Annotated in this window: 44 protein-coding genes, 1 tRNA gene and 11 pseudogenes; 15 read left to right on the plus strand and 41 right to left on the minus strand. The window is 43.9% G+C overall.

Translation table 11 applies throughout. From position 1 onward, the window contains the following. Nucleotides 1–26: 26 nt before the first annotated feature. The 4 genes and pseudogenes from folP to rlmE all read right to left on the minus strand — a co-directional run bounded on the left by folP (nt 27) and on the right by rlmE (nt 3,493). Entirely contained in the window at nt 27–869 is an 843-nt protein-coding gene (gene folP, locus A5N84_RS03110; protein ID WP_072281233.1) for a dihydropteroate synthase, read from the minus strand. A 17-nt stretch (nt 870–886) separates the two neighbouring features. Further along, nucleotides 887–1,968, minus strand: a pseudogene (locus A5N84_RS13280) (ATP-dependent metallopeptidase FtsH/Yme1/Tma family protein). A 5-nt stretch (nt 1,969–1,973) separates the two neighbouring features. Then, nucleotides 1,974–2,828 (minus strand): ATP-dependent metallopeptidase FtsH/Yme1/Tma family protein, encoded by an 855-nt coding sequence (locus tag A5N84_RS13285; RefSeq protein ID WP_269844270.1) that lies wholly within the window; start codon nt 2,826–2,828, stop codon nt 1,974–1,976. Nucleotides 2,829–2,860: 32 nt separating this feature from the next. After that, nucleotides 2,861–3,493: a 23S rRNA (uridine(2552)-2'-O)-methyltransferase RlmE gene (gene rlmE, locus A5N84_RS03120; RefSeq protein ID WP_072281234.1), complete on the minus strand. Its 633-nt coding sequence runs from the start codon at nt 3,491–3,493 to the stop codon at nt 2,861–2,863. 93 nt (nt 3,494–3,586) lie between these two features. Between rlmE and A5N84_RS03125 the strand changes: the two genes are divergently transcribed. Next, a complete protein-coding gene (locus tag A5N84_RS03125; RefSeq protein WP_078055536.1) occupies nt 3,587–3,883 on the plus strand; it encodes a YhbY family RNA-binding protein in 297 nt (98 codons plus the stop codon). 4 nt (nt 3,884–3,887) lie between these two features. Here A5N84_RS03125 and A5N84_RS03130 read toward each other — a convergent pair whose 3' ends face one another. The 12 genes and pseudogenes from A5N84_RS03130 to hemH form a co-directional block, all read right to left on the minus strand. Then, nucleotides 3,888–5,147, minus strand: coding sequence for an aminotransferase class I/II-fold pyridoxal phosphate-dependent enzyme (locus A5N84_RS03130; protein ID WP_072281236.1), 1,260 nt, complete (start codon nt 5,145–5,147; stop codon nt 3,888–3,890). Nucleotides 5,148–5,245: 98 nt separating this feature from the next. After that, the gene (locus tag A5N84_RS03135) at nt 5,246–6,253 is read right to left on the minus strand and encodes a transferrin-binding protein-like solute binding protein (RefSeq protein ID WP_072281237.1); all 1,008 of its coding nucleotides are present in this window, start codon (nt 6,251–6,253) and stop codon (nt 5,246–5,248) included. Between the two features lie 65 nt (nt 6,254–6,318). After that, nucleotides 6,319–6,489, minus strand: coding sequence for a hypothetical protein (locus A5N84_RS10215; protein WP_158008630.1), 171 nt, complete (start codon nt 6,487–6,489; stop codon nt 6,319–6,321). A 148-nt stretch (nt 6,490–6,637) separates the two neighbouring features. Beyond that, nucleotides 6,638–7,168 (minus strand): GNAT family N-acetyltransferase, encoded by a 531-nt coding sequence (locus A5N84_RS03140; protein WP_072281238.1) that lies wholly within the window; start codon nt 7,166–7,168, stop codon nt 6,638–6,640. Further along, the gene (locus A5N84_RS03145) at nt 7,168–8,088 is read right to left on the minus strand and encodes a DUF808 domain-containing protein (RefSeq protein WP_072281239.1); all 921 of its coding nucleotides are present in this window, start codon (nt 8,086–8,088) and stop codon (nt 7,168–7,170) included. The genes A5N84_RS03140 and A5N84_RS03145 overlap by 1 nt, the downstream gene beginning before the upstream one ends. 27 nt (nt 8,089–8,115) lie before the next feature. Beyond that, nucleotides 8,116–8,589 carry an rRNA maturation RNase YbeY gene (ybeY, locus tag A5N84_RS03150; protein ID WP_072281240.1) on the minus strand — a complete coding sequence of 158 codons (474 nt, stop codon included), beginning with the start codon at nt 8,587–8,589 and terminating at the stop codon, nt 8,116–8,118. 12 nt (nt 8,590–8,601) lie between these two features. Further along, the gene (locus A5N84_RS03155; protein WP_072281241.1) at nt 8,602–9,567 is read right to left on the minus strand and encodes a PhoH family protein; all 966 of its coding nucleotides are present in this window, start codon (nt 9,565–9,567) and stop codon (nt 8,602–8,604) included. Nucleotides 9,568–9,654: 87 nt separating this feature from the next. Next, nucleotides 9,655–11,040 carry a tRNA (N6-isopentenyl adenosine(37)-C2)-methylthiotransferase MiaB gene (miaB, locus tag A5N84_RS03160; protein WP_072281242.1) on the minus strand — a complete coding sequence of 462 codons (1,386 nt, stop codon included), beginning with the start codon at nt 11,038–11,040 and terminating at the stop codon, nt 9,655–9,657. Between the two features lie 78 nt (nt 11,041–11,118). Then, a complete protein-coding gene (gene trmB / locus A5N84_RS03165) occupies nt 11,119–11,799 on the minus strand; it encodes a tRNA (guanosine(46)-N7)-methyltransferase TrmB (RefSeq protein WP_072281243.1) in 681 nt (226 codons plus the stop codon). Beyond that, nucleotides 11,796–12,586 (minus strand): annotated as a pseudogene (gene folE2 / locus A5N84_RS13290) (GTP cyclohydrolase FolE2). Before folE2 ends, trmB begins: the two are co-directional and overlap by 4 nt. 238 nt (nt 12,587–12,824) lie before the next feature. Beyond that, nucleotides 12,825–13,636: pseudogene (locus tag A5N84_RS13295) on the minus strand (SDR family NAD(P)-dependent oxidoreductase); the annotation flags it as partial. Between the two features lie 30 nt (nt 13,637–13,666). Then, nucleotides 13,667–14,686, minus strand: a pseudogene (gene hemH, locus A5N84_RS13300) (ferrochelatase); the annotation flags it as partial. Between the two features lie 142 nt (nt 14,687–14,828). Here hemH and A5N84_RS09820 point away from each other — a divergent pair. The 3 genes from A5N84_RS09820 to A5N84_RS03195 all read left to right on the plus strand — a co-directional run bounded on the left by A5N84_RS09820 (nt 14,829) and on the right by A5N84_RS03195 (nt 15,996). Continuing rightward, entirely contained in the window at nt 14,829–15,170 is a 342-nt protein-coding gene (locus A5N84_RS09820) for a cytochrome b (RefSeq protein WP_198923751.1), read from the plus strand. Further along, a complete protein-coding gene (locus tag A5N84_RS10535; RefSeq protein WP_332882111.1) occupies nt 15,079–15,354 on the plus strand; it encodes a cytochrome b in 276 nt (91 codons plus the stop codon). The genes A5N84_RS09820 and A5N84_RS10535 overlap by 92 nt, the downstream gene beginning before the upstream one ends. 87 nt (nt 15,355–15,441) lie before the next feature. Beyond that, on the plus strand, nt 15,442–15,996 hold the full coding sequence (locus A5N84_RS03195; RefSeq protein WP_072281246.1) for a YceI family protein: 555 nt from the start codon (nt 15,442–15,444) through the stop codon (nt 15,994–15,996). A 116-nt stretch (nt 15,997–16,112) separates the two neighbouring features. Here the strand turns inward: A5N84_RS03195 and A5N84_RS11505 are convergent, their stop codons facing one another. From A5N84_RS11505 to rpsF, 12 genes and pseudogenes are all read right to left on the minus strand, one after another. Next, nucleotides 16,113–16,331, minus strand: coding sequence for a hypothetical protein (locus tag A5N84_RS11505; RefSeq protein ID WP_143324805.1), 219 nt, complete (start codon nt 16,329–16,331; stop codon nt 16,113–16,115). Between the two features lie 32 nt (nt 16,332–16,363). After that, nucleotides 16,364–16,744, minus strand: a pseudogene (locus tag A5N84_RS11510) (glycerophosphodiester phosphodiesterase family protein); the annotation flags it as partial. Nucleotides 16,745–16,914: 170 nt separating this feature from the next. Then, nucleotides 16,915–17,793: a UTP--glucose-1-phosphate uridylyltransferase GalU gene (gene galU / locus A5N84_RS03205; protein WP_072281247.1), complete on the minus strand. Its 879-nt coding sequence runs from the start codon at nt 17,791–17,793 to the stop codon at nt 16,915–16,917. A gap of 2 nt (nt 17,794–17,795) precedes the next feature. Then, on the minus strand, nt 17,796–19,178 hold the full coding sequence (radA, locus tag A5N84_RS03210; RefSeq protein ID WP_072281248.1) for a DNA repair protein RadA: 1,383 nt from the start codon (nt 19,176–19,178) through the stop codon (nt 17,796–17,798). Beyond that, nucleotides 19,171–19,302 (minus strand): hypothetical protein, encoded by a 132-nt coding sequence (locus A5N84_RS12475; protein WP_269844265.1) that lies wholly within the window; start codon nt 19,300–19,302, stop codon nt 19,171–19,173. The genes radA and A5N84_RS12475 overlap by 8 nt, the downstream gene beginning before the upstream one ends. Nucleotide 19,303: 1 nt before the next feature. Further along, nucleotides 19,304–19,603: an alanine racemase C-terminal domain-containing protein gene (locus A5N84_RS09455; RefSeq protein ID WP_158008631.1), complete on the minus strand. Its 300-nt coding sequence runs from the start codon at nt 19,601–19,603 to the stop codon at nt 19,304–19,306. Next, entirely contained in the window at nt 19,552–20,259 is a 708-nt protein-coding gene (locus A5N84_RS03215) for an alanine racemase (protein ID WP_078055539.1), read from the minus strand. Before A5N84_RS03215 ends, A5N84_RS09455 begins: the two co-directional genes overlap by 52 nt. A 3-nt stretch (nt 20,260–20,262) precedes the next feature. After that, nucleotides 20,263–21,644: pseudogene (gene dnaB, locus A5N84_RS13305) on the minus strand (replicative DNA helicase). A 147-nt stretch (nt 21,645–21,791) separates the two neighbouring features. After that, nucleotides 21,792–21,941 carry a hypothetical protein gene (locus tag A5N84_RS10220; RefSeq protein WP_158008632.1) on the minus strand — a complete coding sequence of 50 codons (150 nt, stop codon included), beginning with the start codon at nt 21,939–21,941 and terminating at the stop codon, nt 21,792–21,794. 89 nt (nt 21,942–22,030) lie between these two features. Then, nucleotides 22,031–22,477, minus strand: coding sequence for a 50S ribosomal protein L9 (gene rplI, locus A5N84_RS03225; RefSeq protein WP_072281249.1), 447 nt, complete (start codon nt 22,475–22,477; stop codon nt 22,031–22,033). Nucleotides 22,478–22,489: 12 nt separating this feature from the next. Then, nucleotides 22,490–22,702, minus strand: coding sequence for a 30S ribosomal protein S18 (rpsR, locus tag A5N84_RS03230; RefSeq protein ID WP_072281250.1), 213 nt, complete (start codon nt 22,700–22,702; stop codon nt 22,490–22,492). A 10-nt stretch (nt 22,703–22,712) separates the two neighbouring features. After that, nucleotides 22,713–23,042, minus strand: coding sequence for a 30S ribosomal protein S6 (gene rpsF, locus A5N84_RS03235; RefSeq protein WP_072281251.1), 330 nt, complete (start codon nt 23,040–23,042; stop codon nt 22,713–22,715). A 225-nt stretch (nt 23,043–23,267) separates the two neighbouring features. On the opposite strand from rpsF, the pseudogene ppa reads away from it, so the two are divergent. From ppa to rbsK, 4 genes and pseudogenes are all read left to right on the plus strand, one after another. Then, nucleotides 23,268–23,794: pseudogene (gene ppa / locus A5N84_RS03240) on the plus strand (inorganic diphosphatase). Then, complete coding sequence (locus A5N84_RS03245; RefSeq protein ID WP_078055540.1) at nt 23,791–24,858, plus strand: ribonuclease D; 1,068 nt, start codon at nt 23,791–23,793, stop codon at nt 24,856–24,858. The pseudogene ppa and the gene A5N84_RS03245 overlap by 4 nt, the downstream one beginning before the upstream one ends. A 166-nt stretch (nt 24,859–25,024) precedes the next feature. Then, a complete protein-coding gene (locus tag A5N84_RS03250; protein ID WP_072281252.1) occupies nt 25,025–25,318 on the plus strand; it encodes a ComEA family DNA-binding protein in 294 nt (97 codons plus the stop codon). A 242-nt stretch (nt 25,319–25,560) separates the two neighbouring features. Further along, nucleotides 25,561–26,492, plus strand: a pseudogene (rbsK, locus tag A5N84_RS03255) (ribokinase). 32 nt (nt 26,493–26,524) lie between these two features. Here the strand turns inward: rbsK and cas6f are convergent. From cas6f to rplM, 11 genes and pseudogenes are all read right to left on the minus strand, one after another. Continuing rightward, nucleotides 26,525–27,139, minus strand: a complete 615-nt coding sequence (cas6f, locus tag A5N84_RS03260) for a type I-F CRISPR-associated endoribonuclease Cas6/Csy4 (RefSeq protein WP_072281253.1) — start codon at nt 27,137–27,139, stop codon at nt 26,525–26,527. A 3-nt stretch (nt 27,140–27,142) separates the two neighbouring features. Continuing rightward, nucleotides 27,143–28,161: pseudogene (csy3, locus tag A5N84_RS03265) on the minus strand (type I-F CRISPR-associated protein Csy3). Between the two features lie 105 nt (nt 28,162–28,266). Next, nucleotides 28,267–29,202 (minus strand): type I-F CRISPR-associated protein Csy2, encoded by a 936-nt coding sequence (csy2, locus tag A5N84_RS03270; protein ID WP_072281254.1) that lies wholly within the window; start codon nt 29,200–29,202, stop codon nt 28,267–28,269. After that, nucleotides 29,199–30,569: a type I-F CRISPR-associated protein Csy1 gene (gene csy1 / locus A5N84_RS03275; RefSeq protein WP_072281255.1), complete on the minus strand. Its 1,371-nt coding sequence runs from the start codon at nt 30,567–30,569 to the stop codon at nt 29,199–29,201. The genes csy2 and csy1 overlap by 4 nt, the downstream gene beginning before the upstream one ends. Nucleotides 30,570–30,641: 72 nt before the next feature. Further along, nucleotides 30,642–34,178, minus strand: coding sequence for a type I-F CRISPR-associated helicase Cas3f (gene cas3f / locus A5N84_RS03280; protein WP_072281256.1), 3,537 nt, complete (start codon nt 34,176–34,178; stop codon nt 30,642–30,644). 176 nt (nt 34,179–34,354) lie between these two features. Then, entirely contained in the window at nt 34,355–35,326 is a 972-nt protein-coding gene (cas1f, locus tag A5N84_RS03285; protein WP_072281257.1) for a type I-F CRISPR-associated endonuclease Cas1f, read from the minus strand. 96 nt (nt 35,327–35,422) lie between these two features. Continuing rightward, on the minus strand, nt 35,423–35,929 hold the full coding sequence (locus A5N84_RS03290) for a DUF2726 domain-containing protein (protein WP_078055542.1): 507 nt from the start codon (nt 35,927–35,929) through the stop codon (nt 35,423–35,425). Nucleotides 35,930–36,094: 165 nt separating this feature from the next. Beyond that, nucleotides 36,095–36,394 carry an Arm DNA-binding domain-containing protein gene (locus A5N84_RS03295; RefSeq protein WP_078055543.1) on the minus strand — a complete coding sequence of 100 codons (300 nt, stop codon included), beginning with the start codon at nt 36,392–36,394 and terminating at the stop codon, nt 36,095–36,097. Nucleotides 36,395–36,617: 223 nt separating this feature from the next. After that, a tRNA-Ser gene (locus A5N84_RS03300) sits at nt 36,618–36,706 on the minus strand. Between the two features lie 178 nt (nt 36,707–36,884). Then, entirely contained in the window at nt 36,885–37,277 is a 393-nt protein-coding gene (gene rpsI / locus A5N84_RS03305) for a 30S ribosomal protein S9 (protein WP_143324807.1), read from the minus strand. Between the two features lie 10 nt (nt 37,278–37,287). Next, nucleotides 37,288–37,719 (minus strand): 50S ribosomal protein L13, encoded by a 432-nt coding sequence (gene rplM / locus A5N84_RS03310; RefSeq protein WP_072281260.1) that lies wholly within the window; start codon nt 37,717–37,719, stop codon nt 37,288–37,290. A 224-nt stretch (nt 37,720–37,943) separates the two neighbouring features. Between rplM and erpA the strand changes: the two genes are divergently transcribed. Continuing rightward, nucleotides 37,944–38,294 carry an iron-sulfur cluster insertion protein ErpA gene (gene erpA, locus A5N84_RS03315; RefSeq protein ID WP_072281261.1) on the plus strand — a complete coding sequence of 117 codons (351 nt, stop codon included), beginning with the start codon at nt 37,944–37,946 and terminating at the stop codon, nt 38,292–38,294. Between the two features lie 157 nt (nt 38,295–38,451). Here the strand turns inward: erpA and recO are convergent, their stop codons facing one another. Then, nucleotides 38,452–38,970, minus strand: coding sequence for a DNA repair protein RecO (gene recO / locus A5N84_RS03320; protein ID WP_072281262.1), 519 nt, complete (start codon nt 38,968–38,970; stop codon nt 38,452–38,454). Between the two features lie 199 nt (nt 38,971–39,169). On the opposite strand from recO, the pseudogene pilB reads away from it, so the two are divergent. The 6 genes and pseudogenes from pilB to A5N84_RS09840 all read left to right on the plus strand — a co-directional run bounded on the left by pilB (nt 39,170) and on the right by A5N84_RS09840 (nt 44,041). Continuing rightward, nucleotides 39,170–40,861, plus strand: a pseudogene (gene pilB / locus A5N84_RS13310) (type IV-A pilus assembly ATPase PilB). A gap of 32 nt (nt 40,862–40,893) precedes the next feature. Next, nucleotides 40,894–42,030 carry a type II secretion system F family protein gene (locus A5N84_RS03330; protein WP_233119897.1) on the plus strand — a complete coding sequence of 379 codons (1,137 nt, stop codon included), beginning with the start codon at nt 40,894–40,896 and terminating at the stop codon, nt 42,028–42,030. Nucleotides 42,031–42,112: 82 nt separating this feature from the next. Continuing rightward, a pseudogene (locus A5N84_RS03335) lies at nt 42,113–42,956 on the plus strand (prepilin peptidase). A gap of 4 nt (nt 42,957–42,960) precedes the next feature. Continuing rightward, on the plus strand, nt 42,961–43,557 hold the full coding sequence (gene coaE, locus A5N84_RS03340; protein ID WP_072281263.1) for a dephospho-CoA kinase: 597 nt from the start codon (nt 42,961–42,963) through the stop codon (nt 43,555–43,557). Nucleotides 43,558–43,679: 122 nt separating this feature from the next. Next, the gene (locus A5N84_RS09835; RefSeq protein ID WP_158008634.1) at nt 43,680–43,901 is read left to right on the plus strand and encodes a hypothetical protein; all 222 of its coding nucleotides are present in this window, start codon (nt 43,680–43,682) and stop codon (nt 43,899–43,901) included. Beyond that, nucleotides 43,859–44,041: a hypothetical protein gene (locus tag A5N84_RS09840; protein WP_143324809.1), complete on the plus strand. Its 183-nt coding sequence runs from the start codon at nt 43,859–43,861 to the stop codon at nt 44,039–44,041. Before A5N84_RS09835 ends, A5N84_RS09840 begins: the two co-directional genes overlap by 43 nt. 93 nt (nt 44,042–44,134) lie before the next feature. Here the strand turns inward: A5N84_RS09840 and A5N84_RS03345 are convergent, their stop codons facing one another. Beyond that, the gene (locus A5N84_RS03345) at nt 44,135–45,250 is read right to left on the minus strand and encodes a hypothetical protein (protein ID WP_072281264.1); all 1,116 of its coding nucleotides are present in this window, start codon (nt 45,248–45,250) and stop codon (nt 44,135–44,137) included. Nucleotides 45,251–45,426 lie beyond the last annotated feature (176 nt).

Here is a 45,426-nt window from a genome sequence, read left to right on the forward strand (position 1 = left end):
GTATTTTTTATATAAAAATTTTGCATTTATGCATTTTTTAGAGCTTCAACCATCAATAAAGCTTCTTTGGTCGCTTTTATATCGTGCGCCCTGATGATATGAGCGCCTTGCCATGCGCCTAGCGCGGCCAAAACTACACTACCAATTAATCTTTCTTCTACTGGCGCTTGATTTAGGTAATATCCAATAGTTGACTTACGCGATACGCCAATAAGAGCCGGATAATGTTGCGTGATTTTTTTTAGCTCTCGAATTAAAAGCATATTTTGCTCAGGTGTTTTGCCAAAACCAAAGCCTGGGTCAAGGATTATGCGTTTTGAATTGATGCCTGATGCCACTAGAACTTGGGTACGATTTTGTAAATACATACCGACTTCTTTTAGCACATCCTGATAGTTGGTATCTTTTTGCATGCTTTCTGGCATTCCGCGCATGTGCATAATGCATACACCACAAGAGTACTGCGCGATTACATGAACAGCGTCTTTATCTTCAAAGCCATTCACGTCGTTAATAATGTCAGCTCCAAGCTCAAGCATGGCCTGCATAACAGCTGTTTTTTTGGTGTCAATAGAAATTGGCTTACGTCCATCTTGAACTAATGCCTGCACAATTGGTTTTAAGCGCTCGATTTCTTTTTGCGCGCTAATAGCTTTTGAACCCGGACGGGTTGACTCTGCGCCTATATCAATAATATCAACCTTCTCCGCAATCATTTGCTCAGCACGTTCCAAGGCTTTATCGATGGTATTAAATTTCCCGCCATCAGAAAATGAATCGGGCGTACAATTGAGTACGCCCATGATTTTAGGTTGATTGAGCTGGACTGAAAACCGTCCGCATTGCCAATTGTTTTCTAATCTAGTCATGCTCTCACCTACCGTTGCTACACTTTAGGGTCAGCATCGGGTTTTATGGGTTTATGGTCTCCACCAATTACGATGCCATCTGCTTTATGGTCGTCACCAGCGTTGCCAGAATCATTAGAATCATCATCGCTCCAATCTGAGGGTTCGCGCACTGGTTTACGCTCCATCAAATCATCAATCTGACCTAAGTCAATGGTTTCATATTTAACTAATGCTTCTGTCATGGCATGTAAAATATCCATATTATCTTCTAATATTTTCCGCGCACGCTCATAATTGCGATCGATAATCGCACGAATTTCATCATCAATCATGCTAGCGGTTTGATTAGAGATGTTTTTATGCTGTGTTACGGAGCGTCCTAAAAATACCTCGCCTTCTTCTTCACCATAGCTAAAGGCCCTAATTTTTCGGACAATCCCCACTGCGTTACCATATTCCGCGCAATGGCGGTGGCGCGCTCAATATCATTGGATGCACCTGTTGAAACTTGCTCTTTACCGTAAATTAGCTCTTCTGCCAAACGTCCGCCATAAAGCGTTGAGATTTGGCTCTCTAAGCGCTCTTTTGAATAGCTATAGCGGTCTTGGTCGGGCAAAAACATCGTGACCCCTAAGGCCCGTCCCCGCGGAATAATGGTTACTTTATATACAGGGTCATGCGCTGGTACAATCCGACCAACGATACAATGCCCTGCCTCGTGATACGCGGTCATGCGCTTTTCATCATCACTCATAACCATCGAACGACGCTCAGCCCCCATCATGATTTTATCCTTTGCATTTTCCAAATCTTTCATCGTGATGGTTTTATTGTTATTACGCGCTGCAAATAATGCCGCTTCATTGACTAAGTTTGCCAAATCCGCACCCGAAAACCCTGGTGTTCCGCGTGCAATATCACGTGCCTGCACATCATCGCTCATTGGTTTTTTACGCATATGCACCTTGAGAATTTGTTCGCGCCCCTTTAAATCAGGCAGACCAACAACCACCTGACGGTCAAAACGACCTGGTCGTAACAATGCAGGGTCTAACACATCAGGACGGTTTGTTGCGGCAATCACAATAACGCCTTCATTACCATCAAAACCATCCATTTCCACTAATAGCTGATTAAGCGTTTGCTCTCGCTCATCATGACCACCCCCAATCCTGCTCCACGCTGACGTCCTACCGCATCAATTTCATCAATAAAGATAATGCAAGGTGCATGTTTTTTTGCCTCCTCAAACATATCGCGCACCCGTGAGGCTCCCACACCTACAAACATCTCTACAAAATCCGAGCCAGAAATGGTAAAAAATGGCACTTTTGCCTCACCCGCTATTGCGCGCGCTAGCAATGTTTTACCCGTTCCCGGAGGGCCGACCATTAATAATCCGCGTGGAATTTGTCCGCCTAATTTACTAAATTTGGTTGGGTCGCGTAAAAATTCAACCATTTCCACCACATCTTCTTTTGCCTCTTCTGCGCCAGCAACATCTGCAAATGTCACTTTAATTTTATCTTCAGGAATCAGTTTGGCGCGACTTTTGCCAAAAGAAAAAGCGCCGCCTTTTCCGCCCCCACCTTGCATTTGACGCGTAACAAACAAAAATAAAATCACCAAAACCGCAATCGGCAACAAATTAATAAAAATACGGGTCAGCAAACTTTCTTTTTCAACAGGTTCAGAGGTGATAATTACGTCATTTTGTTGCAAATCGCCAATCAAAGCACTGGTATTTAACTCAGGATTGTTTGTAACATAACGATTACCAGAGTGGTCAACAAAAGTAATTTTCATCTCTTGCAAATTAATATCTGCACTTCTCACCTGTCCCTTATCCACTTGATTGAGAAATTGTGAATAAGGTACCTCATTTCCTCGCCCTCTCGGACTAAGATCCTCCATACCGCTGACTAATAACAAGAAGAGCAAAATTAATCCGCCCCATATCATTAAAGATTTACGCATATCGTTCAAAATTATTTCCTCTTCGTCTATATCTATGAATTATCTCGTTTAAATCCCTTTGCTAGCAGATACGTTTCTTGACTACGTGCTCGCGAAGCATCGGGTTTTCGGGTTAATACCCGCTCAAAATCTTTTCTTAGCGAACGCATTAGTGTATCAAATCCTGGTCCGTGAAAAATTTTGGTTAACAGATTGCCATTATCTTTAAGCCGCTGATAGGCAAACTCTACCGCTAATTCCACCAAATACATACTTTTGGCTTGGTCTACTGACTTCACTCCGCTAGTATTTGGGGCCATATCTGAAATTACCAAGTCCACCAAAGCATTATCACCAATTGTCGCATTTAATTCATCCAACACCGTTTGCTCTCGAAAGTCGCCCTGAATAAAAGTCACTTCAGGCAAAGCATCCATCGGCAAAATATCTAACGCAATAATCTTACCGCTCCCTTTTAGGCACTGCGCCACATATTGCGACCAGCCTCCAGGAGAAGCGCCTAACTCTACCACAATCATTCCTGGCTTAATCAAACGGTCTTTTTCTTGAATTTCTTTTAGCTTATACACCGCTCGCGAGCGATACCCCTCACTTTGCGCCTGTTGCACATAAGGATCTTTAAAATGTTCTTTAAGCCAACGCTTACTTGATTTGCTACGCGCCATAACGCCACATCTCTAATCTTAACCGCATTTTTTCACCTTTTAATCACTTTCCGCTATAATCTGCACCTAATTTTACTGGAAGAACCCTGCATCATGCTAACCAATACTCAAATCCGCTTTCTAAAATCAGCCGCACACCCCTTGCGACCTATCGTCCTTATTGGTGCAAAAGGACTCACCGCCGCTGTTGACCGTGAAATCAATCTAGCATTAGAAAGCCACGAACTCATCAAAATCAAGCTTGGCAATATTGATGATGCCAGTCAACAACACATGATTAACCACATTCAAACCCAACATAAGGCTCATTTTGTGCAAAAAATTGGACACACTGCCATATTTTTTCGCCAAAACCCCAAAGATAGTCAATTTAAACTCCCCAAAAACTAATCCTCTAGTTCAACGCCTTTAAATATTGTTGCCCACAAATTTTTTGCACCACCGCAATTAATATCACCATTGCTTTTTCTAATTGTGCCATTGTCAAAAATGATGGCGTCAAGCGGATATTACAATCACAAATATCATAACCGTAAGGAAAAGTTGCACCCGCTGGGGTTAACTTCAAACCCAAACGCGCACATTCAGCAACTACCGCCTGCGCACAGCCTGATAAAACCTGCAATTGGATAAAATAACCGCCTTTAGGGCGCGTCCAACTTGCTAAACCAGTATCGGCCAAATGCGCCTGCAATTGTGCCTGTACATATTCAAATTTAGGCTTAAGCAAACGGGCGTGCGCCTGCATATGCACCCATAAATCATGTTCGGCAAAAAATTTCACATGCCGATATTGATTAATCTTATCTGGACCAATTGTTTGCTTGGAAAAATGACCAAGCAAATAACGTACATTCTCCTCACTGCTTGCAATCGCCGCCACACCAGCACCAGCAAAAGTTATTTTGGAAGTAGACCCAAACATCACCACACGATTAGGGTATCCTGCTTGTGCGCTCAAACTAAACACATCCGCCAACGACCGCTCTACCCCATCTAAAGAATGAACCGCATAGGCATTATCGCAAAATAACCGAAAACCCTCCGCTGCCGTTGGCATACAAGCTAAACGCTTCATCACCGCATCACTATAAATCGCGCCAGTAGGATTAGAATATTTCGGCACGCACCACATCCCCTTAATACTATTATCCGAACGCACCAGCGCCTCAACCGCATCCATATCAGGGCCATCCTCATGCATTGCCACAGCAATCATCTCCACCCCCAAATGCTTACAAATTGCAAAATGGCGGTCATACCCTGGTACAGGACAAATAAACTTTGATTGCTGACCATGCCATGAAGGCCGCGCCTCGCTCACCCCGTAGCGCTGATATAAACTCAACACATTATGCATCAGCGCCAAACTAGAATTCCCACCCACAATTACCTTCACCGAGGACGGTAGCTCTAACATCTTACGGAAAAATTCCTGCATCTCGGGCAATCCTTCAAGCCCTCCATAATTGCGCAAATCCAGCCCATCTTCTTGCAAAATCTGCTGTAGCTCTTGCGCACTCACATTACTAAGCAACGCCTGTGATAAAGCCAACTGTTCTGCGCTCGGTTTACCTCGGCTCATATCTAACGATAAATCCTCCACCTCTAAACCTTGAATCACTTTTTCAGCTTGCATCACCAGCGCTTGCATCCCCACACCATCCTATTTAGCAAATCCACTTCTCTTAACTCTCTTATAACACAATAAAAAAGCTGCCCGCAGGCAGCTTTTTTGCATCGTTGCAATACTTATTTTTTAGCACCATACCCACCAAAATAATCATACCAAGTGCCATTTATTTTTCCAGCAACGCCGAAAACGCCTCCAATTTCTTCAGCTTTAGGGCCATAGAATTGCCCTTCAATCTTTCCTGTTAGACCATTGGCAGATTGCATAGACCCTGCAATTTTATTTTCACCAGCCCATACGGCCTTACCTGTTAAAGCAAGCTCAGGACGATATTCAGCTACATGATTATTTCTGCCATCTAATTTATGTAAAACAGGGACATCTGTGGTGTTGTAGCTTACAAATTTATCAAGATAATCTACATCTAAACGATTGTGCATCGTTACAGGATGACCATTGTAATAAGCGTGTGCAATCCCATTATAAGTTGCACCACCTCTTTTAGGCACATCCACCGTAATTACGCCAAAAGATTGATATGAAATATTTTTTCTATTAGGGTTGCCATTAGCAATTTCTTGAAATTCTTTACTAGAGCGATTGGTCGCAAAGGATTGATAATTCCAGCCTGTTACAGAAGGATGATGCGCATAAACGGCATTATTACTTCCTGCCTGACCATAGACAATAACTTCTGAAAAATCATTATGCACCACGCCACCAGCATTATCACCAATATTAATATCCGTTACTTCTAGCGCATATTCTCGCGCAACTTGCCCATCTCTACGATCAAAAATGCCTGTTGGAGCCAAAATTTGATTGCCATAAGTTCTAACTACGGTGTTTCCTGGTTTTGTCAATTGCTCCAATACTCGTTTCTCAGTTTTTAGGCGTGCAATTTCTGCTTGAGTGGCAGGGTCTTGCTTGTTGGTTTGGGAAGATTGATTATTACCTTGGGGAGACTGACCACTTTGACCACCAGTACCTGACGATGACGAATTGCCCTCTAATGTAGCAAGTCTATCATCCACATTCTGTTTAGCATTTTCCAATTCAGCACTAAAACAAGTGTTTGCGTCATAAGAGCAAACTTCATTAACAATTCTATTTTGATTAAAAACCAAGTGTCCGCCACTTAACAAAGTCGCACTTGGGCTACTCGCTTGACCGATTTTAGGCGTAGAATCTACTAAAAAACGCCACCTGTTGGATAAATATCCTGCGGATTGGTAGGTTTAGCATCTTTCCCTCTAGCATTACCTGTTTTAGAAATAAAATTATAGTCGCCACCACTTCCACCGCCACATGCGGTTAAAAGCGCCGCACACAAAGCAGCCAAAGTAAACTGTGTTTTATTCATCTCTTATTACTCCCAAAATTAAGCACATCCTAAATAAACCGCGTATCCTACCCTAAATTAATAAAGCGCGCAAAACAATTCGCCAAGCCATCCTGCGATCAATCAACACGCTTATAACACCTCTAAAAAATTGATAGGAAAAGAAAAATTATTCTCTATTTTTAGCATTAAAATAATATGCCCAATAGTGAATCGCCATCGTGCGCGCAAACTTTATCGCCACCTGTGGCAATACCGCTACTTGCGTAAATCCCATACGCTGATGAAAGTCCATACTGGTTTTATTTTCGCTGGTAATCACCCCTAACAACACGCAAACCGTGCCACCTTGCGCGACTTGCTCTATTAGATGCTGATACAGTTTGCGCCCCAACCCCCGATAAACAGACGCATCACGCGCATGCGACAAATAAATACTGCTTTCATAGGTTATGCGAAATCCCTCGCGCTCATGCCATGGCTTGGCGTAGGCAAAACCTACAACATCGCCCCCCAATGTCTCTGCCACATAATAAAACCCTTGCGCGATAATCCCAGCCATACGGACTGCCATAACCTCATCACTTACTTCGTCATATTCCAGAGAAACCGTTGTTTTGCGCACATAATAATTATAAATTCCTGCAACAGCGCCCGCGTCGTTTAGAGTTGCTGCACGGATGATATAGTTTTGCGCCATTAGGCTTTCCTAGCATGCCACAAGCGCTGCACAGGTAAGAGCAGTCCATAAATTGCCAACCCAATCACCGCACCAACCGCTATATTAAATCCTGTATTGCCAACCCACTGCACCAATCCTATCTTAGGGAGCAATTGGGCAATATGGGTATGCAAATGATGCAAAACCGCCAACCCTTCAACCCAAATATGCCCCCCAACGATAAACATCGCCAACGTCCCAACCACCGACAACAATTTAATCAAATTTGGCGCCAACCATAACAAGAACCGCCCTAATAAATCTAATATTCCTTGATAACGCGCTACCCAAAACCGCCCCACATCATCCATTTTTACAATCACCGCCACCACGCCATAGATAAACACCGTCATCATTACCGCCACAATCGACAAAATAATCGCCTGCTCTAAAAGAGGCAATCCATATTCATTGACCACACCCATTGCAATAACAATAATCTCCGCCGATAGCACAAAATCCGTACGAATCGCGCCCGTTATTTTTTCTTTTTCAAGCGCAAGCAAATCCTGTTCATTTAATACCGCCTCAGCCAACTGAGCCTGACGCTGTTGTTTTTCTTCATGGTGCAACACACTATGCAACACCTTCTCCACTCCTTCATAACACAAATACGCTCCCCCTATCATCAACAACACGGGCAGAGCAGGCGGAAAAAACGCACTCAACAGCAACGCCAACGGCACTAAAATCACCTTATTGAGCAAAGAGCCTTTCGCCACTGCCCAAACCACTGGCAACTCACGCTTTGCGCTCACCCCCGTCAACTGATTGGCATTAAGCGCCAAATCATCACCCAACACCCCTGCTGTTTTTTTTGTAGCAATTTTAGTAATAATCGCCACATCATCCATCATCGAAGCGATATCATCAAATAGGGCAAAAAAGCTAATAGCCATAATCGTTCCTTAAACCCAACCGTTGCATTAATCCTCGCGCACCACATAAGGGTCGCTAAATCCCAACTCCTGCAAAATTTTGCGCTCCATAGCCTCCATTCGTTCTGCGTCTTGCTCTTGCAAATGGTCAAATCCCAGCAAATGCAAAAAACCATGCACCACAATATGCGCCCAATGCTCCTCCATTTTTTTGCGCTGTGCTTTTGCCTCCTGATTTACCACCTCCACAGCAATCACCACATCACCCAACAAGCGCGGCTCTTCTGGCAAATCCCAATCACAAGGAAACGCCAAGACATTTGTTGGCATATCTTTACCGCGATATTCACGATTAAGCTCCGTAATTTCCTCATTATCAACCAGACGCACCGTCACTTCTAGCGCCTCCTCAATTGATAACACCTCTATTGCCACATCCAACCATCGTTGCACTCGTTTTTGCGCTGGATACAAGCAATCATCCGCCACATCCTCAATTTGATAATCAACCACTATCGCCATTGTTAAAAATCCTTACTCATGGTTATTTGCCTCTTCATAAGCCTCAATAATTCGCTGCACCAATGGATGGCGCACCACATCCTTTGTTGCAAACCGCGTTGTAGAAATCCCTTCCACCGCCTGCAACACCTCCAAAGCATGCGTTAATCCAGAACGCACGCCTCTCGGTAAATCCATCTGCGTTACATCCCCTGTAATCACCGCAGTTGAGCCAAAGCCCAAGCGGGTTAAAAACATCTTCATCTGCTCAACTGTCGTATTTTGCGCCTCATCCAAAATCACAAACGCATCATTAAGCGTTCGTCCGCGCATAAACGCCAACGGCGCAATCTCAATGACATTTCGCTCAATCAACCGCACCACCCTATCAGGGCCTAACATATCATTAAGCGCGTCATACAATGGACGCAAATAAGGATCCACCTTCTGACTCATATCCCCAGGTAAAAATCCCAAGCGCTCCCCCGCCTCCACAGCAGGACGCACCAACACCAACTTACGCACCTTATCTCCAGCCAAATACGACACCGCCGCCGCCACCGCCAAATACGTTTTCCCCGTTCCAGCAGGCCCCACACCAAAATTTACCGCATGGGCAAAAATACGTTGCAAATACCGCCGTTGATTAGACCCACGCCCAGTAATCACCCCCCGTTTTGTTTCAATTCGAATCGTTTTCCCCTCATCGATTGCACTAAACTCAGCCGCCAACGTCGCCCCAGCATCGCGTAGCGCCAAATGCACATCATCTGCATTTAATCCACCTGAACCCGTTTGCGCGTACAACTGTTCTAATACAAACCGTGCCTGCGCCGCCCGCCCCTCATCTCCTAAAACATCAAACAAATGCCCTCGATTTTGCACCACCACCCCCAACTGTTGCTCAATCAAACGCAAATGCTCATCCATCTGCCCACAAAGCTCGCTTAATTTTGCCTGACTTTGTGGCTCAAGCTGAAAGGTAACCGTTTTCTTCATATATCCTCAACATCCAAACCACGAAAAAACAGCGCGCAACCCAAAAGATTGCCCGCACTCTCCCAAGCCTTCAACATCTTTTAAAACTCAAGAATACAGCGCATCATTTTGATACACCGTTGGACGCAATTGCGCCTCAACCTCAACCAACCTCCCACGCAAAGAATTCTTATAAGCCGCTGTAATTTGCACTTTTACAAACCGTCCAATCACTGATTTTGGGGCTTGGAAATTCACCACTCGATTATTCTCCGTGCGCCCTGAAACCTCATGCTCATTTTTCTTAGACACACGGTCAACCAACACCCATTGCTCAGAGCCCACCATTGACTGCGAAATCTCCGCCGCCATCTCCAAAATTCGTGCCTGCAATCGCGCCAACCGCGCCTTTTTCACCTCCATTGGAATGCGATCAGGCATAGCAGAAGCGGGCGTTCCAGGGCGCGAACTATAAATAAAACTAAAAGACGTATCGTAAAACACTTCCTCAATTAGTTGCATTGTCGCCTCAAAGTCTTCTTCCTCTTCTCCAGGAAACCCAACGATAAAATCCGAAGACAAACTAATATCAGGACGGATTTCACGCAAACGCGCCAACTTCTCCTTATATTGTGCCGCCGTATGTCCTCGCTTCATCAGCGCCAACACCTTATCCGAACCACTCTGTACAGGCAAATGCAAATGGCTAACCAACTGTGGCACGCGGCGATACACCTCAATTAAACTATCTGAAAATTCCACAGGGTGCGACGTGGTAAAACGAACTCTATCAATCCCATCAATCGCCGCCACATACTCAATCAACAGCGCCAAATCCGCCACATCGCCATCATCCATCTGCCCCTGATAAGCATTAACATTTTGCCCCAATAAATTAATCTCGCGCACCCCTTGCGCTGCCAAAGACGCACATTCAGCAATCACATCATCAAATGGGCGGCTCACCTCTTCCCCGCGCGTATAAGGCACAACACAGAAAGTACAATATTTTGAACACCCCTCCATAATCGAGACAAACGCACTCGCTCCTTCTGCGCGAGGCTCAGGCAAATGGTCAAACTTCTCAATTTCAGGAAAACTCACATCAACCACCCCATCACGACTTTCCTGTGCAGCTGAAATTAAATTCGGCAAACGGTGCAAAGTTTGCGGACCAAAGACCACATCAACAATCGGCGCACGCCTACGCAACTCCTCCCCCTCTTGTGAAGCAACACACCCCCCCACACCAATAATCAAATGCGGTTTTTGCTCTTTAAGCGGTCGCCAACGTCCAATTTGTGAAAACACCTTCTCCTGCGCCTTTTCACGAATAGAACAAGTATTGAGCAACAACACATCCGCCTCCTCGGGCGAGTGCACCTGTGTCATGCCATGAGAATTTTTCAACACCGCCAGCATTTTATTTGAGTCATACTCATTCATCTGACAGCCATGTGTTTCGATATAAACGTGTTTAAGAGTTGCAACCATAATTATTCTTTCGTGTAGTGCGCTAAAAAAGCGCCATTATAGATATTGCCCTATGCCTCAACAACTATTTAGTTGCCTTCATAGCGCCACCTGTTTTGCATAACGTAAATCCCAAACGCCATGCCCCTTACGCTCCCCGCGTAACTCAAATTTAGTCTTAGGACGAAAACTTGGGCGTAGCGCAAAACCATCCGCCTCCCCCAAATTCTGCCACTTATCCCCAGCCTCCTGCATCACCTCACGCATCCATAGCGCATACGGCTCCCAATCTGTAGCCAAATGCAACTCCCCTGCCACCGCCAACCGCTGATATAACAACTGCACAAACGCAGGTTGAATCAAACGCCGCTTATGATGGCGTAATTTTGGCCACGGGTCAGGAAAATAAATTTGCACCCGCGACAATGCCCCATTAGGAACATAAGACTGCAACACCGCCACCGCATCATGACAAATAAAACGTACATTGCCACACTCTTTGGCGAGCGCCTGCAACAACGCATGCCCCACCCCAGGGCGATGCACCTCCAAACCAATAAAATTCTTTTCAGGCTCCGCACAGGCCATTTCAATGAAACTCTCACCATTGCCAAACCCAATTTCCAACACCAACGGACGCGCATTCCCAAATACAGCCTCACTGCTAACTTGCAACCCCTCAACCACCTCCAGCCCAAAAGTCTGCCAATATTGGTCAAATGCCCGCTCCTGCCCCTGCGTCATCCGCCCTTGTCGCAATACAAAACTACGAATACTCACACATCACCCGCCTGCCCCAATCCCTCAATCACCGCATACGCCGAATGATTATGAATAGACTCAAAATTCTCACACGACACCCGATAACGCACCACCCCATCAACCACCTTCATCGCCAAAGCCACATCCCGCACAATATCCTCAACAAATTTTGGATTTTCATACGCGCGCTCCGTTACATAGCGCTCATCAGGACGTTTTAACGCCGACCAAATCTCACACGACCCCTGCGCCTCAGCAAGCACAATCAAGCTCTCAATATCGACCTTCTCCGCCTGCTCATACTGCGCCCAAATCACCACATGCGAACGTTGATTATGCGCGCCATATTTAGAAATCTCCTTCGAACACGGACACAAACTCGTTACTGGAACAGTCAACGTCAGCGCCACTGTTGGCGATTCACCCCATCAACTGCCACCTGCAAACGATAATCCAACACCCCCTCAACCCCAGTAACAGGCGCTTGTTTACGGCGAAAAATCGGCAAATCCAACACAATTGACCCCTCACTTGCCCGCAGCAACGTCAACATCTGCGCATGAAGCGCCAACAACTGCGCCAGCGTCAACGCCTCCACCCCTGCAAACAACTCTACAAAACGCGACATATGCGTCCCTTTTTGCTCAGCAGATAACGCCACCGATAGCGCCACCTTCGCCACACTCATTTGCCGCACCCCCGCCTGCCACTCAAACGCCAAAGGAATCGACCAATCACAAATCCCCACCCGTTGAATAGGCATATTGCGCATATCAGGAGTTGCTTGAATATCGGGCAACGCCATATCCTCTTGCTGTTGTTTTGCCATCTGCGTCATCGCCTGCCTCATCGTTTAAAAAAAGGGCGCTATTATCTTTTTATTTTCAAACTTGCGCAATCACCGCCTATTTCTAACCCTGTTTCTTACCATCTACCGTGCCATCTTCCTCATTATTATCCTCTTCATCATCTATCAAAAACACCTCCTCTTCTCCCTCTTCTGATTCAAAATAACGCTTACGCTCCCGCTCTGCCAAATACACCACAAACGCATCCATCATCGTTGTAGGCAATAGCCGACGCATCAAACTCATAATCCACGTTGCCTTAGTCACATAATAGCGAGGCTTAGGCTTTTTCGCCTCAAGCGCCTCAATTAACTTCTCCACCACCGCATGCGCCTCAAGCGTAAACGGCTCACGCTTAGTCCCACTTAAACGCACCAACATTTTCAAATACTGCCACGCATGCAAACTCTCCTCCCCATCAATCCAACGGAAAAACTCCCTTTTAGCATTGGCGCGAAAATTTGTACGAATCGGGCCAGGCTCAAGCAAACTCACCGAAATCCCCGAATCTCTTAACTCCAAGCGCAACGCATCCGTCAACCCCTCAAGGCAAATTTCATCGCACAATAAGCCCCTCGGTAGCGCATCACCGCCAGCCCCAACACCGAACTATTTTGCACAATCCGCCCAAATCCCTGCTGTCGCATAATCGGCAACACACGCCGCGTCAAATCATGCCAACCAAAAAAACCATTCTCAAACTGATACACCAACGCCGCGCGCGACAAATCCTCCACCGCACCAGGAATAGCAAACGCACCATTATTAAACAACGCATCCAAACGCCCGCCCGATTGTTTAAGCACCCAATCCAGCGCAATTGAAATCGAATCTGGCGACGCCAAATCCAACTGCACCGCCTGCAACCCCTCCTGCTTTAAACGCTCCACATCCGCTGCATTGCGCGCACTAGCCAACACCAACCAACCGCGCGACTGCAACGCATGCGCTGCTGCATAGCCAATCCCACTTGAACAGCCTGTAATTAAAATTGTTTTTTGCTTCATCACCCTTCCCTATAAACATCAACTTTCTCAAACCCACGCCAGCCCTGCGCATGCTGTTTGACCAAATCCACCAACAAGCCTATATGCGCGCTCTGAGCATTTAAAGCAGGAATATACTCATACACCTGCCCACCATGCTCTAAAAATAACGCACGATTACCTATTGCCATCTCCTCCAACGTCTCCAAACAATCCGCGCTAAACCCGGGGCAAATCACCGCCATCGAGCGCACCCCATCGCGCGCCATCTGCTTAATCGTCTCATCTGCATAAGGACGCAACCACTCCTCCTTACCAAATAACGACTGAAAAACCATCTGATACGCCCCTTTAGCCAACCCCAACGCCTTTGCCACCAATTCCGTCGTCTCCTGACAATGCAAAAAATACGGATCTCCCTCATCAAAATAGCGCTTAGGCACGCCATGATAAGAAACAATAACCGCTCTGGCTGACCATGTCGCGCAAAATGCTGACGCACACTCTCTGCCAACGCCTCAATATATAAAGGATGATTCTGCCAATTGCGCACCATCCGAATCTCAGGAATAAACCGCTGTTGACGAAGGCTAACGCCACCCCATCAAACACACTAGCCGTCGTCGCATCGCTATATTGTGGATACATCGGAACCACCAACACATGCTCCACTCCCTGCGCCTTTAGCGCCATAAACTTACTGGTTAGCGACGGATTGCCATAACGCATCGCATAATCCACCACCACCTCCAATCCCAACGCCTGCAACGCCTTCCCAAGCTCCGCCACCTGCGCCTTAGTAATCTCAATTAACGGCGACCCATTCTCCTGCCAAATCGCCTCATACGCATGGGCAGATTTTTTAGGGCGCGTCTGCAACACCACCCCATATAAAATAGGAAACCACTGCCAGCGTGGCAAATCCACCACCCTAGGGTCAGACAAAAATTCCCGCAAATACCGCTTAAGCGCCGCCTTTGTAGGCGCATCAGGAGAACCTAAATTTACCAACAACACCGCCACCTTACCCTGCATCCCCTGCGCCAAATGTGCACCGACAGCCACCATCATTCCACCTCTTATTGAAATTGCAAAAAATTTCCTAAGCTTAGCACGTTTTCCCAAAAGCCCGGCATATCGTACCGCCTGTTAATTACATCGCCGAAAATACCCCCTATAATCCGCAAAATTTTTATAAATAAAGGTAAACATCATGAGCTCTACTGAACGTTATCACCCCCTCCATCGCCTCATCCACTGGCTCAGCGCCGCACTAATTTTATTTCTTTTTGGCAGCGGACTTTATATGACCACCCTAGGCTACTATGACAACGGCTATCATCTTTGGCCTGCGCGCCATAAAGCCATTGGCATCCTCCTAGCGCCATCACCCTCCTACGACTCCTCTCCATCATTATCCAAAAAAACCCAGCCCTCTTCAAACCCACAAACGCTGGGAAATTATTTTAGCGCATGCCACGCATGGTCTTCTCTATCTTCTCATCCTTACCATGCTGATTACGGGCTATCTTCTAGCGACCGCCAAAGGCAATAGCATCAACTTCTTTGACCTCTTTACCCTCCCAGCTCTTATCGACAGCGACGCCTACGCCCGTACTCTTGGCAAAATTCACCTTTATAGCGCTTGGGCACTCATTCTATTTGCCGTCCTACACGCATTAGGCGCTCTTAAACATACCCTCATCGACCGCGACAAAACACTCAAGCGCATGCTCTAAAACCAATACAAATGTCAAAACAGTAACCAAGAATTATCGATATCTCTATAAACTCCCAAACGAATTTGCAAAAAGGAAGGACACATCATGAAACACATTAAAAAAACTACCATCGCGCTCGCATTAAGCGCTCTTTACAGCCTAAGCGCCCATGCAGCGCCTGTGCAATATAAAATTGACCCAGAGCACAGCATCGTTCAGTTTAAAGTTCCCCACCTAGATTACAGCTATATCCTAGGCACCTTTAACAACCTTAGCGGTCAATACACCTACGACAGCGAAACAGGTGAAATTAGCAACGTTGAATTCACACTAAACACTGATTCACTCGACACCTACCACGGTGAGCGCAACAAACATCTTCGCGGTACAGATTTCCTCAACACCGCCGCCCATCCTCAAGCCAGCTTTAAATCTAGCGCATGGCAAGACGGACAGCTCACTGGTAAACTCACCCTAAACGGACAAACGCAAACCATCACCGTTCCCGTCAATAAAATTGGTGAGGGTGATGACCCATGGGGCAACTACCGCACTGGTTTTGAAACAACGTTTAACATCGCATTAAGCGATTATCAAATCCCAGATTCTTATGTAAAACAAGCTGAAATTTACATTACAGGAGAAGGAATTCGCCAATAAGCGCTTAGCATTCCTAGCACTTAAAAAGACAAAAGACCTGAGTTTTATCTCAGGTCTTTTTATTTTGGCAAAGTGAAAATCCCAATCAAAGACTTTACCTCACAACATCAATTCTTCTAGCAAGCCTTTAACAATGGTGCATTATAATCCTGCGCAATTTGCATAAACGGTACAATATTTCCCTTGTCATTTTGCAACAACATTGGAATAGCAGGCGCTAGATAATTTAAGCCATCCTTTTTAAGCGACGCCATTTGTGCAATACGCGCCTGAGTTTGCAAATCCTCATCTAAGAAAACTGCCTGCTTACCATACTCCCCCGCATTTTTAGCCAAAACAAAATATCATCATAAGAAAATGACTGCTCATTGTATTTTGCAGGGGTAAATGGTGTGCTACATTTCTCTGCCAAAGGCGTTGCTAAAATATTCGTCGTTGTATGCAAATCATTTTGCGCATGACGACAAACCAATGCCTTATCCTTAGTGAAAGTGACATCACACTCCAGCATCCCTGCACTTTGACGCGCTGCGGCAATATAAGATTCTTTTGTATGTTTGGGGAATTGCAAAGGCGCACCGCGATGACCAATTACAAAATCAGATTGACGCGGCACTTGTCCTGCGCAGGACATCAATCTATCTTTTAGCTCGCCCGCCTGCAAATCATCTAACAAATAAAAAGGACGCACTCCATAAGTATAGTCGGAGAAGTGAAAAAGTAGTACAAGGCGGCGAGCCGCAGACAGTACAGATAGTACGGCAAGGCGAGCCAACGCCGTAATACTTTTTCAATTCTTCGACTATATAAGCCTGAATAGGCGCTATCTCTTAAAATCCCTCCTATTGTGCGTAACTTGATAAAGCATTTATAGCCAGCGCTAACGCCATCATCTTTTTTCTCCCGTAAATAAACCCATTATCTTGATAATTCCTGCAAGTACTGCGCAAATTGCGCTCCCAACTGCGGATGTTTTAATCCCATCTCCACATTCGCCTGCAAATATCCCAATTTATCGCCGCAATCATAGCGCTTACCTTCAAAACGATAAGCCAACACTGTTTGTTGCTCTATCAACTGCGCAATTGCATCGGTTAGCTGAATCTCTCCACCTGTGCCCTCTGGCGTATGTTGCAAAATCTGCATCACTTGCCCAGGTAAAATATAACGCCCAATCACCGCCTGAGTAGAGGGCGCCACGTTAGGAGCTGGCTTTTCCACCACTGCTTGCACCGTACACAACCGCTGATTAATCTGCGCGCCAGCCGTAATAATGCCATAGCGCTGCGTCTGCTCGCGTGGCACTTCCATCACCCCCAACACCGCCTGTTGTTGCGCTTCAAATACCTCCACCATTTGTTTAAGCACTGGTTTTTGCTCACACACCAACAAATCATCTGCCAGCAATACCGCAAACGCTCGCTCCCCCACCACAGGACTTGCACACAATACCGCATGCCCCAATCCCAACGCCAACTCCTGACGAATAAACACCACCTGCATATCCCGCGGTTTAACGCCCTCCACCACCTGCAAAAACTCCGCCTTCCCACGCACCCGCAACTCATTTTCCAACTCATAAGCAATATCAAAATGCTCTGTAATAGACCATTTATTGCGCCCTGTTACAAAAATCATCGTGCGAATTCCTGCTGCGTAAGCCTCTTCTACAGCGTATTGAATCAAAGGCTTATCCACAATCGGCAACATCTCCTTTGGGCTTGCCTTTGTTGCAGGCAAAAAACGCGTTCCAAACCCAGCCACTGGAAAAACTGCCAAATCAATTTTCTCACGCATTTCTACATCCTCTCTTCTAATAACGCCAACACCTGCCCGATATGACTCACCCCATGCACCGTCAAGCCCGACACCGTCTCACGTGAAACATTCGCCTTTGGCAATACAATATGCTTAAACCCATGTTGCTCAGCAGCCTTAATCCGCGCCTGCCCATTAATCACTGGACGCAACTCCCCCGACAATCCAATCTCCCCACCAATCACCCAGTCTAATGGCAACGCACGCCCTTTAAAACTTGAAAACACCGCTGCCACAACCGCCAAATCCGCCGCCGTCTCCGTAATTTTCAGCCCCCCCACCACATTTAAATACACATCCATATCATGAATCGCAATCCCACCATGGCGATGCAACACCGCCAACAACATTGCCAACCGCCCCCCATCTAACCCCTGCGTAACCCGTCTGGCATACCCTCCACCCTTCTCATCGACCAACGCCTGCACCTCCACCAACAACGCACGACTCCCCTCCCACACTGGCATAATCGCACTCCCAGCATGCTCCCCCTCAGGACGACTCAAAAAAATCGCCGACGGATTATTCACCGCCTTCAATCCCGATTCCAACATAGCAAACATCCCCAGCTCATTGACCGAACCAAAGCGATTTTTAATCGCGCGCAACATACGAAAGCGACTCCCCGCCTCACTCTCAAAATACAAAACCGTATCCACCATATGCTCTAACACCCTTGGTCCTGCAATGGCGCCCTCTTTGGTTACATGCCCAATCAAAAACACCGTCGTCCCACTCATTTTTGCAAAACGCACCAACTGCGCTGTCGACTCACGCAACTGACTCACCGAACCAGGCGCTGCTGAAAGCGCCTCGCTGTAAAGCGTTTGAATCGAATCCACCACCAACACATCAGGACGCTCTGCCAGCGCCGTTGCAATAATGCGCTCCACCTGCGTCTCGGCATAAAGCACAATCTGCTTACGCTCAAGCCCCAAGCGCTCAGCACGCAACCCAATCTGACTCGGAGATTCCTCCCCACTCACATACAAACAACGCACTTGATACGACAAATGATGCACCGTCTGCAACAACAAAGTCGACTTCCCAATCCCAGGGTCTCCGCCGATTAACACCACACTCCCATGCACCAATCCCCCCCCCAGCACCCGATCAAACTCACTAATCCCACTGGGCGTAATCGACTCCCGCACCAAATCCACCGCATCCAACGACTGCACCACCCCAGCCGCCACCCCAGCATATCCCCCATCCTGCACCGAACGGGGCGCGCCCTTCTTCTCCTGCGCCACCACCTCCTCCACCAACGTATTCCACTGCCCACACTCATGACACTGCCCCTGCCATTTTGGATAAACCGCACCACATTCATTACACACAAACCGCGATTTTGCCTTAGCCATCAATCACCTCCGTGCGCACCCGCGCCATCAAGCTCGTAGTCAGCGTATAAACAATCGTCCCAGCCTCCAGCGCACGCGCCTCAATCGCATGCCCATCTCCCCACACCGTAACCGCCTCCCCCACCTCAAATCGCGCCTCCCCCCAGCCAAACCAAACACATATCCATCGCCACCCGCCCCACAATCGCAAAACACCGCCCACCAATACGCACCTGCACCGCCCCACTGACAATCCCACGCGAAAACCCATCGCCATAGCCCAACGCAATCACCGCCACCCATCCAGCCGTTGGCGCAACAAACCCCAAACCATACCCTGCACCCTCCCCAGCCTCCAGCGCATGTACCGCCAAAATCTGCGTCTGCAAATGCATCACCGCCTGCAACCCCAACTCCTGCGCACCCACCCCAGCAAAAGGTGACATCCCATACAACGCCACCCTGCCCGCACCCATTCACAATCCACCGCCACCCCCCGCAACAGCGCCGCCGAATTAGCATAACAACGCGCCCATCCGCGAGGCAAAGTCAATCCCTCCATCACCGCCAACTGCTGATGCGTGGGAAGCAAATCCACCTCATCAGCACAAGCAAAATGCGTCGCCACCCCCAAACACACCACAGCCGACAACCCAGCCAAACGCTCAGCCACCTGCGACACCTCCTGAGGCGCAAAACCCAAACGGTGCATCCCACTATCGACCTTCACCCACACCCGCAACCGCTCCCCCAATCGAGCTCCCTGCGCCCAACGCTCCAGCCACACCAACTGAGGCAAATGATGCACCATCACAATGAAATCATAGCGCGCACATATCGCCAGCGCCTCAAAAGAAAACACCCCCTCCAGCAACACCACCGCCTGAGAAGCCCCCAACGCACGAAGCGCTAACGCTTCATCCACACTAGCAACCGCCAATTGCGCCACCTCAGACAATGCCGGCAACACCTCCGCCATCCCATGCCCATACGCATTTGCCTTCACCACCGCTATCAACTGCGCCCCTCCCGCATGCGCCTGCAACACCGCCACATTTTCACGCAACGCCTTTAAATCCAGCACTTTTACCAACGGACGCATCAGCTACTCATCCCCACCCTGATAATAACGCTCATAATTCGCCCCTGATAAATTGCCAAATTTACTTCTTGCGCCATTAAACGATAAAAACACCTTCCCAATCGGGCCATTACGCTGCTTACCAATAATAATTTCAGCAACACCGCGATGTTCTGTTTTATCGTTATACACCTCATCACGATAAATAAACATAATTAAATCAGCATCCTGCTCAATTGCCCCTGATTCACGAATATCCGACATCACTGGGCGCTATCCCCCGCGACTCCACACTACGATTTAACTGCGACAACGCAATCACTGGCACATTTAATTCCTTTGCCAACAACTTCAACGACCGCGAAATCTCCGACATCTGCGTCGCGCGATTTTCCGTAGAATCTGGCAAACTCATCAACTGCAAATAATCCACCAAAATAACCCCCAGCTCCCCCTGCTGACGATACAAACGCCGCGCCCGCGCCCGCAACTCCATAGGCGATAAATTCGAACCATCATCAATAAAAATAGGCGCCTTATTCAACGTCTTTGTTGCTTCAGTAAAACGCGCCCGCTGCACCCCTGTTTCCACCTTCCCTTTAGAGAGCAACCCCAAATCAATCCCACTTTGCGCCGCCAACATCCGCATCGCCAACATCCTAGCAGGCATTTCCAAAGAAAAAACCGCCGCTGGTTTTTGCAATCCCAGCGCAATATTTTCCACAATATTCATTGAAAAAGTTGTTTTCCCCATTGACGGACGCGCTGCAACAATCACCAAATCTCCTGGTTGCAATCCAGCTGTCATTTCATCAAGCTTATCAAAACCCGTGGCAAATCCCGTAATGCCCGTTCCCAAACGCCCCACTTCCTGAATATAACGCACCGCCTCCGTAGTGGCATAACGCATCGGCTGAAAACCCTCGCGCTCATCATTGCGATACTTATTGGCAATACTAAAAACCTTCTGCTCCGCACCATCTAACAGCGCCTTCACATCGCGCCCCTCAGGGAAAAAAGCACTATTTGCAATCTCCCCCGACGCCCCAATCAACTCCCGCAAAATCGCCTTTTGTCGCACAATATCTGCATATGCCGCCACATTCACAGAACTCGGCGTCTCTATGCCCAACTGGCGGATATAATCCCGCCCCCCCGCCCTCCTCCAAACGCTCCTCACTGCGCAAATAATCCACCAAAGTAACCACATCAAATGGCTTATCTTGAGAGGCCAAAGCCATCATTGCAGAAAAAATAATACGATGATTTTGAAAGAAAAAATCGCTTGCCTGAACCTTGTCTGCCAACCGCTCCCACGCCAAATTATCCAAAAGCAACGCACCAATAACCGACTGCTCCGCCTCACGCGATTTTGGCGCTTCCTTTACTCGATTCATCTCATCCATCTGACCCCCTATCTAACAACCCAAAAATGCAGCTAAAATCACTCAACATAACACAAAACCCAACCTATCCAACACGCCACAACACGTAGAAATCAAAATATTGAATGCGCCCTCTTCTAACACAAAAGCACCGCCACCTTTTTATCTTTATATAGTTGGAGAAGTGAAAAAGTAGTACAAGGCGGCGAGCCGCAGACAGTACAGATAGTACGGCAAGGCGAGCCAACGCCGTAATACTTTTTCAATTCTTCGACTATACAAAACAATCACCTCAAAACAGCCATAATAAAAACCCAATAAAAAACCCGCCTAAGCGGGCTTTAAGCAAATACATGCTAAAAATCACAATGAACATACCATTTTTAAGCTCATTGCCATTTTGTGGATTATTCGCTCACAACTTTAACAATCACTTGGCATTGTGTATCGCCAAATAATTTCAAATCAATTGGGAATTCACCCAATTCACGGATTGTGCCATGAGGCATCAAGACCTCGTGTTTCTCAAGTGTAAATCCTTGTTTTTGGGCTGCTTCAACAATATTTTGCGGGCCAACAGAACCAAATAATTTACCTTCATCGCCTGATTTAGCTTCAACAGTTAACACTTGACCATCCAGAGCTTTAGCGCGATTTTGCGCATCCGCTAATTTTTCAGCCTGTTGTTTTTCAAGTTCTGCACGACGCGCTTCAAAAGCTTTCAAATTAGCCGCTGTAGCTTCAGTCGCTTTGCCAGAAGGAATTAAAAAGTTACGACCATAGCCTGCTTTCACACTTACCTTATCGCCCAACTCTCCCAATCCAGCAATCTTTTCTAATAAAATTAATTCCATAAATGCCTCCTATTAATGACTATCTGAGTAAGGCAATAATGCAAGAAAACGCGCGCGCTTAACCGCACTCGCCAATTGGCGCTGATAAAAAGCACTGGTTCCAGTAATGCGAGCTGGCACAATCTTGCCAACTTCAGTAATATAATTTCTCAAGGTATTCAAATCTTTGTAATCAATTTCATTGATTCCTTCAGCAGTAAAACGGCAACCTCTACGACGTGGCATAATAAACTCCTTATTGTTTGTTGTTTTCTTGCATCATGGGTGAGGCTTCAGTAATCGCCTCATCACGACGAATCGTTAAATGACGCAATACCGCATCATTAAAACGGAAGTTACTTTCTAAGTCTTCCAGCGTTGCCGCATCACATTCAATGTTCATTAATACATAATGCGCTTTAACCAATTTCTCAATTGGATATGCCAACACGCGACGTCCCCAATCTTCAAAGCGATGCACTTTACCGTTTGCCGCTTCAATTGTATTGCGATAACGCTCTACCATGGCATTGACTTGTTCACTTTGATCTGGGTGAACTAAAAATACAATTTCATAATGTCTCATTAAAGACTCCTTATGGATAAAAAAATAGCCCTCTACTGACGGCAAGGAGATGTTTGCATTAGCTAAAGCAAACAAGGCGCGCGATTATAACCAAAGCCCAGAACTTAAGCAACAACCCCCTCAATAACGCCGAACAATTTAGCGCCACTATTCCATCAATCGCTAATTCATGATAGCTTTTCGCCCTTACAAGTCTTGATTCAACCAATTTATTAGGAGCAAATGATGAGTTTATTACACGTGAGCGCGGGCGATAATTTACCCGAATCTTTTAATGTCGTTATTGAAATTGCCAGCGGTAGTGGTCCTGTTAAGTATGAAATTGATAAAGAAAGTGGCGCATTAGCTGTAGATCGTTTCATGGGCACAGCAATGAGCTATCCTGCAAATTATGGCTATATTCCCAACACTTTATGCGATGATGGCGACCCACTGGATGTATTGGTCTTAACGCCTTTCCCTCTCATTGCAGGTTGCGTTGTGCAATGTCGCGCCTTAGGGGTTTTGGAGATGAGCGATGAAAAAGGAGGCGATGCTAAATTGCTTGCTGTGCCGACTAAAAAATCTGCCCTGTCTATAATGAAATCAACGCGCTAGAAGATATTCCAGAGCTGACACGCCAACAAATTCAGCACTTTTTTGAGCAATACAAAGCGCTAGAATCAGGCAAATGGGTCAAAATAGAAGGCTGGAAAGATGCACAAGCTGCTAAAAAAGCCATTGAAGACAGCGTAAAACTATTTCAAAAGTGAGTAGAGTCGCTTATCAATTCGCTCAACCCAACGCGGTTTTTACACCGCGTTTTATTAGTTATGACAGCGAGTTTGTGCGTGAAAAAAATTACTACCCCAAACTTGCTTTACTACAACTCCACCAGCCAGAGCAAAATAATACCCATCTTTATGACCCTTTAAGTTCACAAAGCCTGCCTTGGTCAATCCTGCTTAATCATCCTGCGCCCATTGTTATGCATTCGGGGCGCCAAGATTTAGAACTCATCTATCTTTACACGGGCGCAGTCCCAAAAAGTTATCACGATACGCAAATTGGCTTTGCGCTCATTCAACCCAAGCAATATGCCAGCTATGCCGAGATTGTTGCGCACTACCTAGGCGTTCATTTAAGCAAAGCGCAAACCAGAAGCGATTGGCTTAAACGCCCATTAACTAATGCACAACTGCGTTATGCAGCTGAAGATGTTTACTATTTATCTCAACTTTACCCACTTCTATGCGCTGATTTGCAACGCCTAAAACGCCTTGACTGGTGGCAACAAGAATGTGAGCATTTATTGCAAACCACACAAACGCACAACCAATATCACTACCATTGGTATCATCTAGATTCCTCCCCAAAACTACGGGGTATTGAAATAACGATTGCCAGTATTTTAGTACAAGCGCGAGAGCAAGTTGCGCAACAACGCGACTTACCCCGTCGCAAAATCGCATCAGATGGTTTTATTATTGACCTTGCCAAACAACGCCCTAACACGATTGAATCACTTGCAGAACTTCTTGCGCCCAAGCATCTGCTATGGACTGCAAACCAAATGCTTATTGAAGGTTTTAGCCAACTGGATACTGTCTATCCCCCTATGCGCCCACAAGCTACAAAGCTCAGTCCTGCCCATAAGCAACGCTATCAGCAATTGCTACAATTTCGCCAAGATTGCGCCATCGCGCTTAACATTGCGCCCGACTTATTAGCTTCTAATAGACAACTGCGCCAACTCTGCGCTCAACCTGAACAAGATAATCCTGTAAAAAAAGGCTGGCGCGCCACACTTTTTGCAGAGCAACTGCGTCAACTGTAAGACATCTCTTTGCCTCTTTAGGCAATGAGCCCTTAAGAAAAGTCCTATTTAAAAACATAAATTAAAAAATTGATTTTTAACAATAATTTATTTATGATAATTAAACTTCTTTTATTAAAGAGGTTTTCTTGAATAGGTTCAGATAGTTAAAAAGAGGAGGACTGAGATGTTAAAAGTTAGCTTGATTGCTCTATTTGGGTTAAGCAGCGCAATGGCTTTTGCTAAAGTAAATATTAATACGGCTACGCTCGATGAATTAATGATGCTCAAAGGAATTGGGGAAGTGAAAGCGCAAGCGATTATTGAATATCGTGAGGCCAATGGTGATTTTACAGCACTTGAAGAACTCACTAATGTCAGTGGAATTGGGTCTGCAATTTATGAGCGCTTACAAGCAGACTTGGCATTAACAGGTGAAACAGATTTTACAGATGTTAATCCAGATAATTTAAAAAAGTAGAATTCTAAACTTTATTGGTGAAGACAGAACTGAGCTTAAGCATTTTTTTTAAGCTCAGTTTTTTTATAAATTATTATTTCAATAACCAAAACATTATCCCAATATCTGTACCGTTTTTATAGACCACAAAATATCTATAAATATTTAACCGCAATAGACTTTAAATGATTTAACTAACTAACAATCAGAAACAAAAATACTCTAAAATGAGGGATGTTTTTATAAGATTGAGGTGTAAGAAGATGGATATTGCTGTAATTGGTTCTAATATGGTGGATTTAATTTCTTATATTACCCGAATGCCTCTACAAGGAGAAACTTTAGAAGCAATAGATTTTAAAATGGGGTGTGGGGGCAAAGGCGCCAATCAAGCCATTGCTGCCGCGCGCTTGGGCTCTGAGGTTTTGATGTTAACGCGCGTGGGTAATGATATTTTTCTGATACGACAATTGCCAATTTTGAACAAAACGGCATCAATACGCGCTATGTATTAAAAACAGAGGCTTCTAGTGGCGTAGCGCCTATTTTTGTCAACACACAATCTCATAATTCTATTTTGATTGCAAAGGGAGCAAATAATTTTTTAAGCAGTGATGATATTCAAGCTGCAGCTGAAGATATTAAACAATGTCAGCTTATTGTATTGCAATTAGAGATTCCAATAGAAACGGTTTATGCAGCCATTTATTTTGGGAAAGAGCATCAAATTCCTGTTCTGCTCAATCCAGCACCCGCCCAACCTGATTTAATATTAGATAAAGTTAAAAGTTGTGAGTTTATTGTGCCAAATGAAACAGAGCTTTCATTATTAACGGGAAAGCGTGTTGAAACAGAAGAAGAGATTAAAAATGCTGCCGCCATACTGCAAGATGCAGGAGTGAGAAATGTAATTGTTACATTAGGACAGCGTGGCGTGTTATGGCTTTCTCAAGATGGGCATGAACAATTTTTTGCACCCGTTAAGGTTCATGCAAAAGACACCACTGGCGCTGGTGATGCCTTTATTGGTTGTTTTGCAAATGTCTATGTAAAATCTAAAGGGGATATAGAGCAGGCAATCATGGTTGCAACACATTATGCCGCTGACTCTGTAACGCGTTTAGGAACACAAACCTCTTATCTAGAAAAAGAAGTTTTTTTAAAGCAATACCCTCAGTTTTTAGGAAAAATCTAGCGCCTTAACAGAGTTAAAAATAAGAATATAACCTACCAATGTGGGAGCGCTACATTACTGCTCATATTATTTAACCCATAACTATTAAATGTCGCGTTTTTATCGCTAAAACCATCTAAGGGAATCTTTTCTTGCCAGATAGACAGTTGATACGGATGTTCATTGGTCTGACTGGTTAGGGTTATATAAGGATAGAACTGATTAGGTTTTTTATACTCTAAGCAATGTTGCCGTGCTTCCTGTAAGCTAATTCCCCTAAACTCAGCAAATTCTCGTACTTGTTTTTCAAAATTAACAGGACGGTAGCGCTTGACAATAACCTGTGCGGTGGCTTTATTCCCCACAGGTTTTATGGTGGTTAGGTGAATGTAATCAATCAGCCATGCCAGCCGCAGGGGCAATGCCAGTTTGTCCAAGTCATCTTCGCTTTGGGCAAAAATTCGCACTTTATCGCCAAGGCTTGCAAAGGTTTTACCGTTTTTTTGTTCATAGCGGTAATTGGGGAAGCTGATACCAATGGTGTTGATACCGTGCTTGTTTTTGATGTTTGCCAAGGCGATATGCAGCTGGGTCATCACCTTACTCCATAAGAAGTAAGGCGAAATGTCAGCGTTGGCAATCAAAGTGATTTCTTGATAAACCGTCATCGCTTACTCCTTGCCACTGGCACCAAACACACCACCACGAATCAGCACCGCCATAATATAATGCTGTGCATCCACGTCAGGTTTATCGCCTTTTAATACCCAGTTATCAAACAAAGTATAAAAATCTTGCTTTTGTTTGGGCTGGCGAAATGCGGTGCCAAGCGTGGTTACCGCACCATAGGGTTCGACAGCAATGGGAAATTCGGCATTGGGATACCAGTTGTCAATGGTGCGAATGGCGTTGCTGATTTTTTGTGAGTGCATTCCTGCGTGGTTTTTGGCGACATCGCCGACACGGTATAAAACCTTGCTTTTATTGCTTTTATTATCATCTTTGCTTATACCCAATATCAGCTCTTGAGACGGATAGACCTCTTGACCATAGCCAATTTGGGCGTGAGCTTCCACCGATAAAATCACAAATTTTTCACCATTTAACCCTTGCTCAATCCATTGCGACAGTTGGGTTAATTCGCTGTTGTTATGATTAAATGTATTTAAATCAAATTCTTTGGCGTTAAAGGTTAGGGTTTGGTTGTCAAAATGCACGCTGACGGTGATTTTTTCTGCCCCAACACGGTTACGCCACAAAAAGCGGGCATTGGCAATGTTGGTGGCATAGCGTTTGGCAAGCTCACCCAGCCCTTGATTTTGCTTATAATCATCAACAACCGCCATTAGGCTTGCCCATAATCTTGGTCATTACAAACGTTGGGCTTGCCTGTAAAGGGCAACACCTTGCAGGTGAATTTGACAATCAGCGTGTCATTGCTTTCATCAAGACTGCTGGCGTCCACGGTTTGTGGGTTGGGGCTTTCTATTTTGGCATCTAATTTGGCAGGGTCATTGGCAACGGTGTTTTTTTGCCGATTGCTGATTGTGCCACGCACCGATTTTTCTTTTACGCCAACAATGCTTGGGGGATTGCTTGGGTTTTGGCTGTCTTTTTGCCACAAAAACGCATCAGAAATATCCAAAACACGTTCAAAAGCCAACACCGAAGCGGTTTTTAAATTTGCCATAATCGTTCTCCTATATAATGGCGTGAGGTTAAGATATAAAACTAAAATAAACTAAAAAATAACTTGGCTAAAATTGCCTATCAACAATTATCAATTCAATAATCATTAATCCGTTTGTGCAACCAAATACAACCCATTTTCGGCATCGTATTTTTGATACCAAAAGGCACGGGCAAGATGCTCAATAGAATGGGGGAAAACCCATTTGCCAAGGCTATAAATGCACTCTACATATTGACTGGGATATTGGTTATTACGGCTGTGTTGCATTTGTCCTTGGTCAAATTGCGGTGAAATCGCCTGATAGCCTACAGGGATTGGTACAAGCCAGCCACGCCCTTTTTTGACGCTGGTTGTCGTCCATTCACGCCCTGTCTCATCACTTGGAATGTGGTGGAGCGTGGCAGTTTCAAGCAGGGCATCCAAAGCGGTGGTGGTGGGGTCATTGGCTTTTAGCTCGCTGGTTATCGCCTGCAACTGCTCAAAGGCATCAATCAGCACAAAGGCAGGCAATAAGTAAGGGGTCATTTCATTCACATCAGCACCTTTATAAAATTGCACAGGATTGTTATAAGCTAAGCCCACCACACTACCGCCAGCAATGCGTTGCTGTTGTATCAGTCGCCAAACGCTGGCGGTAAGTTTGGTTTGTTCATCGTCGCTTAAATCATCATCGGCATAAACGCCAATTGCCAAAGACACGGTCAAATGACAGCGACCTTCTTCAATGATAGAGGCGGTTTTGCCGTCTTTTTTGATTGGGTTGCGAGTTTGGATAAAGCTAAAATCTTTATAATCGCTTTCACGATAGATTTGCGGTTGGCAATCAAAGCAAGCGATTAACACACCGTCCAACCGCACGTTGTTTAATCCGTCAATATCGCCTATTTTTCGGCTTAAAGCGTGGATTGCCCCTGTAAAACCTGTAATGGCAGGAAAACCGTAAGTCAATGGGCTAGATATGGCATTGGCATTGTTGATTTTAATGCGATTGACCAATAAATAACCCACGCATTCTAAGTTTGGATAAATAAAGCTCATACCCATTCTCCTTTGCCCAGTCTTAGGGCTTTTTTGATTTCGTTGTCCATTTCACGTCGCCACTCGTTATGCTCAGGGTCGGCAAAATCGTGGGCAACGGCTTTAAATTCACTTTTTAAAATGCCTTGCAACCAATGGGCAAAATCAATCTCTATGGCACGTTGCCAGTTGTCGCTTGCTCTGGCGTTTTTAAAGTCTTCTTCACCGTCTAAGCTGGCACGCTTGGGGTCAAGCCAGTATTTTTGGTGCATTGGCAAATGGTGATAATCCTTGCTCCAGCCTGCAGGGCGTATGGCTTGCAAGGTTTCGCCCAAACTCAACACGTGATAGGCAATGTCTGACAAAATCGCTTTGCGAGCGTTTCTAATATTGACGTTGTTATAATTGGTTTTAATGAGATTAAATAAGGCGTGCAAAGCGTCTTTAGCTTGGTATTGCAAGGCTTTGGCATCAAAAAAACTTTTGGCACTGCGTGATAAGCGAATATCTTTTGATTGACGAAAAGCAGGGGGCATTGATGGCAACAGATAGTTGCATCCGCCTTGTTTGCTCATCAGTTGGCTCACCCCTTGTGGGTTACTGCCACCAATATTAACCACAGCTAGATTATGAATGGTTGGGTAGCTTTTTTGAATTTCATTGTCTTTGTTGCGGTTTTTTCTGGCTGTTGTGTTGTTTTCATCTGAAAAACGCATTTTTTGCACTTGATTATAAAAATGATTGGTTAGTGAAACAGGATACAAAGGCACCAAACAAATATAATCATCTTCTATCGCCCACAAGATTTGTTTGTTTCGCTCGTCTGTTTTTGGGTTTATGATTTGACTTAACGCCACTTGATAAAAAATGTCTTTTAGTCTTTTGGCTTCTTGAGGGTTGCTGTGTAATACCGCTGTTAGGGCGGGGTGTTGTTTTAAAATTAACTGTCCTATTGTTATATCATTGACCACCACAAAATTAAGAAATGCGGATAACGGCAAAGCAGCTGCGTTACCACTGGCATCAATCGCTGGTTTTGCTAGGCTGTGGTGTCCTGCGAAATTGTGATTATTTTTAACATCAAAAATTAGATTATCACCTTTTGAGCTGGAATGAATACCCTTTGAAATATGTGTACCAAAGCTCAGTTGATTTGCCATTCGGTCGGCTGCATCGCTCAACCAAACATCTTTTTGATATTTGTCTTTTATGGGCTGTAAGGTCTCATTGATTTTGGCGATTGTTGCCACGTCGTTATCTTCTATGGCTTTTTCCAGCTGTTTTTGTTCTGTTTTGGTTTTTTTGTCGTATTGAGCGGTTAAAAATGCTTGAATGGCATCTTTGATTTGTTCGCTACTTATCTGCTCAATCTTGCTTTGTTTGCTCATTTCTGTTCTTACCTTTTATTAAAATTAAAATAAATCAAAATATTATTAAAAATACATCATTACCAAATTAGCTTAGTTAAACTTTTTCCAACAGCCAAAGCGTTCATCAAAATAATAGCTTTGTTGGGTTTTATTGTTTTGCTGGGTTGCTAAGGCAATGTTGGAAAAACGTATCACCACAGAATTTGGGCTAAGCTCTACAAACCGATGCTCAAGCTCTATCAACACTTGCTGTAAATGACTGTCCAGCCACACACTGACAAAAGGACTGGTGGTTGCCATAACATAAGGCTCAATCACGCTGTTTTCTGTATTGCTACCAGATAGCCCATAGTGCTTGACGCTGTCGGCGTGATAGACGTTAAAGGTGTCATCATTGGGCTTCATTTCATCGGGTTTAAAATCATTAGGTTTGATAATGTAGCTAACATTGGCACGCCCTGAGCGAAATGGGGTCAGACCGCTTAAATGCGTATGACTGCGATTGGCGGTGTGTGCGTCTTTAAAATAGGCATTGACCACATTAAAGCGAGAGTTGTTCATCAAATCCGCCATAACTTGATGCTCCAAATCCGCCAAATTGGTTGTGGGCTTGGGGGTAGCCGATTGTTCTATACGGCTTGTGGCATCTAGTTTTTGTAGGGTGCTTTGGGGGATTAAATCGCTCATATCGTGGCTGTCAAGCTTATGTTGCTGGCTTTCAAACCCAGGTCTGCTAAATACAACTTGACTGGTGTTTGGGTTGGTGTGCTGGCTTTTTAAAGCTTGGATATTGTATTGCCAAATGCCAATATTGGCACAGCTTGCGATTTTGTCTGGACGATGTCGCCACACACGCCCTGCCAGCTGAATGATTGACCGCATTGAACTGGGTTCAACGATTGCCCAATCATAATCATGGTCTCGCCCAACTTCCGCCACAGCGGTGGCAAGCACGATAAAAATATGGTGGGTCTTGTGCGGATTTTTGCCAATGGCGTGAGCAATGTCGGCACGTTCTATGATGTCTTGGTCGCTGGCATTTTGCCGATTGAGTAGGGCATCAAGGCGATTTTCCAAACGATTTCTTAGTGCCAGTACCTGCTGGGAGTGATAACAGCACAAATAAAAATGGCTATCGCTGTCATCAAAGCTTGTCAGAGCAATGGCGGTAGGGTCTATGGTATCTGCTGGCGGTTTGGTGGACAAGTTAGCCGATAAATTAGCAAGCGGTGGGCAAAGCTGATGAATTGCTTGGGCAAGCTGCATCAGCGGCTGAATGTTTGCCATACGGATAAGCCCAACGCTTACTTTTTTGCCATTGGCGGATAAGTGGTGTTGCTGATGAAATGAATGGGCGTAATTCAACAGTTGCCAAGCCAATGCCTGATAAAACTGTGCTTGATTTTCGCTGTTGTATGTTGGCGAAAGCGGTAAAATTTGTGCCATTCGTCTGGGCGGTAATTTTGCCAAAAATTGCGTGCGTTTTGTGGTGAATTTTTTATGCCAAGCGGTAAAATCGCTGGCGTTGTCAAGCGATTCACTGTGGCAATGGTTTTCATCAAACCACGCACAAACCACCTTGGGACTGGCATAACCAAACTGCTGATTATAAATCACTCGCCCTGCCAAATACGCTTGGTACAGCCCTGTCAGCATATCAGGTGGTAATGTTGCCGATGACAACAGCACCTTTGAACCAAATAAGCCCGCCAAATGAATAAGCCGAGACAAGGCGGGCAAGTCGTTTTGGTCAAAATCATCAGGCTCATCAATAATCAAATCACCGCTAAATAGCCTAAGCATTGGAGCGATGTATTTGCCCCCTCGCTGGCATTCTGACGCTTGCATTAAATGGTCAATGGTACAAACCACAATCGGCGAGGCGAGCAATTGGCGAGATGTGTTGTCTTTGATGACAGTGCCCAAATTTAGCTCCTCTAGCACCTCATCATAATCATCACCGTCTACCCAATCATCAACGAGATTTTGTGCCGACTCACTACCCAATTGGGCAAAAGAATTGTTGCCGTCATCGTCTACCGATTCTGTTTTTAACTCAAACAGTTGTTTATGGGCGTGTCCGCCGACCAAAACCGCCAATTGTCTGTCGTCCAACTGTAAGTTTTGGCGAAAACTTTGCCCTGTTTGCAAGGTCAAAACACGCAAACCCAACGCAATGCTAAGTCTCACCCCTGTTTTGGGATTGGCAAGGGCATACATAATACGAGCGTTGCCAATGGTTTTGCCACCCCCTGTTGATGTCATATTAACGCCAAAAAATCCGTGCGTTTGGGCAAGTTCGCTTTGACTGCGTGCCAATTTAAAGGCGTGATTTTGCCAAGCAAATCGCTGATTGGCGGTGTTTTTTGCCAGTGGTTCGTGATTGCTAAGCCGTGGTAACTGTTGATGTAAAATGGGCAAACGGCGGCAAAATTGGGCGGTAAACTGAGCCACGCCAAGCAAATGCTCATCAAGAGACTGATTGGCTTGCCCTGTTTTGCGGTCGGTATTGGCAATCAGCTTATTTTGCCAATCTTGACTGCCTTTGACTCGCCGTGCGGTGTCTTCTTTGGTTAGGCTAGAATAATTGTGGTCGCCGACCATAAGGCTAAGCCTTGAGAGCATCAGCAAAAAAGGGTCGGCAATGGCGGTATTTGCTTGACTGGCAAGCTTGGAAAGTTGCCCCAAAACCGTATCTTGTTCGGCTTTTTTGGCATAGCGTTTGAGCTGTTTTTGCCAATCTGGACTGTATAGCACAAGCTCATTAAAGCAAAAAAACTCTGATAATTGTTCTTGGGTCATTATCTCAAAGGACGCTGGATTTTTGACCCAATAATCGTAGGCTTTGAGATATTTTTGATAGTAGCTAGTCAAATTGCGTTTAAAATAACGGTTGTCCACCTTTAAATATTCATCTTTTTGCTTAGCTTTAAAAAAATACGTCTCCAAAGGCGGTAGGCGGTGATGTGTAACAATCAGCCACGCTATCCATTGGGCGACAGGCGGTAGACGGTCAAACTCGCTTGGTTCAATTTGGTTTGGTTCAATGGCGGTTTGCAAGGTGTTGGCAGTCAGCTGTTGGCTTGTCAAAAATTCATCAATCGTTTGTAATCGTTGCCATACCGCTTGGTCGGTTTGGCAATCTTTTATCAGCCACACCCACAGCTTTAACGACAACCATTCGTGGCGGTAGGGGTCGCCTGCTTTGCTTGGGTGAAATAGTTTATGCTGAAAACCATTGTTTGATTTGCCAATGTCGTGCAACAACGCCGCTAAGGTGCTAACAAGCGTTATTGCATTGAGCCTTTGCCAATTATTCTCCCATTCGTTGTGCAAAATAGACCGCTTGGTGCGATTGACCGCCACCCAGCCTTGAGTGTCAAATTGTTTGCGGTTGCCCACCACCCACACCAGCTGGGTGTGCTTGCGAGTGCGGATACGATGACAGCTGACGGCGGTGGATTTGGTCGCCGATGCCTTAAGCAGTCTTCTTACCGTCTCAAGTCCCTCTTCGGTAATCGGCGTTTGCCACACGTTATCGCCAATGCGATTTGCAAAAGTATCTAAAATCCGCCGAGTGCGTTTTAGGGCGTTTTTTTGACATTGTGATACAAAAGTAACCAGCATTTGACACTCCAAGCGGTGAGTTTTTGATTGATATTTATTTTAATTGGTATTAGTGTTAATGGCGGTTTAATTGGCTTACTAAATAACCGTGAAAAAGCTAAATACGCTCAGTTAAAACAGCTAAAAATGGTTTTTAATGATTTTAGTTTAAAGCGTTAAAAAAATTATTGCACCAATCACCAATCACGATTTAATGCCAAGGTTTTCACCGTTTCAAACAAATAATCCAATACCTTATACGTGGTAAAATAATTCAAACAATCTTGGCGAAATTCTTGCTCACTTAAATTGTCCATAGCCCCAATAAATGCCAATGGCAACACAATGGCATCTTTGATAATATCGGCAACATCAAACACCAACGCCCCTCGTCGTGTCTTGCCGTGCATCACCGCAAAACTGTGGGGAATGCCAAGCACCCAAGTGGTTGCCCCAAGTCCATACGCCAAATAATTGCCGTGATTCAAAAAATTATTGGCTTTGTCCGTGCCGTTATGATTGCGACCAAAGCCTGCATTGGCAGTACACAGAGCAGCAAAGCGGTATAATTCTTTGGTCATTCGCCCCTCAAGGGTGAGCAGTTCATTGACATTATTTTGGCATATAATTTGTTGTTGATAGTGATTTAACAAGCTTGCGATTTGTGGATTTTGACTGTCAAAACCATAACTTTTTAAGGCATTGTCTCGCCCCCAAACTTGAGCCAAAAACTGCAAACGTGCATTTTGTAGCCGTTTTGCCATTGCCAAGCGTTTGGTATCATCCCACCACCACGACAGCCAGCCTTGCACATATTCGGTGGGACGGTATTCACTTTGTGGCGTAAACCACGCCACTTCTGACGCCTGTTCTGTGCCCATAAATAAAGGCGTGCCACCACCGCCACAAAATCCAACCAACACCCCGGCCGCTGCCAGCATTCGCATTGCTGCTTGGGTAATGGACGTACCCGTCCCAAGCAAAAGACAGGTGGTGTTGGCAATGGGAATGTTGTAATACAGATTTTCTTTGTCGCTTTCGGTTAAATACAAAATCCGCCCGTCTTTTTGCATCACACGGCAATGCTCTAAATAATACAAATTGGCACGCTTGGAGTGGAGAATGGTTTTAAGCTCTATAGGCTCAATGAGGCGGTTGTTTTTTCTCATGACGACTTATTTAATAATTACAATCCCTCAATACTAGCACACTATAGGAAAAGTAGTAGAAGGATAAGCTTATGGTTTGGGAAGCTTCTAAGGGTCTTAAACGCCAAATTGATTCGAAAGTTTATAAAAGTAATTGCCACATGCTTTTTCAACATCTTTATAAATAGATTTACCACTCGTTATAATAGCAAGATAATCAATACCAGCGTTTGTTAACGCAAGTTTTTTAATATTATCACGTACTTGAGCATGTTGTGCATAATGCCCTGAACCATGAATTTCTATCGCTAATATAGGGATAAAATTAGCATCAGTAACAAGAAAATCAACACGCTTAGACATAATATCGCGATAGTGTTTTTTGTGACTGTGCACGAGAATCTCTCCAAGAGAGACTTGTGCAAAAATCTGCAATGCAAGTCTACCCCTGGCAGCAAGAATGGCTTGATAAGCAATTTGCTCTGTTTTATTGAGCAAAGCCTGTTTTTTATATCCCCCCAGTTGCACGCGCTCAGTTTGTTTTTGATAGAAATTTTTAGAGTTAAAGCGCCTTTTCTTAGTTAAAGTAACTCCAAAAATAAAAACAAAAGACAATAACAGCAAAACTAGTCAAACCAAACAATAGTTGCATCATATTTAGACCACTAGGTGAAATAAGCCAATCCATATTATGGTTAATTTGCCTAGCTTTTGCTTGATTCTTTTGTGCATTATGCTCAATCTAACTTTTTAAGTCATGGACAGGAAGTAAAAGTCCAAGTACCACACTTATGAGAGGGAACAGTTGATATTGGGCGCTTGTCTGTTTTTACATTCTGCTAAAGGGTCTATGCCTTTACGTAAATGATAACGTAACTCTAGCGCTTCATCTCGTGCGCCTCTAATACTCATGGCAGGATAGCGCCCCAAAGACATATTGCGTTCACGCTGATTAAATTGATAGCGAAAATTCCAAAAGTAAGACCCGCTGTTGGTGATTTTTAGAGTTAATCCATCTCCATCAGTTAAGCGTAAATAACCCTTGCTAGGAATTTCTGCAGATTGAATGATTTTGTCAGTTAATTTCATGATGCTAGAAAAATAATTGCTTATCTTTAGACTAGCAGCAAGAAACCCATTTAGGAATAGTCCAAAAAAAACCACCCCAAAAAGCGAAATATACGGACATGATAAGACATAAACGGACAGGATTAAATTTATCTAATACTTTGAATTAGCTGATTTTTAAACCGCCAAAAAAAGAAAAAGGCAATAAAAAAAGCGACTTGTAAAAGTCGCTTTTTGCTTGAGGTGGCGGAGGGACAGGGATTCGAACCCTGGAAGGGCGTTAACCCTTGCCGGTTTTCAAGACCGGTGCATTCAACCGCTCTGCCATCCTCCGCGGCAAGGGGATATTATAGCTAGATAAAGTTGGATTGTCTAGTTTTTGTAAAAACTTTGTATGCAATTTTTTGCAACAAAAAGATCAAAATAATTGCTTAAATTATATTGTTTCAAGCATTTAATTTAAAAAACCGACTCTTTGGGAGTCAGTTTTTGTGTTCGAAGAAAATTTGACTTAACGTTTTGAGAACTGAGTTGCTCGGCGTGCTTTGTGCAATCCAACTTTCTTACGCTCAACTTCACGAGAATCACGAGTTAGGAATCCTGCTTTACGCAATGGCTCACGAAGATCTTGATTGTAAGATTGTAAAGCACGCGAGATGCCATGACGAATAGCACCAGCTTGACCACTAGAGCCACCACCGCTTACGGTGATATAGAAATCAAAATTTTCCTTCATATCCACAACATCTAATGGCTGACGAACAATCATTCTTGCAGTCTCACGACCAAAATATTCGTCCAATGGTTTTTGGTTAACAATGATATTACCGTTGCCACGACGTAAAAATACGCGTGCTGAAGAAGATTTACGGCGACCTGTAGCGTAGTATTGTTCTGTCATAATAATAATTTCCTTAAATCTCTAATGCGATAGGCTGTTGTGCGCTATGTTCATGCTGTTCACCAGCATAGATTTTTAATTTTTTCAATTGAGCACGTCCTAAAGGACCACGAGGAAGCATGCCTTTTACAGCAAGCTCAATGATTTTTTCTGGTTTTTTAGCTTGTAATTGCTCAAAATTTGCTGATTTTAAATTACCAATATAGCCAGTGTGATGGTAATACATTTTATCTTGTCTTTTTTTGCCAGTAACAGCGACTTTTTCAGCATTTATGACGATAATGTAGTCGCCAGTGTCGATGTTAGGAGTAAATTCAGGTTTGTGTTTGCCACGTAGACGGTGGGCAATTTCTGAAGCTAAACGTCCGAGGGTTTTGCCTTCGGCGTTCACTAAATACCAATCACGTTGTATTGTAGATGGTGTGGCGGTAAATGTTTTAGACATGTTTATAGTCTCTCCGAACACGAAAGTTAAAGAAAGGCGCGGATGATACCGAAGTTTTTTGTTTATAGCAAGTAAAAACATCATTTTAATGTTAAAGTGTCCGTGTAATTTATTGGATATTTGATGAATTAATTTATTGTTTTATCTTAAACTGGTGAAGTTTGTATATTAGTCCCTATCAGGGATTTACAATGACATCTTTATTATGGCTTTTTGGAGGATTTATGTCTGAATTAGAAACTTTTGTGGCTGAGGTTGAGTTTACGCAGGCTGCAGCAGGTAAGGTGGCGCAGTTGATGGCTGAGGAGGACAATGATGCGCTTATGTTGCGAGTATTTGTAACAGGTGGTGGGTGTTCTGGTTTTCAGTATGGATTTACTTTTGAAGAGGAGATTCAAGAGGGAGATTCTCTAGCAGAAAAAGATGGGGTGACGTTATTGATTGATTCTATTAGCTATTCTTATTTGCAGGGCGCTGAAATTGATTATAAGGAAGATTTACATGGCGCGCAGTTTGTGATTCGCAATCCCAATGCTCAGTCTACTTGTGGATGCGGTTCTTCTTTTTCGGCGTGATAGGATAATTGAATTATTTAATGATTGAGTAGTCTTTTTAGGGCAAGGGCGGTTTTCTTGCTGTGCTGTGTTTTGCTTAGGTGTGGTGCGATAATGGCTTGTAATAGTGTTTTGAGTTGTGGATGTTCGCTAATCCATTGGTGGTTGGTTAGAGCTTCTACAAGTTGGGCGTCATAACCACTGGGACTAGCAATGAAAATAGCGGGGTTATGTAATTGGCTGAGTTGGTAATGGGTGCCTGCAGGGGAATTTCAGGCCATAATCCTAGTTGATGCAAAATTTGATATTCAAAGTAGCGTAGGCTTTTAGCATTCAGATTGTTTAGGGTGCATTCGTAAAGCTTAAAGAGCTCAGGTTCAGAGTAATCAGGAGGAAGCAGCCCTAAAATTGTTTCATTAAGATAATAGGCTAGGAGAAGATTTTTATTTTCAATATGAAAGCTGTGTGCAAGATCTGTATGTGTTACGGTAATCAGCTCATGACGACGTTGCCCAGTGAGAAGAAATTTTTGAAAAGGGACGTGCAAGCTGGTCTGACGGTGTGTTTTCTGATTGGGTATTCTAGAGACTGCCCGAACTATGCCGTGATTTTGGGTTAATAGGTCGAGTAGATATTGTTGTTCACGATAAGCAGTACGTTTAAGAACGTAAGCGGGTTCTTGAGTATATCGAATCATAATGAATTAAATTGGGTATTTTTATAAGCTATGACAAGTTTTTACTAGATATTTTTACAAATTTTTTAGTGCGTATAATAATTTAATGCAGGCAATAGAGAGAGTGTACGTATAATTGGCGCTTTATTTTATTTGCTTTGATATTATAAACGTATATTTTAGGGTGTTACATGCAGTTTAAGAGTGAGATGATTGACCTATGAGTGGGTACGATGAATTAATTGCTTATTTGGTTCAGCAAAAAATAGCAACTTCAGAGCAAATTCGTGAAGTTCAGACAAGTGCGCAGAAAAAAAGAGGGAGCTTTATTCAACAATTACTAACAGATGGACTGGTTGACCCAGCAAAATTATCGCGCATTAATCGGGTTGTATATAACTTGCCGCTTGTTTCTTTGCGTGAGATGGATATTAGAAGGGAGCTGACTGCGCAATTTAAAGAATCGGTGGTGCGCAAGCATAATGCGTTGCCAGTTTATACTAATGGCGGGCGTTTATATGTTGCAACATACGACCCCGGCAATCGGATGATGCTGGAAGAGTTTAAATATCAAGGTAAATTTACCTCTGTAGAGCCTATTGTTGCTAATCAGGATGTTATTGAGGCGCTTATTGAAGACCACTATGCGGGTATGGGGGTATGGAGTCTTTGTTTGAAGATGAGGGGAATCTTCGTTAGAGGCTATTAGTGATGCATTAAGTAGTTTTCGCGTGGAGGGAGAGGAAGAGGCTCCAGTAGTGCGTTTTGTGCAGGGCATGTTGTTAGACGCTATTCGTACTGGTGCTTCGGATTTGCATTTTGAGCCTTATGAGAATACTTACCGCGTGCGTTTTCGTCGAGATGGGGTGCTACAAGAAGTTGCCGCACCACCGCCTACAATTGCTAATCGCATTACTGCACGTCTGAAAGTTATGGCTGATATGGATATTGCGGAGAAACGTGTACCACAAGATGGGCGTATTAAGTTAAAAGTTTCTGAAAACAAGGCTATAGATTTTCGGGTAAGCTCAATGCCGACGTTATTTGGCGAAAAATTGGTATTGCGGATTTTAGATAGCTCAGCGGCAAAATTAAATATCGAAGTATTAGGTTTTGAACCTGAGCAAAAGAAAAATTATTTGGAAGCTTTAAGCAAACCGCAAGGATTGGTGTTAGTAACTGGTCCTACAGGTTCTGGTAAAACGGTTTCTTTGTATACAGGCTAAATTTATTAAATAAGCCAACAGTTAATATTTCAACAGCAGAAGACCCTGTGGAAATCAACCTTCCTGGGATTAATCAGGTGAATGTTAACCCTAAATCAGGCATGGACTTCGCTGCCGCTTTGAAAGCTTTCTTACGTCAAGATCCTGATATTATTATGGTGGGGGAGATTCGGGATATCACGACAGGTGAGATTGCGGTAAAAGCTGCACAAACGGGTCACTTGGTTCTTTCTACGTTACATACTAATGATGTGCCACAAACTATCGCGCGTTTGGTCAACATTGGGATTGAGCCATATAATATTGCCGCAAGTGTGAATTTAATTATGGCGCAGCGCCTAGTCCGTAGATTGTGCCCTAATTGCAAAACGCGAGACCGCAAACATCGTCATGAAGAATTGGTGGCTTTGGGTTTTGCCGAGGACGAAGTGGATGATTTACGCATTTATATGCCTAAAGGCTGTGAGCGTTGTAGTTACCAAGGATACCGCGGACGTGCGGGCGTGTATCAAGTTGTGCCTATTTCTGAGGCAATTTCTGAGTTAATTTTACAAAATGCTTCTGCTGCAGAAATTGAACAACAATGTCAGAAAGAAGGCTATTGGGATTTAAGACAGTCGGCTTTGCATAAAGTCCGCTTAGGTTTGACTAGTATTGAAGAAGTATTGCGCGTAACAACAGACTAGATTGATGCGTATTTTTATTTAAGGAGAGTGTAATGGCACAGAAAAAAGAATTAAAAGCCTATATTTGGAAAGGTAAAAATAAAGAAGGGCGCGAGTTAAGTGGTGAAGAAAATATGCCTAACGATGCAATATTGCGCGCATTTTTAGCCAAACAAGGGCTAACAGGTATCGTTATTAAAGAAAAGCCAAAACCGCTTTTTGGTGAATCCAAAGGTAAAATTAAACAAGCTGATATTTTGTTTTTTACACGTCAAATGGCAACCATGTTAAGAGCAGGGATGCCTGTATTGCGCGCCTTAGATTTAGTAGGGCAAAGTATTGAAAAACCAAAACGCATGAGTGAGCTAGTATTTGAGTTGCATGATAGTATCGAAAGAGGTGCAAGTTTTGCCGAAGCGTTAAAAGCACATCCACTGTATTTTGATGATTTATATACTAGTTTGGTGAGCGCTGGTGAGGAAGCGGGGATGCTTGAATCAACTATGGATAATATCGCGCTGAATATGGAAAAAGGAGCAGCTACTAAGAAAAAAGTTAAAAAAGCGCTCACCTACCCCGCAATTGTTATGGTTTTTGCTATTGCAGTAACCGCTATTTTGATGATTAAAGTTGTGCCTGTCTTTGCTGGATTTTTTGAAGATGCAGGCGCAGAATTGCCTGGCGCTACAAAAATGGTTGTCGCAATCTCTAATTTCTTTATTAACAAAGGTATATTCATCCTAGGAGCAGTAATTCTTTTCGTGATGGCATTTCTGTATTTTAAAAAACGCAATGCGAAATTCAGAGCACAGGTCAATCGCTTTGCTTTTAAAATTCCGTTAATTGGCGGTATTTTAAGAACTGGCGCTAATGCGCGTTTTGCTCGAACCATGTCAACACTCTTTAACGCTGGTGTGCCTTTAATGAAAGCTTTAGGCGCAACAGCGCCTGCAACAGGCAGCGTGGTCTTTGAAGAGGCAATACAAGATGTACAAAGAGATGTACAAAATGGTCAGCAAATGAGTTTTGCTATGAAAAATACCAATTTATTTCCAACAATTGCAGTACAAATGACCGCAATTGGTGAGGAATCAGGTAATTTAGGTGAAATGCTAGGTCGGGTTGCTTCATTCTATGAAGAAGAGTTAGATTGGCGTATTGATGGCTTGACAGCGATGATTGAGCTTTAATTATGGCTTTCTTGGCCGTTGTGGTTGGTGGCTTATTGATTGCAATGTACATGCCAATATTTAGTATGGGTAGTATGTTCTAATGCTAGGCGAAATATTTTCTCTACCACTTGGTTTGTTCCTTGTCGGTTTGCTGGGTTTGGTGGTAGGTAGCTTTCTAAATGTGGTCATCTATCGCCTGCCTATTATGATGGATAACGCCGAAAGGCGTTACGCCAAAATGGTAATAGAAGGAGAGTCTGGCGAAGAAGAAGCGCAGGTGCAAAAGTTTAATTTATTGTACCCACCTTCTGCTTGTCCAAAATGCAAGCATGCCATTCGATTTTGGCAAAATATTCCTATACTGAGTTATTTATTACAAAGAGGGAAATGTGCTAATTGTCGTGCACCAATTTCTATTCGTTATCTACTGGTAGAACTTCTAACCGCGGTTTTAAGCATTTTGGTAGCACTAAAATATCCTGAGTTAATAACGCTAGGATTTGCACTTTTATTCACTTGGAGCCTAATTGCATTAGCTTTTATTGATGCTGAACATCAAATTTTGCCTGATGTAATAACACTCCCTTTATTATGGCTGGCACTCTTAGCCGCGGTATTTGGCTATATTGTTGATTTACAGACAGCCGTTATTGGCGCAATGATTGGTTATTTATCCCTTTGGATTGTTTACTGGATATTTAAGCTTTTAACAGGTCGTGAAGGCATGGGCTATGGTGATTTTAAATTATTAGCCGCACTTTGCGCATGGCAAGGTGCCATGATGTTGCCAATTATTTTATTTTTATCAGCAATACTTGGATTGATATTTGCTTTATTAAGTCGATTAAGGCAAGGCATTCCTATAGCTTTTTGGTCCTTTTTTAGCTATTGCCGGTTGGATAACCTTCATGTACGGCGAGCACTTGTCTGGCTTTTTAATGTAGTACCATGATTATTGGTCTAACAGGTGGAATTGCCAGCGGGAAAACAACTTGCAGTGATTTTTTGCAGACAAAAGGCATCAAAATTGCGGATGCAGATGTTGAAGCAAAAGCAATTTTAGCGCCAAATTCAAAAGCTTTGGCACAAGTAGTCAAGAATTTTGGTTATGAAGTCTTACAAGAAGATGGCACACTCAATCGTGCCGTCTTACGTGAGAAAATCTTTGCACAAGAATCTGCGCGCAGACGTTTAAATGAAATCACACACCCTTTAATTCGCAAAAATCTTATTGCTCGATTGCATGAAATACAGCAAACGCCTTACGCCTTATTAAGCGCACCATTATTATTTGAAAATAACTTACAAAAGTTTTGTGATGCAGTAGTAGTGGTTGATTTACCAGTAGAACAGCAATTAGAGCGTGGCGCTCGCCGAGATGGGCAAAATAAATCAGCAATTTCACAGATTATTAAAAAGCAGATAACACGCGAAAAACGTTTAATACTCGCAAATTATATTATCGATAACGGTCAATCGCTTGATAATACACAGCAACAACTAGAAATATTACACCAACACTTAATCTATTTATCCAGCATATAAATACCATCTTTCAAGCACCATTAAGGTGCTTTTTTATCATCTGAATCCGTTTTTCCTTACTTTTCCTTATGTCCTTACATAAAACTTATCTGTTTGGTTGAGTGGCTTATAGCGGTAGCGTATTGAGCTATTACGGCGAACGCATCGCTATTGACCTATCCACCCTAAGCCTACAAGAAAAGCAAGTACCCCATCTGCATAACCGCGACCGCCATGTAGGGTTTGGCTGGTTAAGCCTAGAAGACAACAAACTCATCGTCCACAGCGACATGCTAGACCACCCACCCAAGACATCATTCAAGTGTCGGATGACGGGCTGGAATGGCAACTCAGCGTCTACATAGAAAGTGGTAGCGTTACCGAGCAACAACAAGGCACGGTGATTAATGGACGCACACTAGAGGGCGCGCCTGTCAAACACTTTGAAAACGCCGTTATCCGCGAAGTATCCTTCACCCCCACTGGCACTGCGTGTCTTTATTGAACAAATACAAAGACCACATTTGTGTAGCTGTAATTGATTCATAGTAACTCATAAAAATAACTCCATAAAAAAGTTAAACAAATATGAAGAAAATTATTCTTCACAGTACCTTTGTATGTAAGGCAATCCATTGCTATACTCAGAAAACACTCTTACATACATATTTTCATCAATATTATAAATATCAATGAAAGTTTTTTGCCAAGTGGTGAAAACTTTTCCATACTGTTTGTAGTTTATATATCTAGCATGATTGCTTGCTTTTAAGTCAGTTTCTAAATCAGGTTTATCTTTCCAATATGTATCACTATATTGATTATCAAGAGAGCCCAGTGGATCATATTGAAAACTACAATTTATACTATCATCCATACGAATAAACGATTTATCAGAGAAAATAGTTCTCATAAGTCCAGCCTTAAACTCAGCTTGGTTATCTTTTGGGTGAAATTGTTCCACAACTGCATAGCGTCGGGATGGACTGATACTATTCCAATATTCTGGTGGATTAACGAATTCTCTACCATTTTTCCTTTCTACATCCTTTAGGCATATCTCCAACTGCTTCCATTGTCTAGGCACTGAAGCGGTGGTTCTGTCAATAATAATGCCGTCGCTATCTATTTTTGCAAAAACATTCTCCGCATTGATAGCGAATACGAGATTTGCAGGCAACCATTTGCTATGAATGTGCGTTTCTTTAACAGTTTCTTTATAGAAATCATCATTTTTTAGGATTTTTTCTTTCACATAAAAGTCAATTTGCGGATTTTGCTTGATGGCGTTTTCCATATCATCAGATAAAGCATATTGATTTAGCTCAGATAATTTTTTAGGTTTAGATAAGGAATAGACATCTACACTACACAACAAAATAGGTTGCTCTCTAGAAGGCTCAAGCCCTTCTTCAAATAGATTTTCTTTAATCTCATAATGATAAACCAGCCCCTTCAATCCTAATTTAGCGTATTCTTCCTTGAGCCTATAAACTTCTTTATGTTTAATTCCATTTTTTGTATCCGTCTTATAGATTTTTTCCATTGGACTTTCCAAGCTATATTTCTTCCATTCTGGTTCAAATACCCCCAAAAACCAAGCCGTTAATACTCCAGTAAGACAAATCACAAAACTAAATAATAGTAGCACCTTAGATTTTTTTATATTCTCCTCCTTATTAAAAACAATCACAGAATAAATTACAAAAAACACCTAATAATTACATAAACCACAGTATCCTTACCTCTTATCTCTAAGTAATAATTGAACCAGCTCCAAGCTCCAAGCTCCAAGCTCCAAGCTCCAAAAAAACGGTTTAATAATTTAATTATTTAATTTTGTCGGATTACTTAATCTAATCTCTAATCTCTAATCTCTAATCTCTAATC

It is taken from the genome of Rappaport israeli (assembly GCF_001888055.1).
GTDB lineage: Bacteria > Pseudomonadota > Gammaproteobacteria > Cardiobacteriales > Cardiobacteriaceae > Rappaport > Rappaport israeli.

Coding starts and splice junctions, on each gene's coding strand:
- A5N84_RS13285 (WP_269844270.1), bottom strand. CDS start 2,828: ATGCGTAAATCTTTAATGATATGGGGCGGATTAATTTTGCTCTTCTTG.
- galU (WP_072281247.1), bottom strand. CDS start 17,793: ATGCGTGAGAAAATTGATTTGGCAGTTTTTCCAGTGGCTGGGTTTGGA.
- A5N84_RS10215 (WP_158008630.1), bottom strand. CDS start 6,489: ATGAATAAAACACAGTTTACTTTGGCTGCTTTGTGTGCGGCGCTTTTA.
- erpA (WP_072281261.1), top strand. CDS start 37,944: ATGTCTGAATTAGAAACTTTTGTGGCTGAGGTTGAGTTTACGCAGGCT.
- A5N84_RS03330 (WP_233119897.1), top strand. CDS start 40,894: ATGGCACAGAAAAAAGAATTAAAAGCCTATATTTGGAAAGGTAAAAAT.
- A5N84_RS09820 (WP_198923751.1), top strand. CDS start 14,829: ATGAGCTCTACTGAACGTTATCACCCCCTCCATCGCCTCATCCACTGG.
- A5N84_RS03215 (WP_078055539.1), bottom strand. CDS start 20,259: ATGCGTCCGTTGGTAAAAGTGCTGGATTTAAAGGCGTTGCGTGAAAAT.
- A5N84_RS03145 (WP_072281239.1), bottom strand. CDS start 8,088: ATGGCTATTAGCTTTTTTGCCCTATTTGATGATATCGCTTCGATGATG.
- A5N84_RS03140 (WP_072281238.1), bottom strand. CDS start 7,168: ATGGCGCAAAACTATATCATCCGTGCAGCAACTCTAAACGACGCGGGC.
- A5N84_RS03130 (WP_072281236.1), bottom strand. CDS start 5,147: ATGCAAGCGCTGGTGATGCAAGCTGAAAAAGTGATTCAAGGTTTAGAG.
- radA (WP_072281248.1), bottom strand. CDS start 19,178: ATGGCTAAGGCAAAATCGCGGTTTGTGTGTAATGAATGTGGTGCGGTT.
- folP (WP_072281233.1), bottom strand. CDS start 869: ATGACTAGATTAGAAAACAATTGGCAATGCGGACGGTTTTCAGTCCAG.
- ybeY (WP_072281240.1), bottom strand. CDS start 8,589: ATGGCGATAGTGGTTGATTATCAAATTGAGGATGTGGCGGATGATTGC.
- rlmE (WP_072281234.1), bottom strand. CDS start 3,493: ATGGCGCGTAGCAAATCAAGTAAGCGTTGGCTTAAAGAACATTTTAAA.
- A5N84_RS03155 (WP_072281241.1), bottom strand. CDS start 9,567: ATGAAGAAAACGGTTACCTTTCAGCTTGAGCCACAAAGTCAGGCAAAA.
- rplM (WP_072281260.1), bottom strand. CDS start 37,719: ATGTCTAAAACATTTACCGCCACACCATCTACAATACAACGTGATTGG.
- recO (WP_072281262.1), bottom strand. CDS start 38,970: ATGATTCGATATACTCAAGAACCCGCTTACGTTCTTAAACGTACTGCT.
- cas3f (WP_072281256.1), bottom strand. CDS start 34,178: ATGCTGGTTACTTTTGTATCACAATGTCAAAAAAACGCCCTAAAACGC.
- rplI (WP_072281249.1), bottom strand. CDS start 22,477: ATGGAATTAATTTTATTAGAAAAGATTGCTGGATTGGGAGAGTTGGGC.
- csy2 (WP_072281254.1), bottom strand. CDS start 29,202: ATGAGCTTTATTTATCCAAACTTAGAATGCGTGGGTTATTTATTGGTC.
- cas6f (WP_072281253.1), bottom strand. CDS start 27,139: ATGACGGTTTATCAAGAAATCACTTTGATTGCCAACGCTGACATTTCG.
- A5N84_RS03295 (WP_078055543.1), bottom strand. CDS start 36,394: ATGAAATTAACTGACAAAATCATTCAATCTGCAGAAATTCCTAGCAAG.
- A5N84_RS03125 (WP_078055536.1), top strand. CDS start 3,587: ATGCTAACCAATACTCAAATCCGCTTTCTAAAATCAGCCGCACACCCC.
- coaE (WP_072281263.1), top strand. CDS start 42,961: ATGATTATTGGTCTAACAGGTGGAATTGCCAGCGGGAAAACAACTTGC.
- A5N84_RS03195 (WP_072281246.1), top strand. CDS start 15,442: ATGAAACACATTAAAAAAACTACCATCGCGCTCGCATTAAGCGCTCTT.
- csy1 (WP_072281255.1), bottom strand. CDS start 30,569: ATGAGCAAACAAAGCAAGATTGAGCAGATAAGTAGCGAACAAATCAAA.
- miaB (WP_072281242.1), bottom strand. CDS start 11,040: ATGGTTGCAACTCTTAAACACGTTTATATCGAAACACATGGCTGTCAG.
- rpsR (WP_072281250.1), bottom strand. CDS start 22,702: ATGCCACGTCGTAGAGGTTGCCGTTTTACTGCTGAAGGAATCAATGAA.
- rpsF (WP_072281251.1), bottom strand. CDS start 23,042: ATGAGACATTATGAAATTGTATTTTTAGTTCACCCAGATCAAAGTGAA.
- cas1f (WP_072281257.1), bottom strand. CDS start 35,326: ATGAGAAAAAACAACCGCCTCATTGAGCCTATAGAGCTTAAAACCATT.
- A5N84_RS09455 (WP_158008631.1), bottom strand. CDS start 19,603: ATGTCACCTTTTGCTGGGGTGGGTGCGCAGGAGTTGGGGTTGCAGGCG.
- A5N84_RS03250 (WP_072281252.1), top strand. CDS start 25,025: ATGTTAAAAGTTAGCTTGATTGCTCTATTTGGGTTAAGCAGCGCAATG.